This is a genomic window from Moraxella sp. CTOTU49097 (assembly GCF_032064105.1).
GTDB classification, from domain to species: domain Bacteria; phylum Pseudomonadota; class Gammaproteobacteria; order Pseudomonadales; family Moraxellaceae; genus Faucicola; species Faucicola osloensis_B.
In genome coordinates this window covers 115,344-173,014 of record NZ_DAMBOA010000002.1, presented here as the reverse complement: position 1 = coordinate 173,014, position 57,671 = coordinate 115,344, and the positions used below count along the sequence as shown (strand labels likewise).

Below are 57,671 nucleotides of genomic sequence, written 5' to 3'. Positions count from 1 at the left end.
TTGCATGACTCACCTGAGATTTTAACTAGCAGTGTCACTAGTGATATGTCATTAGTCATGTGTCGCTAATAATGTGTTGCTAGGGATGACGGGTAAAATCATCGAGCATGGCTTGGATACGTTGATCTTTTTGCTGCCACAAATCATCAAGCCAACGGTACATATCTATTTTGGTTTGTTCATCCTGCTGGTATTTGCCATCCATGAGCCGCTGTAGCAAATCATCTGGCAATGCAATTTTTTGAATATCCACCCCGATGCGTTTGATATTACCTTGCCACAAATCCTGATAGGTAGGAATACCGTCAGGATACACAATCGTCATATCAAGCACGGCGTCTAAATCGTCACCTAACGCACCCAATGCAAGTGCAATGCCGCCCGCTTTGGGTCTTAGCAAATGTTGATACGGCGATTGTTGCAAGTCACGTTTTTTTTTGGTAAACCGCGTGCCTTCGATAAAGTTAAGTAAGGTAAAAGGCTTGTCGAGTAAGTTTTGACAAGCGCGTTTGGCTTCGATGATATCGCGGTCTTCTAGCGCTGGATTTCTAGCAATCGCTGTTTTCGAGTAGCGTTTCATCATCGGAAAATCTAAAAAATAAAACGCTTGCCCCACAATTGGGATATACAGTAGCTCGTATTTGGCAAAAAATCGCGTTAATGGCAGTCGGTTTTCACTGATATATTGAATGACAGTGGTGTCGACCCAAGATTGGTGATTACTCAGCAAAATATATTTGCCATCGACCGACAAATCATCAGGCAGGTTGACGCGAAAATCAATATCGGGCAGGATATTTTCAATCAAACGATTGTTGGTATTGATCCAGTGATTGGCTATTTTTAACACGGATTTATCTGCCAATGCATGACCCGTTAATGTTTTTACTGCCCCCATCGCCCAAAGCGGTAGACTAAACAGCACTGAATTGCCGGTAATGGTGCCTGCCGCCACCGCTAAGCTGGCGTTTTGCGCCAAAGGTAATGATGTTTTACGCAGTTTATTTAACGTGTTTTTGAGCAATGATGGTTTATTGTTATTTGTCATATTTGGCTCCCACAAAGCTTATTAAAAAAAGCTTATTTAAAAAGCTTATTTGAATGAGACATAAGAAAAAATACTTGGCTTCATTAATTTGGCTTCGTTAATTGTAAAAATAAGTGTTAGTTTAGCAAACGTCAAAAATGTTCACTAATAAATTTTTATACACTGGCAAGCACAAATCTTTCGAGTTTAACGATGCTACGCTATAAATCCCAGTAAAGTTAATTGTCAAAAATTTTTATTAAAAATTAACAAGTTATTGAATAATCTGTAGATGATAGGTTGACTATGCAGCATAGTTTTCAACAAAATCACAAAGCATTTAATATATAAGAATAAATAATATAAATAATGAATACTTGAAAATATTTTGTAACAAATTATGCCATCCTACAACATCCTTAAGACAAATCATTACATATAAAGGAAAAGTTTATTGCATAATGAGCTCAATCACAAAGCAACTGAGTGTTGTCAGGTTTATCTGGCAAATGAGATAAAAACAACAAGTTGGTGCGTGGCAATTATAACTAAGCCATTATAACTAGAGGAATTCAAAGGAGATTACTCATGCGTACTAAATTATTAGCAGCTACTTTAGCATCAGGTGTTATCTTAACAGGTTGTGCAACAACGCCAACTGGTACGACAACAACAGGCATTACCGACAATAAAGCGCTTATTGGTGGTCTATTAGGGGCAGCCGCAGGTGCGGGTGTCTCAAAGGCAACGGGCGGTGAAAAAACCGGTCGTGATGCGGCAATCGGTGGTGTACTAGGTGCTGGTGTTGGTTACTACATGCAGCAACAAGAAGCTAAACTTCGTGCAGAAACCGCAGGTTCTGGCGTGACGGTAACACGTGACCCAGTGACTAATAACATTAACTTGTCTATCCCAGAAGCGATAACTTTCCGCGTTGGTGATTCTACTATTCTACCTAACTTCTATAATACGTTAGACAAAGTAGCTACCACACTACGTGACTATAACCAAACTAACATTCAAGTAAATGGTTACGCCTCAGTGGAAGGTGATGCAAATAGAAACCAAGCGTTATCACAACGCCGTGCATCAGCAGTCGCTAATTACTTAGTCAATCGTGGCATCTCTGGTAACCGTATCAGCGCTATTGGTCGCGGTGCGACAACACAATTTGGCTCAAGCTATGAACCAAACCGCCGTGTAGAGATGATTATCCTTGCACCGCAATCGGTTAACTAACCAGTCAGTTAACTAATCAAGTCAAGCTAGATGATATTTTCATCCGCGCATTGATAAAAAAAGCACCTTTTATAAGGTGCTTTTTGTTTAAGGTGCTTTTTTGGTTCAAAAAATAACAAACGGACTATATCGGTGTTATAAAATACTCACCACAATATTATTGCCATTGTCTAAGGCGTCATTATAAAACGCCAATAACTCATCATACGAAGCCAGCAATTCTTTATCCAAGTTTTCCTTTTTGTCTTGCCAAATATTGGGTGGAAAAATAGCTTGCTCACGTAGTGACTTCATCGATACTTTTTCTAAGCGTTTTTTAAAGTTAATTTGTTCTAGTACATCAACGATTTCAACAATATGTGCCCACGGGGTAAAAGCAATAAAATCGGCATCTTCACTGTCACTAAAAGTTTCCACACCCACCACAAACTCGCTGACAGGCTCATCAGGTACAGGCTCGGTGGCACTGTGTTTGGTTAGCACAAAATGGATAATGTCCCACAGTTTGCCCAAATCTACCAATTGCGCTTGAGGCTGCTCACTCATGCTTTCAAGTAACGCGGTTCGCGCTGTATCAGTGGCATTTTGCAGTTGCTCGAGCAGGGCGTTATCGACCATCAAATATTGTGCGATCATACAATTTCCTAGTTATAAAGTAGCGAGATATTGGCGTAGTGGGATATGACAGCTCTATCATTTTATGTTAAGACGAGGACCACAAGCGAAGATAGTATAACTCATACAGCAAGCGATTTTGACGATGTATTGACTTGAATTAAACCCACTCATTTAGCATACTGATTGGGCTGATTTATTTAACCGATTAGACCTACTGACATATTGATTAAGGACGCTAAAATTGCGGTATTAAAGAAAAATGATAACACACAATGAATGGTACCGATGATCCGACTTTGCTGGGTATTGAAGGCGACATCCGCTGTTTGACCAGATGTGCCAATGATGTAGGAAAAATATAAAAAATCCCAGTAGGCGGGGTCATCATCGTTAGGAAAATCTAGCATTTCTGTGTTTTTTTCTTCTTTAAGCAAGAAATACTCGTGGGTGTAATGAATAGCAAACATGGTATGAATAAACAACCAAGCCGTCAAAATCGTCATGGCGGTGAGCGCGATATGAAACAGCATCAAAGCACCTTTGGCGTCCTTGCTCGTGCCCAACTCTACGACAATCGCTAGCATACTGACAATCGCTGTGACAAAAACCAAAATCAGCATTAACACCGTGCCTTCGTCTTCAGCATGGGCTTTATCCAAAATTGCATGTTGATCGGCTTTATACATCATCCGAAAAATAGCCAATAAATATACCCAAATTCCGATATTCCAAGCCAGCAAAAATTGCGTCACAAACTTCAATTTATCGTAGGCTACCGCAAACGTCCAATCTTTGGGCAATAGGCCAACCAGCGTCGATAACCCAAAATACACCACCACCATGGTGGCAAACCCTAACAGTAGACGAGGGCGGCTTTGAAAAAAACGATAGATGTAACCGATCATGGCTGTTTCCTCATAGCGGTTTACTTATGGCTGTCCACTCAGGGCTGTTTGCGTCGGTTTGTTGGGTGCTTTGATTGTGGCAATTTAGGCGTTAACACACGAGGTTTGTTGCGCGATTGTGGCGTTGTCGGTGCTGCGGATAAAGGTTGGACACCCAGCCGCTTTAAATCGGCAGATGATAGCTGTATTTGTGTGGATGCGCCAACCGCTAAATCTCCCAAACTAAAGCCACTCGATGCCATGCGAATCAGCCGCAAACAGGGCAACCCCACATGTGCCGCCATGCGACGCACTTGACGATTTTTACCTTCAAAAATGGTGATGGCTAGCCACGTGGTGACTTTGCGTTTGGCAATCTTGTCCGGCGCTTGCCAAATATGCTCGGCAATTTGTGCTTCGCTTAGCCGTACAACTTCGGCAGGTAAGGTGATACCGTCTTTGAGTGGCACCCCTGTTTGTAGTTGCTGTAGCTGGTCAACGCTTGCCTCGCCTTCCACCTGTATCCAGTAGGTTTTGCCTTGTTGTTTGCCTGCATTGGCTTTGGGTGGATGGGTCAAGGCTTTATTAACCTGCCCATCGGCGGTAAGCAGTAGCAACCCTTCGGAAGTGGCATCTAATCGCCCCGCCACGCGTAAGCTTTTATCGCTAAAATAATCGCTGAGCGTCGCAAAGTTGTTATTGTCATCGCTGCGAAATTGGCTAAGTACGCCATAAGGTTTGTTAAATAAAATCAGTGTCGGCATGGTAGAGGATGACAAGTGAGTGAAAAAAAGCTTAAATCGCATCAAGCAGTTGGCTGCTAAGTTGTTCAGTGTAAACGCTAATCTTGGCTATTGCAATTTGTCTATTGCAACAAAGTCACCGTTATAAACCACACCGCCCAACGCCATACATATTTTGCAAAATTGTGCCAAATTGTGCCAGATTGCGTAAAAGGATAAGCCCGTATTTTTGGGTAAAAACAAGGTATAATAATCCGTTCATAAAACTACAATAATACTGACATATGTCCTATCACTATCAATTTACCAGCGAGTTTGATTGGCGCTCACAGACACAGTGGCAGACGCCTGATACGCCCTTTATGTCCTTTGATTTTTGGCAAGCGCTCATAGATGCAAAGCTGATTGGCGGGCACAGCGATTGGTGGGTGCAGTATGTGCAGATTGTCGATGACAGTGCTCAACTGATTGCCGTGATGCCTGTGTTTATCAAAAAGCATCACCAAGGCGAATATGTGTTCGATTTTAGCTGGGCAGAAGCCTTTGAGCGCTATGGTAGAAACTATTATCCAAGATTGGTGACAAGCGTCCCCTTTACCCCCGTCACCGGCGAGCGGATTTGGGTGGCACAAGGCAAGTCATTAACCGCGCCACTGTATCAGACCTTACTACAAGCGATTGATGAATTGGCAAGCCGCTATCAAGCATCCACTTGGCACGGGCTGTTTTTCTCCCCAAAAAATGTCCAAGCGTTGCACAATATGCCCAATCTTTGTGAGCGGCTAAGCTGTCAGTTTTTATGGCAAAATCGCAATTTACAGGATAAAAAATGCGCCAATTTTGATGAGTTTTTGGCAACATTAACTGCCAAAAAACGCAAATCAATTAAAGTGGAACGCCAAAAGGTGCTCAAACAAAATTTAAGCTGTCAGATTAAACTCGGTGACGATATCACCGAGGCAGATTGGGCGGTGTTTTATCAATGCTATGCCATGACCTATTTGGTGAGAGGGCGGCAGCCGTATTTGAATTTAGCATTTTTTAAGCAGCTTGGGCAGACGATGGCAGACAAGCTGATGCTCGCTCAAGCGCATAACGCGCACGGTGATATCGTGGCTTGTAGTTTGTTTTTTTTCGATGACGATGCCGCTATCAGCACGTTATATGGTCGCTATTGGGGCTGCCTAGAAGACTATGATTGTTTACATTTTGAACTGTGTTATTACCAAGGCATTGATTTTGCTATCAAGCAAGGCCTTCGCTACTTTGACCCTGGTACCCAAGGGGAGCACAAGTTGATTCGCGGCTTTTATCCGGTGTTGACCCATTCGCTACACCGCGTCTACGACAAGGTGTTTGCCCCTGCCATTGCCCAATTTTGCCAAGACGAGCAGCAAGCTATATTGGCGTACCAAGCCGATGCGATGACCGCATTACCTTTTAATGACACCTATAAAAGCCAATTTTTTGGTGACGTTGCCGCGCAAGGCACCATACCCGATAATGATTTTTTGAAAAAATAATGATAAATGTTGGTCTAAACCTAAACCTGGCTGGCGCGCATTTGAGCGCAGCACACAAACAGCAGATACCGCCGAAACTTATCCCTTGGCTGACGTCAACAGGGTCGCTCACCGCCAAATTTGAAGCCTTATCTCAGCATAAACTCATCGTACAGCCGACGTTTGAAGGACGGCAAACCTTGTCCTTGAGCGAAAAGCGCCAACTGCAGTTACCGCTTGGGGTGAGCCAATCGGCTTGGGTGCGCGAAGCCTTATTATTTGGCAAGCCTAATCAAGATGCTTGGGTGGTGGCGCGGTCTGTATTTCCGTTTGCCAGCCTCATTGGTAATGCGCGAAAACTGGCAAATCTGGGCACAACACCGATTGGCTATCTACTGTTTCGTCGGCATGGCGCAGTGATGACCAATCGCTGGATTGATGTGACAGCGCAAGGCTGGCGGCGCACCACCCTTTACCAGTGGCAAGGCAGGCATTTTTTGATTAGTGAGACTTTTTTACCGGCATTTGAAAATAGCCTTATGGGCGAAGAAGAAAATGGCATGATTCATGTCAGTAGCGATAAAGGCGAGGGATGGGTACAAAAACCATTGGTTGCCGTGCGCTAGTATTTAAATAGTTAGCCAAAAAAAGACAGTTAGGGTAACTGTCTTTTTTTATGAAAATTTTTTGGATGGCGCGTTGTATTAATGAGTTTTTCAAACCAATATTAGTCAGGTCAGTAGCCGACGACAAGTAATAGGACAAATTCAGCCAAATGGCTGGATTATTCACTAAAAAAAACCAAACCATGCTAAACTAAGCAATATTTTTCGGTTTTATCCGCCCATTTTTTGACTCACTTAAAAGGAAATTGCCATGTTTAAAAATGTCACTATTCACCAGTTTGACGCTGAACTTGCCCAAGCAATGGACAATGAAGCCAAACGTCAAGAAGACCATATTGAACTGATTGCTTCAGAGAACTACTGTTCACCAGCGGTGATGGAAGCGCAAGGTAGTCAATTGACCAATAAGTACGCGGAAGGTTACCCAGGCAAACGTTATTACGGTGGCTGTGAATATGTTGATGTGGTTGAGCAATTAGCGATTGACCGTGCCAAAGAATTGTTTGGCGCGGATTATGCTAACGTACAGCCACACGCGGGTAGCCAAGCCAACAGCGCGGTATTTTTAGCCTTATTAAAAGCGGGTGACACGGTACTTGGCATGAGCCTTGCTGATGGCGGTCACTTGACGCATGGTGCGCATGTGAACTTCTCTGGTATCAACTATAAAGCCGTACAATATGGCTTAAACAAAGAAACGGGCATCATCGACTATGATGAGGTCGAACGCCTAGCCAAAGAACACCAACCCAAAATGATTATTGCGGGTTTTTCTGCTTATAGCCAAGTGGTTGACTGGCAAAAATTCCGTGACATCGCAGACAGCGTTGGCGCATACTTGATGGTCGATATGGCACACGTCGCAGGACTGGTTGCCGCAGGGGTTTATCCAAGCCCTGTGCAAATCGCTGACGTTACTACCACCACTACCCACAAAACCCTACGCGGACCACGTTCAGGCTTAATCTTGGCAAAAGCCAACCCAGAGATTGAGAAAAAACTCAACTCTGCCGTGTTCCCTGGCAACCAAGGTGGTCCATTGATGCACGCGATTGCAGGTAAAGCGGTGTGTTTTAAAGAAGCGTTAAGTGATGATTTCAAAACTTACCAACAACAAGTAGTTCAAAACGCTAAAGCCATGGCGGACGTCATCATGTCGCGCGGTTATGACATCGTCTCAGGCGGCACGGAAAACCACTTAATGCTGATTAGCTTAATCAAACAAGAAATCACCGGTAAAGAAGCGGATAAGTGGTTGGGCGATGCCCACATCACCGTCAACAAAAACGCGGTACCAAATGACCCTAAATCACCGTTTGTGACGTCAGGGGTGCGTATTGGTACGCCCGCAGTCACTACCCGTGGGTTTGGTGAAGCGGAAGTAAGAGAATTGGCTGGCTGGATTTGTGATGTGCTCGATAGCCGCGGTGACGAAAAAGTTATCGGCGAAGTGCGTGAAAAAGTCCAAGCAATTTGCGCCAAACACCCAGTGTACGAGCAAACAGCTTAATCATCGGCTATTAAAAATCGCTCAAAAAACCGCCTAAGTAGTGACTCTAGGCGGTTTTTTTATGGCTAACATTCATTGATTGAAACGGCTCAAATGCCACGCTTTGCCCCTCATATATTATGCACTAGATTTTAAGCTAGGCAAATCGCGATTTACCAATACCAAAGCGTGATAAGAATTTTTTGACTTTATTACCAAAACTACGCGTTTCAACTTCAGTGACGGCATCAACGACATGTCGCGCTTGTAATTTTGGTTGATTGACTAACGTTTGGTGATAATCATAAGCGCGCTGAATACTAATTTCTAATAAGGATAAATTACTGGGACGCGGCAGGTAGCGATACACTTGCCCTTTATTGATCAAGTCAATTAAGGTGTGGCTGTCGTTGAGTGAGGTGAGTACCAATACCGCTAAATCAGGGAAGCTTTGTTTTAACGCATAGATCACGGGTGAAATATTCTCGCCACCCAAGGACACATCGGTGATTGCCACGCCAAAACGGTCATTTTCAAGTAGCTCAATCGCTTTTTCTAACGAATTTGCCCAGTGAGTTTCAAACTGGGTGAATTTTTGCTGCATCTGTAAATATACCATCTCACTGTCATCGATCACCAACACTTTGCGTTTGGCGATGGTTGGCTGAGCGACCTGCAGATTTTCTTTGAATACATCTTTGGTTTGCAGCGCGATTTGGGTGGCTTGATTAACGATACTTTTAAGCTCATCCGTCTGCCAAGGTTTGGTGATATAGCGAAAAATCTCCCCTTCGTTGATGGAATCAATTACCGCAGTTAAGTCTGCATAGCCGGTCAATAAGATGCGGATGGTATGGGGTGATACGTCTTTGACCTCTTTTAGTACTTCGACACCCAGTTTTTTTGGCATGCGTTGGTCGCTAATCACCACTTGAACCTCGTTATTTTGCACATAGCTTAGTAGCTCATCGGGCTCGGTGGTGGTAAACACTTCATGGGTGGCGCGAAAATGCATTTTTAGGCTGCGTAGAATGCGGTCTTCATCATCGATAAAGGCGATTTTAGGTTTGGTAACGGTCGTTATCATGGTCATGTCACTTAGGTAGGTTGACTATAATTAAGATTGACTACAATTAAGGTTGACCACAAGCAAGTGTGGCTCGTATATGGCTGAGCAGCGTGCCTGTCAGCCATCGGTTATCGGTTATCTAACATTAGCATTAGCTTTCTTCTGCGATTAAAAGCTTGGGTGATTGCTCGCTGCTAATCGCTGTTTTGGGCAATCTGATGGTAAATGTCGTGCCTTCACCAAGTTGTGATTGCACATGAATATCGCCGTTATGCTGCTCCATGATTTGAGTCGAAATAGCAAGACCCAGTCCCGTACCTTCGCCTGCCGCTTTGGTGGTAAAGAATGGTTCAAAAATCTTGGCTTGGGTCTCAGCGTTCATCCCAGTACCGTTGTCCGCCACGCTGATATACACATTGGCGCCGTCTTCTGTGCTAGTAATGTGTAATGTAGGGTGCTGAGTTTGCCCCATCGCTTGTGCCGCGTTATTAAATAGATTTAGCAGCACTTGGTTAATCTGGGATGGGTTACAACTAACCGGTTCGATAGCATTTAACTCAGTTATCACCTCTAAATGCTTGATATTGTTACGGGCAATGACTAGGGAGTTTTTGATACAGTCGTTGATATCGACGGCTTTGATTTTGGCTTGGTCGATGCGAGAGAAATCACGTAAATTGACGACCAATTCTGAGATTTGGCTAACCCCAAATTTGGCATCATCCACCAATCCATGCAAATCATCACTCACCGCATCAGCGACCAATTCATCACTGCAAGCAATGGTTTGTTCAATCGTTTGATTGATGGTTGCTGTATCAGTCGGCGACGCTTGCATCAGCTGTTTGAGCTGCTGGGTATGGTCAATCAATTCGTCATAGCGTACGATATTTTCATCAATCAACTCTAAATTACTACCTACATAACCCAATGGCGTGTTCACTTCATGGGCAACACCTGCGACCATTTGACCGATGGTTGCCATTTTCTCTGATTGTACCAACTGCACTTGAGATGCTTTTAAATCTTTTAACGCTTGGTGTAAGTTTTCGGTACGCTCTGCCACTTGCTGCTCTAGGCGTTCATTGACTTGTGCTAATGCGCCTTCGTTCTCGACCACCCGATCAACCAGCTGGTTCATCGAGTCAGTAATCACGCCAATTTCTTGAATGTTTGCCGGTGGCAGTTTGTGCTCACGCAGTGACAGATATTTTTTTTGTGCAATCAACTGACCGATTTCACGGACGTTACGAGCGACTTGGTGCAGCGGTACCACCAAAATACGGTGGAAAACATAACCACTTAATAGCAGTACCGGTAAGAAACCCAATAGCATATACCATTGCAGCTGTTTACCTAGCTGATTGGCAAATAACATCAGCTCTTGATTGGGTTTGACGATGACCATTTTCCAATTGGTCATCGGCATGGCAAAAATAAACGCTGTGGAAGGGGTTTTGAGCAATAAATCGTTGTCTAAGCTGACTTGTTCGACAAAATGGGTGGCGTTGAGATTTTCATTTTGCGCGCTTTGGGTCATTAGCATGGCTGAAATGATGCGTGCTTCTGAGGCAGAGATTTTTTGTAGGTTGGTACTACTTACTAGCGTATTGGCAGTAAAATCAAATTTACCACCATCTAATTTTTGCGCTTGTTTGATGATGTTGTCATTAATGTTGTCTAAGCTTTTGGCAATGGGGGCAAAATCAGGGTTTTGCTTGGCAAAACTATTAACATCCATCATTTCGCCTTGCGGGTTAGTAGCGGTCACTTGTTTGACTTGTGCTTCATTGGGGAAAGTCAAAAAGTTGTTGTTCATATCGACCAAAAACACATAACCGCCTGTTTTGCGCTGCCATTCTTTGACCATCGACTGCATACGACCTAGCAGTACATCAAAACTCACCACCCCTTCAAAGCCATTGTTTTGGGCATTAAAAATCGCCTTGGCACAGGTCATGACGGGCTGTTTGGTCGCCGGATGAATATAAGCACGGCTCCACACACAGTGGTCATGATTGGCATACACAGCAGGCACATACCACCAGTCACGGTAATAGGGCATGGCAAGCTGTGGTTGGGTTTTTTGGTCGGCTACCCGATTTGCGGTAAGTTTGGTTGGTGCTTGATAGCCAGGATTGATGGCTTGATATTGGCTGGCAGACTGCATGACACCTTGCATATCGCGTTGCCAAACAAACGCGGCTTCATCGACGTTAGGTTTGTACATCAAAGGGTCATACCACACACCGCCGCCGACAATGCCTTTATCCATATTTGCCATTAAATTACCAACACTGGTGTTGATGATATCGGCATTCTTGGGCAAACTACCGGTCATACGACTGGCTGTCACTGCCATGCCATCAATTTGACTCACACGCGACAAAATACCATTCACCGCCTCATTGCCAGTTTCAATGATAGTCTGAGAGGTCAGTTTGACGACTTCAGGCTTGGCTTGCTGGTCAATGATCCAATACACCATCGCCAAAAACACCAAAAAAACCAGCAATAATACGCATAACAAGCGTGTGGTAAGGTTGGAAAAATTCATCATTGTCACTTATCTGTTGGCAAATTGATTGGCTAATTAAATGACCTATTGCATCGCTTAGCCCAAGTAAAAAAGCTTATAAACTCTTAAAGCCGCCGTTAACGCAAAATAAAAACGATGGTTTATCTCAATTTCCCAAATTGCGTCATCCTGCTTAGAAAATCGATTGAACCATCGTCGGTGGCGGTAGTTTAGTGAGGTTATATGACAAAATGATGAATGATATCGATGGAAGGTAATGGGACAATCTATAGCAAATTTTGACTGGCATATTTTTAATTTATTAAACTTAAGTTGTATAAAAATTCGGATGAACTGTAGAAAAAAATATCAAGAATTGATCGTTTGAAAGGTTGGATATGAGGGATATGAAAAAAGCCCTCAATGCTATTGAGGGCTTTACAGTAGGTATGATATAAATTAACTGTATATTAATGAAACTCTCTATCGAGCTCTATCAAACGGTTAATCGCTTTATTCATACCGTGCATGATTTGACCGAGCAAGACTTGTTGTTTGGTCACCACAATCACAATCATCGGCTGGAACTGACTAGGCACCGCGCTAATCATAATTTTACCGTTTTCGGCATCTAGGATGACTGAGCGACAGCCAGTAAGCTGCGCTTCGGCAGTCAATGCCTGTACCAATGCCAAAATTGAGCTGCCGACCGCGGATAATTTGCCGCCATCATAGGTTTTTTGAAAAATTGAATTGACTTCAAAGCCATCGGTTGATGACAACAACACCCCTTCAATGCCACTCGTGGTATGAATGAGTTCGTGCAATACTTCATTAGATAGGGTAATAAATTGCTCACTGGGCTTAATGCGGCTTTCCATTTGAAACAATTGGTCATTCATATTGGTATCCAAATATTTACTAGCGTAACGGTTTTAAAATTGCTGTCGAGTTTGTCAGTCGCTGCGCTCAATATCTAAGTTCAATGGCTTCATTCACCGAATCGCTCGTTAACGTAAGCCATATACCGTAATTCAATCATGCGCTCACTGCGCTGTCAATTCAAGTGATGCAATAATGGTATCAACCAGTAACAGCACATCTTCTCTTTTTCGCATATCTACTGGAAAAATAGGCAGATTCTTGTTATTGGCAGCCAACCAGTCATGATAAATGCCAAAGTCGCGCTCAGGCATTTTATCAACTTGGCTGATACCCACGACGATACGACCCGTGTAAATTTTAGTAAACGTCTCTAAATAATTTGCCAAATCTGCCACAGGGTCTTGGGCAGCATGGTCAATCAAAATAATAACCCCCATTGCCCCTTGCGACAAAATCGGCCAAATAAAGTTAAAGCGTTCCTGCCCAGGTGTGCCATATAGACCGATATTGATGCCACCTTCTAGCACCAATTCACCGTAGTCCATACCCACCGTAGTCAATGCCTTGGTGTTGACATGAAGGTCGGTATTTTTTACTTCAGTCGACACCACAGGGATATCCGATAAGCTTGCGATGGCTTGGGTTTTTCCCGCACCCATAGGTCCGCTAAAAACGATTTTGAGACGTTGCATGTAGAAAGCCTTACACTTATTGCATTAATGTAAATACAATATTAGGAAAAAAATTGCGTTAGTATCATACGCGAAACCACGCTGTTAACTAAAAAAAATTAATAAATCCCTGATAATACACTCAAATTATCAATCATTTTAATGAAAGATTTACAACCCCAAGCGTCGACGTAGACGTCCTAAAAACCCCATCATGCTGTTGTTGCCAGTTTCTTGTGTGGGCGGGATTGAGCCTTGTGACGATGTAGCACTCGCTGAGATAGGTTCAGGCTCTGTGGTACTATTATTCCAAGTACTATTGTGGGTAGTTGACATACTGGGTAAGGTATTGGCTGACAATTCTGCCATAGCACGGCGGCTAAGGATTTCATCGAGTTTTGATTGAGGTTTGGCAGGCGCGGGTGGCTGATGTTGTGTTTGAGCTGACTCAGCTTGGTTGACAGGCACTGTGGATGGTACCGTAGCAGATGCAGCAGGTTGTTCAACAAAAGCAGGTTGCGCACTGGGCGTAATTGGCTGCGGCTCAGTCTGGGTGCTTTCAGCTACTGTCACTTGAGCGGGTGACATTTTTGGCAGTGATATTTCTGCTCGCGACATGGATGGATTCACTGGCTGGCTAATCGTTTTACTATTGAGCTGAGCGATAGTTTGCTGATAGACCGAAGCAGGCAATGCACCTGCGACAAATAAGCCAATCAGTGTTTTTTTGACTTGGGGTAGCGAACATTGACTGCGTGCTACCAATTCATCAATCGTTAACGAACGGGCTTCTAGTACACATTGGATTTTAAGATTGTCGTGTTGGTCGGCATCATGGGTAGGTTTTACCCAACTATCTATATGGTAGTTGATGTGCGAATCTAGCAATCCTTCAAATTTTTGACCATGTGTGCTAGCCAAGTCCCATAGCCATTGCACCAAGTTTTTAGCAGTTTTGACATCTAGCTCACTCGCAGCCACATCATCAGCAAGTGAGATAATCCAAGGCTGATTGCACGAGATGTATTCAGACACCTCCCAAACCCGTTGCTGTTTTGGATTGATATAGGCAAATAAGGTGCCAGCAGGGCTTTTGATACTCAGCACTTCATTATGGCGTTGGGCAATCTGACTAAAAATCTTGGCAAATCCGATTAAATACTCATCATTGACAGTGCCGTTAGTGGTGGTTGATGACCCCATCAACTGGCTAGATTCGGCAAGTTGATTAGGCATATTGTAGGTATCACTAGTTGTAACAGCTGAAGCTTGCGCAGACTGTGCAACACCAGATAATGGATTGGCAACTTGAGCAGGCGGATTTGAAACTACGCGCTGGTTGGCTATAGTGTCAGTCGCTGATTGATAAGCGTCAACGGCATCAGCAGTGAATTTAGCGGCAGTAGATGCCTTATTGCTGACAGACACACCAGACAAAAACGGCAATTGTGAAAACAACCACTCACTCAGCGGCTCTAAATCTTTGAGCGGCAACACCAATAAATCTTGCGATAAATAGCCGTTTTCCGTCTCACTACGAGTGGTATAAATAGTGGCTGTATTGGGTTTGCTACGAATTAACTTTTGAACGCTTTCAGCATGACGAAAATCATGATTGACCATAAATAAATCAATTTGCTGATTGTTCGCTGATACCCATTCAAGGTCTGCTTCGAGTCTAAGCAAGATGCGTAGATAGCCTTTTAGCATCACTTGGTCGCCAGGCTTGATGCCAACCAAAGCAATCCGCATCACTTTTTTTAGACGATCTGAGGCAGACGTGACATTCATTCAGTAAACTCTCCAACAGCTAGCGAATTGATCTTTTACACAACTAAAACGCCATCAAGCATCCTTGCAATCAATTAACGTAACCCTTGGTAAAACGGATACGTTAAGTGACTATTATTATTGCAATTTTTGATGAGAGTAGCAAATAAATGTCGTCTAAAACTAGCGGGCTGTCTAGTGGACTAGCTAGCGGGCTATAAAGTTGAGATTTTAGCAACATTCTTATTATTAAGGTAGGTTACATATCTATTATTTATGCCTTTCATACCAATTCTGACAGCGCACAAAAATAACATAAAACAAAAAAACGCTTTTATCCTTGGATTGGTCTTATTGATGGGCAAAAAACCGGTTTAACGACAATTTTTAGCAGGCGCGGTGACTTTCACAGTCACTTGTACATTTGCCAGTGCAAATAGCGATTGCACTTGCTTTTGGGCATTATCATTGGCAGTTTGTAGAATGCCCGAGCGGCAAGCGGATGTCAGCACTTGGTTTTTGCCAGCCACTTGCGCTTGGTTAAATATTTGCGGGTCGGCCTGCACCATGCCAAATACCCCTGTTTGAATATCATACACTTCAATGTTATCTAAATAACTATCTAAAATCTGCGCAGCGGGCAAGGTGATACTGACATGGCTACCATCTGGGGTCACTTGTACATCAGTGGGTTTTAATTGATTTAAGTCAATGCCCGCGGTCACCCGTCCATGAGCGACAAAAAGCCCCTTTTGCTCATCTTGCCACAGGGCGTACCAATTGCCTTCTTTTTGGCTAGTGATAACGGTATCGACATTATAGGCCACGGTTTGTAGGCGATTGAGGCTTTGAATCTTAGTGACCACCCCTTCGCGAGTTAATACCTCAACTTTTTTAGGCATATTTGCTTGTTGCCATTGCAAAAATAACCAACCCGCCGCCGCAATCACCACCAGTAAAAATAAACTCACCCAAAAAGAAACGGGCTTTTTGTTACCCGATGCGGGCGGTTCTGGCAAGTTTGTAGTCGGTTTTGCCTGAGACGATGGCGTGGAGGACGAAGTGGGAAGTTGGGCCATTTAGCCATTCCTAATAGTTTAATAGTGGATACTATTTTGTATGGTTATGACTTGCCATAATTTCAATGTAGCTAGTTTAAATAGCCAATGGGTATGACCAAATTGTCCTAATTTATAAAAATGCTAAAACCAAAAATACTAAAACTAAAAAAGCTGAGTCCAAAAATACGGCATCGACTTGGCAAAAATTAAAAAAACTATTGCACCACCCAGTGGCATAAAATAAGATAATCGGTTTACCAAATAGTCTATCCATTCTCGTTTTTCTTATTTCAAGCCGTACAAACAAGGTGTGCCATGCGAGCCAGTCAATTTACTTTTGCAACGTTAAAAGAAACCCCAAGTGATGCCGATATCATATCCAGCCAATTAATGCTCCGTGCAGGGATGATTCGTAAATCTGCGTCGGGTCTCTACACGTGGCTACCGATGGGTCTAAAAACCTTACAAAAAGTCAAAAAAATCATCCGTGAAGAGATGGATGCCATCAACTGTCAAGAGCTGCTAATGCCTGTGGTGCAATCGGCCGAGCTTTGGCAAGAATCAGGTCGCTGGGAAGCCTATGGCCCTGAACTGCTGCGGTTTAAAGACCGTCACCAACGTGACTTTGTGTTAGGTCCAACGCATGAAGAAGTGATAACCGATATCGCGCGTAACTTGCTAAAAAGCTATAAACAACTCCCTGTGAGTTACTACCAAGTACAAACCAAATTTCGTGACGAAATTCGCCCACGCTTTGGGGTGATGCGTTCACGTGAATTTATCATGAAAGATGCCTATTCGTTTCATATCGACCAACCCTCATTACAGCGCACCTATGATGATATGTACCGCGCTTATCATAATATCTTTACCCGTCTTGGGTTAGATTTTCGTGCGGTGCAAGCTGATACCGGCTCGATTGGTGGATTTGCGTCGCATGAGTTTCAAGTCCTAGCTGGCAGTGGTGAAGATGATATCGTATTTTCAGATAGCTCAGATTATGCGGCCAATATTGAGCTTGCTGAAGCGGTAGCGGTCGGTGAACGTGCTGCGCCAACGCAGGACAAAGCCGATGTCAGCACGCCCAATATGCCAACCTGTGAGCAAGTGGCTGAGCATTTAGGCTTGCCATTGTCACAGACGGTCAAAACTTTAATCGTCGAAGGCGAACCTACCGCAGAAGGTAAAGCCACCTTAGTCGCGTTAGTGTTACGGGGCGATCATACCCTAAATGAAATCAAAGCCGAAAAATTGGCGCAAGTCAAAGCCCCACTCACCATGGCGAGCGAAGAGGCGATGCAAGCAGCGGGGCTGCACAAAGGGTATATCGGGGTGTTTGATTTGAACATGCCAGTGATTGTAGATCGTGCGGCTGCAGTGTTATCAGATTTTGTTAGCGGTGCCAACAAGCTAGATTTTCATACCACAGGTGTCAACTGGGAGCGTGATGCGACCATCACCGAAATTGCTGATATTCGCAACGTGGTAGCAGGCGACCCAAGCCCAGATGGACAAGGTACCTTACAAATCCGCCGCGGTATCGAAGTCGGTCATATCTTCCAATTGGGTGACAAATACGCCAAAGCGTTAAACTGTGCGGTGATGGGCGAGCAAGGCAAACCTGTCATTACTATGATGGGCTGTTATGGTATCGGCGTGACCCGTATCGTCGCCGCCGCAATTGAACAAAATCACGATGACAATGGTATCATTTGGAAAACCAGTAGCACAGGTGAGAGCCTTGCGCCATTCACTGTGGCGATTGTGCCGATGATTAAAGGCAAAATGAAAGATGCTCTAGACCCAGCGAAAGGGGACAAAGCAATGCAGCTTGCCGAAGCGCTTTACACTGAGCTAAAAGCCCAAGGTGTTGATGTGCTACTTGATGACCGAGACGAGCGCGCGGGGGTAAAATTCGCCGATTTAGAGCTCGTCGGCATTCCCCATCGTATCGTTATCTCAGAGAAAAATATCAGTGAAACAGGCGAGGTAAAATACGAATATGTCAATCGCCAAGACGGTGAAAAACAATTGCTCACTGCCGCGCAATTAAACCAACTGTTTAAAGACAATCAATTGATTGGCTAACACAACAACTTACCGCTACAAACGGTGAGGTTTGATAGATGATTTGATTCGAACATTTACACGTTTTGTATGGTGTGGAAAAACTGACAGTGCTAAGATGGGCTGTCAGTTTTTTCTGTTTATCGCTTCATTAAATAGAGTAAGGAAAGTCATGCAATACAAACAACTTACCGCCAGTGTATTTGCCCTGTTGATGGGTGGGGCGATCCTGGGACAAAGTTACCAAACCGCCATTGCAGCGTCGACGAGCGTCGGACAGATCAATAACGAGCAGCGGCAGGTGACTCGGCAAGTCGCAGCGTTGTTGGATCGTAGCCATTATCTAGATAAAAAAATGGACGCTGCAACGGGCAAGCAAATTTTAGGCGACTATTTTGATGCACTTGACCCCAATCATAGCGTGTTTTTGCAGTCCGATATTGATGAATTTACCCAAAAATATGGTAATAGTTTTGCCGATTATCTCAAACGCGGTGATTTAAAAGCGGGTTTTGACATTTATCAGCGTTTTATTGAGCGCTCAAAAGCGTATTACAGCTTTGCCGATAGCTTGTTAAAATCCCCTGTGAGCTTACAGAGCAATGAAACGGTCATTATGAACCGTGAAAAATTGCCGCGTTTTAAAACCGTTGCCGAGCAACGCGATTTTTGGCGCAAACAGCTGACCTACCAGTTGATTGGCATGACCATCAATCAAGATGAAGACAAAAACAAAGACAAGTTTTTGCAAGAAAATGCCGATAAATACAACGCCAGTGATTTAGTCAAAAACGAAACGCGCTCACCAAGCCAAGTGCTAGACCAGCGTTTAAAGCGCCAATATGCGCAGCTACAGCGTATCGATAGCGACCAAATCGTTGAAACCCTGTTAAATGCAGCGATGGCAGCCTATGACCCGCACAGTAATTATTTTGCCCCCCTGCAGGCCAATGAGATGCAAATCCAATCGACGCTTGAATTGGTCGGTATCGGCGTCTCGATTCAGCCCGATCGCAAGAATCCTGACTACACCCGTATTATCAGCTTAGTTGATGGCGGGCCTGCCGCGCGTTCGGGTCAAATCAAACCCAATGACTTAATCATCGGCGTATCGACTGAAGATAAAGGCATGGTCGATACCGTCGGTTATTCGACACGGGAAGTAGTGAACCTCATTCGCGGTAAAAAAGGTTCATCCGTTACCGTGCGCGTCAAAGCGCCTAACACCCCAGACAGTAGCGCGCGTAATGTCACCCTCATACGTGATGTTATTCAGCAAGAAGAATCTGGCGTCAATCATCGGGTAATTAGTGTTAAAGATAAAAACGGACAAGCCAAAAAAATCGGTGTGCTAGAAATCCCAAGTTTTTATCTCAACTATAAAGCCCGCCGTGCGGGAGAAGATTATCGTAGTGTCAGCATTGATACGGAAAACGCGTTAAAAGCCTTAAACCAGCAAAATATCGATGGCTTGGTAGTAGACCTGCGTGATGACCCAGGTGGCTCACTCGATGAAGTCGCCAAGATGATTGGCTTGTTCGTCAAGTCAGGTCCGCTGGTACAGATTCGTGATAACCGCGGCAATATCCAAGTGTATGAAGACGAAGACAAAGGTAAGCAGCTGTATACAGGTCCGATGACCGTACTGATTAACCAAGGCTCGGCATCAGCCAGCGAGATTTTTGCCGCAGCGATTCAAGATTATGGTCGCGGTCTGATTGTCGGCAGCACGACCACAGGTAAAGGCTCAGCACAAATTCAGCTTGATAACCTTGCCTTAGGGTCAGCAACCTTAACCCAGCGCAAGTTCTACCGTATCACAGGCGGCAGTACCCAAAATAAAGGCGTTATACCCGATGTAAGCTTGGTCAATATCTATGAAGGCATGGAGTTTGGTGAACGTAGCATGAAAAACCCACTGGCATGGGATACCATTCGTGCCGCCCCGTACCAACCTGCGGGCAACTATTCCCGTGATACCTTGCAATCGCTCAATGCCTTGTCACAGCAGCGTCAAGCAGCCAATGCCCAGTTTGCTTATCTAAGCCAACTCAACAGAATCCGTAATGAGGAAGACGATAAGAAGCCTGTCAAATTAGACATCAATGACCGCCGTACTTTCCGCAAAAACATTGAGGCAAAAATGTTGGCGGCAGAAAATGCGAGACGCCAAGCCAATGGGGAAAGCCCCTATAGCACGTGGACAGCGTACCAAGCTGCGCAAGATGCAGAATTAGAAGTCCGTAGCCGTCTAAAACAAGCCGAACGTCCAAAGCTTCCTGAAAGTGAAGCATTTGTGATTGAAGCGGCTAATGTGATGCTTGATGCACAGACAGCCAACAACCAGCGCCCGTAATCCAAAAATGCGTGTAAGCAAAAGCTTACATGCATTGACGTTTGTACGACTGTTACCGAATGGTAAATTTTGTAATAATACATTCAACGGCACAGGGATGGTTCTCAAGGATTGAGATAGGGACAGAATTGCCAATAAAGGAATGGTTTATCGTAGTATTAAGGAATGATGCTTGATAAACACGTGGAGTGAGACTTAGGATGAGTCAAGAAATTCACTACCAGTTAGTAAGGACCTTAAGGATGAGGTCAGTGATGCTAGGATAGCAGGTAAAAAAGCCATATCAGATGATATGGCTTTTTTACTTTGGAGGAGGGGTTAATCTATTCTAGAAACGATAGTTATGACGGGTTGACCAGTCGTCGATTTCTTTTTCTACCACATCTTCGGCGCGGCCATAACGCTCTTGGATTTTACCTGATAGCTTTTGGCGATTACCTTCCAATTGGGTGATTTCATCATCAGTTAAGTCACCCCAAGTTTCTTTTACAGCGCCTTTAACTTGTTCCCATTGACCTTTAATTGTATTCTCGTTCATGAGTAGTATCCTTTTTTGTAATTAGTTTAATGCTATATAAATAACTAAAAATATATACCCAATCATGCGTCTTTATTATTGCTTGGATTGTTTATTGGGTATGAAACTATTATGCCAAAATTTAGCGCAAAGTGTGTGGTATAAAATGTAGTAAAGCATCAAAAAACGTAACTAAATCAATGATTTTGTAAATAAAATCAAGCATTTCTTACACCCCGTAAAAGTATTTCATAGGGTAAAATTTTGCACAAAAAAAGAAGGCTATAAATATAGCCTTCCATTTAATCTTTCTAAGCTTTAGTCATGACTTAGTGGTGATGACCGCCTGCACCGTGTACGTGACCGTGTTGTAACTCTTCATCTGATGCATCACGAATGCTTGCCACTTCTACATCAAAATGAAGTTTTTTACCCGCTAAAGGATGGTTAGCATCAACAATCACTTTGTCCTCTTGTACATCTTTCACAGTGACTAACATCACATGACCGTCTTCAGTTTGCGATTGGAACTGCATACCTGGTTGGATATCTTCGACACCTTGGAAGTTTTCGCGTGGAACTTCTTGTACTGCTGCATCATCAAATTCGCCGTAAGCGTCTGCAGGTTCAATGCTTGCAGTAAATTTGTCACCCACTGATTTGCCCGCCAATTGTGACTCAAGACCTGGAATAATATTTTGGTAGCCATGTAAATACGCTAAAGGTTGACCTTCTGGTGATTGGTCAATGACGTTACCTTCGTCGTCTTTTAAGGTGTAATGAAAATGTACAACGTTGTTATTATTGATAGTAGACATCGCTAAAATTCCTTATGAATCAATGAATGGATTGGCAAATCGCTTTTTTGGCACAATAAATTAAAAATTGTTAGAAATTAAAATTGCTAGGATTTTTCACTATAATTACCGGCAAAATCTTTCAATTTTTGGTTAAACCTCAAAATACGCCAAAAAATGTTAATGTAAATTGTAACATCAATTATTAAAAGTTTGGCAGTTATAGACTTTAAAACACATTTTTAATCATTCAACCATACAACACTGTAACAATAAAGCCGTGTTCTGTTATTAATGGCGATAAGATTTAAAAATTCAATTTATCGGGCAAATTATTTGTTAAAGAGTCCTGTAGCCAGTAGAGGAGTTTATATAACCCAGCCCCTATCTGCCAAAATGCGTTTGATTTGGGCATAAATCACTGGCGCACTGATCAGTCCCGCCAACCCAAACGTCGCTTCAAGCACCAAAATAAATAACAACAATTCCCAAGCAGAGGCTCGGATTTTGTGACCAATGATTTGCGCATTTAAAAAGTATTCAAGTTTATGAATGCTCACCAACCACACAAGCGATAAAATGCTGATGCCAAGCCCGTGAGTGAGGCTAAGCAAGACGATAACAATGTTTGAGACCAAATTACCAACGACAGGGAATAGCCCTGCGCAAAAGGTGATAAGCACAACGGTCCAAGCCATCGGTAGCGGATGACCGAGTAGCGGTAATATCCCTAGCAAAAACACCGAAGTTAAGATGGTATTGATACTAGAGATTTTGACTTGCGCAAAAAATACATCATTAAACCCCATGATAAGTTCATCAAATTTTTGGCGCAAATGCTGGGTAAATGGGGTTTTATGTGCTGCGCTATTCACAGGTACTTGCAGTGCCACAATACAACCAATCACGACACCCGCTAGCACATAACCAAGCCCGCGTAACGTATGAATACCCACTAACTGTAGTTGTGGCGCATGACTTTTGATAGTACTCATGAGCATAGCTTGAAATGAACTGACAGAAATGGGTAGATGCTGAGAAATACTTGCGGGTAGTAGGGTATGAAGCTGGTCAAATATGTCCAATATCTGTCGTATAAGCTTATTGAAGACATCAACACTGGCTTTATCAGCAATCCAATCGCCAAATACATACACAGTAAGCGAAATTATGGTCGCCAAAATGGCAATAGCAAACCATTCTGCAACTTTACCCATACGCTGCTGACGCGAGGCGCTATGCATATAGGCAATGACATGCCGATGAATCCAGCCAGCAATGCCGCGAACCAGCGTATAAGTAATTAAGGTGGCAAAAAGCACTAAAGTCAGGTGGAGCAATAGCACAGGCAGCCAGACAACAATCACGCTGCTAATCGCTAACAAAAAACTTTTCATATCTGACCACTGTAGCCGATCATTGGTCAAAAAAGGATCGCCCAAATGAGCACTGGTCGAAGCGTTATTTTTATTGTTGAGTGCGGGTTCCGGATTGTTGCCAAGTGGTTCAGCGGTCATAAATAACATCTTAACAAGATAAAAAAAGATAAGCTAAAACTAACACAATTTTAGTGATTAAAGTATTAGATTTATGACAAAATTTTGTCAAAATCGCGCGCGCGATGCGCAATAATCACCCGTGAAAATCGCAATCAAACGTAAAATCGGCTACAATATGCCATCTTTTTTATTCTTTCTTTTATCGGTTATCAAGCCTCGCTACTTTTAAGTCAAACACTATGTCACTACATTCTGAAATCGCCAAACGCCGCACTTTTGCTATCATCTCGCACCCCGATGCCGGTAAAACCACCATGACTGAAAAATTACTGCTGTGGGGGCAAGCAATTCAGCGGGCAGGTGAAGTCAAATCACGCAAAACCGACAAACACGCGACATCTGACTGGATGAGCATGGAGCAAGAGCGTGGTATCTCGATTACCACCTCTGTGATGCAGTTTCCCTATGCTGAAAACATGGTTAATCTGCTAGACACCCCAGGTCATGCCGACTTTTCAGAAGATACCTATCGTACCTTAACCGCGGTGGACAGCGCACTGATGGTGATTGATGGGGCAAAAGGGGTCGAAGAACGAACCATCAAGCTGATGGAAGTATGTCGGATGCGTGACACGCCGATTATCTCATTTGTCAACAAGCTTGACCGCGAAATCCGTGACCCATTATCACTGCTTGATGAAATTGAAAACGTTCTAAAAATCCAATGTGTACCGATGACGTGGCCGATTGGTACAGGTCAGCATTTTGTTGGGGTGTACAACATCAGCGAGGATAAAACCTACTTTTATCAAAAAGGTCATGGTACTGAGATTGTCGAGATTGAGAGTCGTGACGGCTATGACTATCCAGATGTCCGCGAGAAAATCGGTGAAATTGCCTTCCGTGAATTTGAAGAAAGCCTAGAGCTTGCAAAAATGGCACATGAAGATTGGGATGTCGATGAGTTTTTGACCGGTAAACAAACGCCTGTGTTGTTTGGTACGGCGTTGGGTAACTTTGGCATTAACATGGTGCTTGATGTACTGACCCAATACGCCCCAGCGCCTAAAGACCATGACACCGTTGAACGCACCGTCAAAGCCGATGAAGAAAAATTCTCCGGCTTTGTCTTTAAAATTCAAGCCAACATGGACCCAAAACACCGTGACCGTATTGCCTTTATGCGAGTGTGTTCAGGCAAGTACGAAAAAGGCATGAAAATGAAACATGTGCGCTTGGGCAAAGAAGTACGCATTTCAGATGCCTTGACCTTTTTGGCAGGTGACCGCGAAGCGCTGGAAGAAGCGTATTCGGGCGATATCATCGGCTTACATAATCACGGCACCATCCAAATTGGCGATAGCTTTACCGAAGGCGAAACTTTAAACTTCACAGGCATTCCCCACTTTGCGCCAGAATTGTTTCGCCGTGTGGTACTCAAAGACCCGCTTAAGTCAAAACAACTGCAAAAAGGTCTACAGCAGCTATCAGAAGAAGGCGCCACCCAAGTATTTATGCCGCAAATCAACAATGATTTGATTTTGGGCGCGGTAGGGGTGCTACAGTTTGAAGTGGTCGCGCATCGCCTGCTTGAAGAATATAAAGTGCAATGTACCTTTGAGCCTGTGTCGATTGCGACAGTGCGCTGGGTGCATTGTGATGACAAAGTGGCGTTTGAGAAGTTTAAGAAAAAAGCCCACGACCAGTTATCGGTCGATGGCGGTGGGTATTTGACCTATCTTGCCCCAAGCCGGGTTAATCTTAAATTGATGGAAGAGCGTTATCCAGAAATCACCTTTAGCGCCACCCGTGAGCATTGATTTTTATGTGCGAGTTGAATTCAGCTAAGTATAAACAAGCTCTGAATTTTTTTGCAAATGACGTTAAGGGATTAACATCCCATAATGTTTGGCAAAGTATTATGGATGATGAATATTTATCTGAGTTTGGCGATACGCACGATTTCGAATTTAAGAAAAAATTTTTTTTTGACTTTATACGCTATGCTCTTGAAAATGGTTATTTTAAACTTGGCACAAATGACTGTTTCTTAACAGGTTCGATTGATGAGCAACTTAAGTTATGGGAAACCGCTTTTCCGAGTCATGAAAAAGCTTTATTAACAGACGATGGCTTGTTTTATATTTGGTTTTTTCTTGAAGAATGTCCTGCGGGATTTGTTTGGCTATTTCCGCAAGATGATGGGTCAATATATGAGCATTGGACATGAATTTATCTATTTACCAAACCGTAACTAAACTATGGCAAAGTATAAATATTCTTAACTCAACTACTTTAGTAAAACTCTTTATAATTCGTTAAACTATAGGCATTAGCTTAGTTTAGCAACTACTATATTTTTTTGAATGATCAATAATAACAAGTGAGGATACTATGCAATTCCCAAATGGCGTAACCAAATCAAACTTAATTAAACTTGGCGTACTTGGTGCCGCTTACTATATGTTAAAAGGTCGTAACAAAACCCAGCCAACCATTGAAAACAAAGCAAATAATCCGGCACCGGTTGACAATGAGCCTGCTGATAATGCTGCGGAAAATTCAAATGGCACGAAATCTGCCAAGACTACCGCATTTACCATGGGTAAAGAGCTAGCTGCTAAAGTATTGGGTAAAAAATTCTAATAGTTATCAAATATTTATAAAATTACGTTATTATATAATAGCTATATCCATAACGGCATTTGAAAACAGCCCATTAGTCCACCATTAAACGGGTATCGACTGATGGGTTTTTTTATGGCAATATTTTTGAAAACCAAGGTAAGGCGAGGTATGAGCATATCGAGCGTGATTAAACTAGGGGTTGCTGCGACAGCTTTATTGTTGATACCTAAACGTAGTAGTCCACGGGCTGATAAAGTTACCAAGTCGCCTAAAAGTCTATCCGCTAAAAAGACAGTTGAGCAGCCTATCAATAAAAACGCTGAGCAGGATAACCATAACTAAAGCAATGGCTAAAATTTTTATGTAAAGCTATGGGTAGATAAAAAATAAAGGATAAATACATGACGTTCATGAAACCTCAAAGTCTCAGTGGCATTTGCCTGACAGCCCTGATGACGCTCATGGCAGCACAAGCTCATGCCCAAGATTTGTATATGGCAAAGCATTATCCTAAAGTCAATGAAAAACTCTTTGATAGCTGTGGACACATTTGCCCAGAGATTGACTATTATTTTGTACAGACAGGACAGGCTTGGCTCGATGCCATTATCAATAAAGACGTCACCGCAGCCATCGCAATGGTTGATGATAACCAAGATAAAGCACAAGCGAAAAAATGGCAAGATTTTACCCATAATGCGATGCCCAGTGATAGCCAATACACGCAGCTTCTTAATACGGGGATTAGCCGATTAATTGCAGAAAATAAAACCATGGTGGCAGCACGCGGTAAAGATTTTGATAGTGGTATAGCGCCTGTGCAGATAATGGCAAAGCCGATTTATTTGGGTCATAAAAATGATTTAGAGCTGTTTGCGACGGAATTTTATCAATTTACGGGCGGCGCCCATGGTATCAGTACGACCACCTATTATGTCTTTGATATGCGCCAAAAAAAACAATTGTCGCTTGTCGATGTGCTGTTACCACAGCAAAAAACAAAACTTGAAGCCTTGGTCAAAGCCCAATTCATTCAATATCTCAAAACCCATGATATTAATCCTAACGTGCATTTTAGCACTTGGCCGTTTAGTTTGACCGACAATTATAGCTTTACGGGTCAGGGCATGACGTTTTTGTACCAGCCGTATGAGATTGGTTTTTATGCGCTGGGTGCACCGCAATTGACCGTGCCATACAGCCAGCTGAAAGGCATTATCAAGCCACAGTATTTGAAATGATATGACTATGATGAATGACACGGCTTGCTCGTTTGATTCGCCATTAATTGATACGCATACCCATTTTGATGTGGATAGCTTCGATCATGACCGCGAAATGCAATCACAATTGGCATGGGATAACGGCGTTCATCATCTGGTTTTGATAGGGTTTTTAGCAAAGTATTTTGCACAAATGGTGGCGTGCCAACAGCAAATGCAAGGCTATGGGCAGCAAGGCAAAGCCACACCTTTGGCGCATTTAGCGTTTGGGTTGCATCCTTTTTATATTACTGAGCATAAAGACAGCGATTTGCAGCGGCTAGAGCAGTTTATTCAGCAATATTCACCCATTGCGATTGGGGAAATCGGGCTAGATACCTTTACTGCACCGATGAAAACTGCGGAGAATTACGCTAGGCAGCAAGATTTTTTTGCTCAGCAACTTGAATTGGCAAAACACTACCAACTGCCGGCGCTGCTACATATTCGCCGCGCGCATGGCGATGTGATTAAGATGTTAAAAGCACAAAAATTCACCCAGGGGGGCATTGCCCATAGTTTTAGTGGCGGTATCCAAGAAGCCAAAGCGCTGGTCAATTTGGGCTTTAAAATCGGTATCACCGGGCAAGTGACCAATCCGAATGCCAAAAAACTGCGCCATACCCTGACAGAGCTTGTCAAAACCGTCGGACTTGACGCTATTGTGATTGAGACGGACTGCCCAGACTTTACACCGCTACCCTGTCATGTGACGCACGGTAGGCGCAATGTACCTGCCAATCTGCCGTATGTGTTGACAGCGTTATCAGACTTATTAAAAAAAGATCAATCCCGGCTCGCCCAACAGTTGTGGCAAAATAGCTGCGCTGCACTACAAGTCAGCTGGGAGTATCCTATCCCAAACAAATTGAATATAAACCCTGACCAAGATTAAGATAAACCATGACAATGACAGCCGAAATGACGCCTGATATGACATTAACTGATGCCCAATACGAACGCCGTTTTGCGGGTACCCAAAAACTGTATGGCGCCGCGCAATTTAGTAAGTTTGAGAATCTGCATGCGTATGTGGTGGGCGTGGGCGGGGTGGGCTCATGGGCAGCTGAGGGACTGGCTCGTACAGGTGTGGGCGAGATGACATTAATTGACATGGATGTGCTAGTAGCTTCCAATGTCAATCGACAATTACCTGCTACCGATAGCAATTTTGGTAAAAGCAAAATTGAAGCCATGGCAGCACGTATCAAAGAAATCAATCCCCATATCAAATTACATTTGATTGACGATTTTTTGAGCAAAGATAACGTACAATTGTTAATACCTAATCGTGCCTTGCAATCACAGCTTAAACAGTCAGGTAAACAGCTTGTGGTATTAGATTGTGTTGATGATATGAATGCCAAGCTTGCGCTTGCCCTGCATTGCCGATTCAATAAATTAAAGTTAATTATGGCGGGCGGGGCAGGTGGCAAGACGGACCCGACCCAAATTCAGGTGGCAGATCTTAAAGACACTTATCAAGATCCGTTACTGGCTAAAGTCAGACAGCGACTTCGTCAAGATTATGGCATCAATCGTACGATGAAAGAAAAATTCGGTATTCGCTGTGTGTTTTCATCACAGCCGCCGATTGTTGATAAGTCCTGTCAAACAGGTGGTTTGCATTGTGGCGGCTATGGATCGGCCGTTGCAGTGACCTCAGTGGTGGGGATGATGTTGGTTGCTGAAGCGTTAAAATAACCTCAGCGTTTAAATTTTATCACGTAGTAGGACGGTGTTAACGAGATGATATCATATCCTATAGCAAGCAATGAAAAACAGCGTCTAGCGGTATTGGATGAGTACCATATCATCAAGACGAACAAAGAATGCGAATTTGAGCGTATTAGTGCTTTGGCTAAGGCGTTTTTTGGCACTAAGATTGTCGCTATTACTTTTTTGGATGCTGATATCCAGTTTTTTAAGTCAAGAATTGGTCTAAAAGAACCTTCAACCAGCCGTGATGTTGCTTTTTGCAATTACACCATTACACAAAACGACACCTTTGTCACCCTTGATACTCACCAAGATACCCGATTTAAAAACAATCCTTTGGTTACCGGTTACCCTTATATTCGGTTTTATGCTGGTGCACCCATCGTGGTTCACGACAGTCAAGGTAGGGAATTTGCTTTGGGTGCGCTGTGTGTGATTGACGACCAGCCGCATCAAGATTTTGATGCCAATCAACAACACGTGTTAGCAGATTTGGCGGCGATGGTCAGTGATACCTTAAAATTACGTCAGCAGCGTTACCAAGCTGAGCGCGCCGATGAGGTAAAGACCGCATTTTTGGCCAATATGAGCCATGAAATTCGTACGCCGATGAATGGTATCATGGGCATGCTTGAATTGCTTGAGCAGACACCGCTTGATACGCAGCAGCAACACTATATCAAATCGATTAAAACATCCAATGAGCATCTGCTGACCATCGTCAACGACATTTTGGATTTATCCAAAGTAGAATCAGGTAAAATACGTTTTGAGAGTATCCCCGTTGATTTAGCACAGCTATGCCAAGACGTGTATCAATGCTTTTTAGCCCCTGCAAAAGACAACAGCGTGGAACTAACCTTCGATTACCCTGACAACTTGCCCAAATATGTCAACACCGATCCTGTGAGGGTGCGACAGATTTTAATGAATCTAGTTAATAACGCCATCAAATTTACCCCAAAACAGGGTAAAGTGACCATTCAAGCCATGAATGGCAGTGATAAGCACCAAATCAAATTCAATGTGATTGATACGGGCGTTGGCATCAAGCCTGAATCATTGGCAGTGATTTTTGATGCGTATAATCAAGCTGATAAGTTTACCCATCGGTTATATGGGGGTACAGGGCTAGGGCTATCTGTGTGCAAAGCGTTGGCAGAAGGGATGGGCGGCACGATTAAGGTAACCAGTGAAAAAAATAAAGGCTCAACCTTTACCTTATCTCTACCAATGATAGCAACTGATGAAATCAGCTATCAGCAGTGGCACCAAAGTCATGATGAAACCACAATACAACCGTTAGAACGTCTGCCTGCCCATGTTTTGCTAGCAGAAGACAATGAGCTAAATGCCATGGTCGCAGTCAAAAGCCTAAAAAAATATGGCTATGAAGTCACCCGAGCCAAAGATGGGTTAGAGGCCGTCAATTTTTATAAGGCTGACCCTAGTAAATATCACATTATTTTGATGGATCATCAGATGCCCATCATGGATGGGGTGGAAGCCACCAAAATACTCAAACAGTCGTTCAATCAGTTGCCGCCTATCATTGCAGTGACGGCACACGCCATGCATGGGGACAAAGAAGTATATCTTAACGCGGGTATGCAAGATTACTGTACCAAGCCCTATAAGCCTGAAGCGCTTGATGTGATGATTCAGCGCTGGCTGCATCATGTCGCCAACACGCTTTAAGAGATATTAATCACAAAATTTGCTTGCATTTGCGCAAACAATTGCTTACGGTAAAACCCTACCACAGTTTGTGGTAGGGTTTTATTTTTGTTGAAGTATTTTTGCTTTGTCACGGCTAAAAATGGCTTTGGTGACAATGTTTTATAAAATTAAGAGCTAAAAAAACGCCTATGGGAAATTTTATTTTTTTACAAATTTTTGCAGCCGTTTGTGCCTTGTCCATCATTACCACGCTATTTAACAAGCGGATTTTGGACTTTCCACAAGCCATTGGGGTGCCCATTGTGTCGGCGCTACTGGTTTTTATTTTGCAGTGGAGTGCAAGCCTGCTCAATGGCAACGAGTTTATTACCATCAATATCACCAGTATCCAAAATGCGGTGCGTGATATCGATCTTTACGATTTTTTAATCAATGGGGTGATTTGTTTTATTTTGACGGCATCGGCGCTGACGTTTAAGGTGTCCGATCTCAAAAACTATTGGAAACCGATTGGGATTTTGGCAAGTATCGCATTGGCACTGTGTGCGCTGTTTTTTGCAAGCCTTATGTTTGGCTTTCAGTGGCTCACAGGGGCAAATATCCCGTTTGCGGTATTGCTGTTATTGGGCGCGGCACTGGGCGCAACTGACCCAATTGGCATCAAAGGCGTGCTTAGCTCTATCAAAGCGCCGCGCCATTTGATGATTAAGCTAGAAGGCGAATCGCTGTTCAATGATGCGGTGTGTATTGCGCTATTTATGACTATTTTGCATGGTCTGCAAGGTAATGGCTTTAGCATTGTGACCACAGTAGAAGTATTGTTGTATGAAATCGTGGTCGCAGGGATTATTGGTTGGTTTTTTGGGCAAATGGCGCTGCTTATCTTAAGCGGTAAACACGAGATGGAGTCACTGATTTTGACTACGGCATTTTTGGCGTGTGGGTCGTATTTGGTGGCATTGTATGCGCATGCTTCCGCGCCCATTGCTTGTGTGGTCGGTGGTTTGATTGTCGGTAACCGTTGGCACCAGATTTTAGACGAAGGTGAAATCACCTATGTGAATCACTTTTGGCACGCCATTGAGGGGATTATCAATTCATTCTTATTCACCCTTATCGGTCTGGAGCTATTTATATTAGAGCTGAATACCTCGTTGATTTTGGGCGGTGTGGTGGCATTTATTTGTCTGCATTTATCCCGTTTTTTGGCAAATTTTGCGTCTTTTAGCCTGTTGTCTGATGTCCGAAAAACCAGTTATAACGGTACTTTGACGATTTTATCGTGGGGCGGGGTACGCGGGGCGATTTCTTTGGCGTTGATTTTATCGGTTTCTAACGTCCCAGAATTGCAGCCTTATAGCAGCTTTTTGGTGGGTTATACCTTTATCGTGGTATTGATGTCGGGCGTGGTATGTGGTCTTGGGCTACCTGCGGTGATGAATGCGTTTTATCATAACCCCAACGAACCCACGACAGGTTTTGCAGGGTGGTATCAAAGGCTAGTTAAACGCTTTAATCGCAAAGGCTACCAGTATGTGCTCAGCGAGGATGAGCAGGGTAATGAAGTGATTACCCGTTATCAGCCGCCGCCTGTGGTGATTCAAGAGACGCCTAGTAGTGTCGGTATGGCGTTGCCATTGCCAAAAGTGATTGATAAAGATGGACATGATGAATTGGCAAATCCCAATGGTTTTTAACTGTTGGTATAAAAAAAGACCTAGTAAATCGCTAGGTCTTTTTTTATACCATTTTTATATCATCAAATCGCTGAGCGCAAAATCCGCTCAGATACTGCCAAATCATTGCTACGATGTTCACCGAGTTTGACCATATTATGTTCTTCTAATTGGCTTAAAATTGGCGCAATTGCAGACGCATCAAGGTCGGCATCTGACAATCTCACTGGTAAGCCAAGCTCGCGGAAAAAGTTTTCGGTGTTAACAATCGCTTGCTCGATTTTATCCTCATCGCTACCTTCAGTGATATGCCAAACGTTTTTGGCGTACTGTAGCAGCTTGTCTTTTTTGCTATCTTTGAGCTCACGCATCACCCCAGGCAACACAATGGTCAAGGTGCGGGCGTGGTCAATACCGTGTAGGGAGGTTAATTCATGCCCAATCATATGGGTGGTCCAGTCTTGTGGTACGCCCGTGCCAATGAGACCATTGAGTGCCATTGTCGCTGTCCACATGATGTTTTTCCGCGTTTCCATGTCGTTAGGGTTGGCTTTGACGGCACGGCCTTCTTCAATCAAGATTTTGAGCAGGCTTTCAGAGAAACTATCTTGGACTTTGGCGTTGACTGGGTAAGTCAGATACTGCTCCATCACATGCACAAACGCATCGCCCACGCCATTCATCACTTGACGCTCAGGTAGCGTTAAGGTCTTGGCAGGGTCAAGAATGGAAAACTGTGGGAATACTAGCGGGTTACCAAAAGGCAATTTGGCATGACGCTCGCTATGGTTTATAACGCCGCCTGAATTCATCTCTGAACCTGTTGCAGGAATGGTGAGTACAGTACCGAGCGGTAGTGCATTTTGAATATCACGGGTATATCCTTTTAATGCTTCCCACGCTTTTTCATGGTCTTTATCGTCATCTAAGGTGGCAGTCAATGCAACAAATTTGGTGCCATCAAGCACTGAGCCACCACCGACAGCGAGCAAAAAGTCAATGTTGTTGGCATGTACCATATCGACGGCTTTCATCAAGGTATTAAATTCTGGATTTGGTTCAATGCCGCCAAATTCAAAGATTTCACGCTGTTTACCTTGTAGCGCGGTTTTGACCTCATCGAGTGTGCCGGTTTTTTTGGCAGAGCTACCGCCATAGGTGATAAGTACACGGGCATTATCAGGGACAAGATTGGCGAGTTCTTTGATTTGACCTTCACCAAATACGATACGCACAGGGTTGTAATATTGGAAATTATTCATGCCGATCCTTAAGAATTTGTTATTGTTAAAACATTGCCACTTGTAAAAATGCACCATGGCACTTATTAAGTAAACGTTACGCTCAAACACAGCGCTATCATAGAATAAAATAGTGAAAGCAATTGCAATAATTTGTCTAAAAAACTCGCAACAGCTTTTTAAAACCTTTTTAAAAAACAGATGCTTTTTAAAAACAGATGCTTGCTAAAACCTAGTCTTTGCTCAAGCTTTTAACAGTAGATGAACCTGTGAAAATTACGCTGTGACGACGTTTGCTAGCAACGTATATAAGTCTAAAATCCTTATAAACAAGGATGCTGCAACAATTTTTTTATCAAGTTTGTTATGACTTGAAGCTAGCAGCGTCCAATAACTCAACGAAAGATGAATCAACAATCCCGAGGAAAGTATGTCTTACTCCGCTCTTTTATCACCGATTAACGTGGGCGCGATGCGCTTGCCCAACCGCGTCTTTATGGCGCCATTGACCCGTCTGCGTAGTGCTGATTTACCTAATGGAACAAAAGGGATTGGTGGCTTGCCAACGCCACTCATGGCAACCTATTATACCCAGCGCGCTAGCAGTGGTTTGATTATCACGGAAGCCACGGATATCTCAGCCGATGCCAAAGGCTACGCAGGTGCGCCAGGTATTTTTAGTGACGCGCAAATTGCAGGCTGGAAAATGATTGCTGATAGCGTACACCAAGCAGGCGGTCATATCGCTATGCAGCTATGGCACACAGGGCTGGTATCGCATTATAGCTTGCGCCCACAAGGTCAGCCACCTGTATCAGCATCAACCGTGGATTTGGGTGATGCGGTACGCACCTCGTTAAAAGATGAGGAAGGCAAAGTATACCGTGTGACTGCCACGCCAGCGCGTGAGATGACCATCGCAGAAATCAAACAAACCGTCGATGATTTTGCCAGTGCCGCGCGTAATGCGATTGAAGCGGGTATGGATTTTATTGAAATCCACGGTGCACATGGGTATTTGATTCATCAATTCTTGTATGAGAGCGTCAACCAACGCAGCGATGAATACGGTGGTAGCTTAGAGAACCGTATGCGCTTTTTGAAAGAAATTTTGACCGCAGTCACTAACGCCATTGGCAGTGACAAAGTGGGTATCCGTATCTCGCCACTGGGTCAATTCAATGGCGTGGATGCTGGTAGCGAAGATGATGCGTTAGCAATCATCAAATTGATTGATAGCTTTAACCTAGCCTATTTACATATTTCTGAGCCAGACTGGGCAGGTGGAAAACCCTTTACAGCAGAATTCCGTCGCCAAATTCGTGATGCTTATCACGGTGTGCTTATCGGTGCTGGTGGCTATACCGCAGAAAAAGCAGACACGCTAATTCGTGATGGCTTAATTGATGCGGTCGCTTTTGGTCGTAGTTATATCGCAAATCCGGATTTGGTTGAGCGTTTTCAGCAAAATGCGCCGCTTAATCAACCGAACCCAGCCACTTTTTATGGTGGCGATCAAGAAGGCTATACCGATTATCCTGCATTAGCCCAATAATCGTATTAGCGAAAATAATCGTATTAGCAAATATGAACACCCCGATCGTGTGATGACATGATCGGGGTTTTTTATTGTGCTGATAAAACAAACAAATTTTTTTACTAAACTTATCATGAAAGTGAATAGAAAATCTGTTAATAATAATCAAGCGGCAATAGGAAATTGTCATATTAAAAAATAGTCAAACAAAGACAAGGAGAATGAAATGAAAAGACGTTTTATAGCCCCCTTATTTGGCGCAGCTATAGCCATGCTATCGGTAGCGGCAACCACCCAAACTGCCACTGCCGCGACAGCTACCAAAATTATTTTTCCAAAGGGTAGCTACTGCGCCAGTTATTCAGGCGATTTTAGCAAAAGTAAAACCTACAGTCTGTATCTGCTAAAAAATCAAGATTTTGAAGTCAAAGCCGCCAATATGGAAGACGGTATCCGCATCAGAGATGGACGGGGCGTGCTGCGAGGTGAATGGATTGACGACAATACCTATCGTATTCACACGCGCATGAAGGGTCTGCATTATGTGACCGTACGCAGTCCATATGGCGACCAGCAAGTTGAGTTTTGCGCGTATTGATTGTGTGATTAGCCAAAACTTGAAAATACCACCATCAACACCGGTGAGATGATATTGACCAAAAATCCAAAGCTCATGGCAAGCGGAACTACTTCATTCCCCCCTGAGCTTTGGATGATAGGCAAGGTAAAATCCATGGTGGTCACCCCGCCCAAACCCACCGCCGTGGTTGGGTATTTGCCAATCAGCATAGGGATAAACAGTAGCGCCATAAACTCACGCAATAAATCATTGAGCAATGCCACACTTCCCCAAACTGCGCCATAGGCATCAGTCATGACAATCCCCGACAACGAATACCAGCCATAGCCAGAGGATAGCGCTAACCCTTGAGTGAATGTTACATCAGGCATTATCAGCGCGTACAGTAAACCACCAATAGCCACACTGAGACAAAAAATCACACAGGCTTGTACGCCGCGTTTATTGACCAATACCTGCCGTAACGTCATCCCCGAATGCGACAACTGAAAACCCACCAATAAAATCAGCAAAATTAACAAACCCTTGATGATGCCATCAATCGGCAAATCCGTTATTGGCAGAAATTTGCCCAGTACAAAACCCAATACCACACAGCACAACTGAACGAGGCTTCCTGTGATGCTAAAACCTGCTTGGCTATGCTTATGGGGGATAGCACGTTGCCAAGGATGTAGCTTGTCAAACATCAGCAAACTGATAAAACCTGCACCTAAGGTACAAATCGCCAATACCGCCACATTGGTGCCAATAAACCCAATCTGCGCGCCCAAGTCAGGAATATGCGACAACGAAAGACCAATAAAGGTTAAAATCACAAACACCAAGTTGGTCAGTAGCTTGTCTACCAGTGGCATGAATCGTTGCGGTAATGGCAGCAAAAACCCAACCACCAAAGGGGTAAGAATCAGAACAAGGGTGATAAAGTTTTCCAACATACCGCGACGCTTCCAAACAGGGTTTAAACACAGGCTAATCGCAATATTTTGCCGTCAGCGATGGGTTTAAAAAATTAAAATTGGCTATTGTACCCATAAATGCACCAAGTTGGCGAATATTTGCCATAATCCGTGGTTTAAGCGTGCAATCAATTGCTTGGTAACACATTTGTAGTATGATTGAACAAATAGTTGTGTAAGATAAGCACATCCAATCATCTTACGCGTTAGATGACTCTATTAGCCGTTAATTTTTTTAATTTGTAGGATTGTTATGAGACATTTTTATTTCGATATTGTCTTTACCACGATTGCGCTAGCCATAGCCGCGTGGTGGGGTTTTTCACATGGTGGTGTTGGCACTATGATGTCGGCGCTGTTTGTCACGCTGATTTTGGCAGTGATGGAAATCTCGCTGTCGTTTGATAATGCGGTGGTCAATGCCTCGGTACTCAAAACGTGGGATAAGTTTTGGAAAATGATTTTCTTGACTGTGGGTATGCTCATCGCGGTCTTTGGTATGCGTCTAGTATTCCCGATTGTCATCGTCGCAGTGACTGCCGATATGGGCATGATGGATGTCATCAACATGGCGCTTAACAACCCGAAAGAATACTCGGCAAAGCTCATTGAGCACCATGCAGAGATTGCGGCGTTTGGTGGGATGTTCTTGTTGCTCGTCTTTTTAAACTTCATCTTTGATGAAAAAGAAGTGATGTGGTTTGAATGGCTAGAGCGTAAATTGGCACGATTTGGCAAAGTCGATGCCATGAGCGTGTTTGTAGCATTGGCGTTGTTGATGATAGCACTGTTTTGGGTAGATCCAGCGCGTAAAGCCGCTGTATTGACCGCAGGTGTGTTTGGTATTTTGATTTATCTAGCCACCAATGTGTTATCAAGCCTTTTAGAAGGCGCGGACGATGATGATGAATCAACCCCCGATGTGATTGAAGGCAAAGAAGTCGCTGGCGCGATTGCCAAAGGCGGTATTGCAGGTTTCTTGTATCTAGAAGTACTCGATGCGTCGTTTAGTTTTGATGGGGTGATTGGTGCGTTTGCCATTACCAATGACGTGATTATCATCATGCTCGGTTTGGCAATTGGTGCGATGTTTGTGCGATCCATGACCATTTTCTTGGTAGAAAAAGGCACGCTTGATGAGTTTGTTTATCTAGAACATGGCGCGCATTATGCGATTGGCGCGTTGGCGGTTATCATGCTATTGGCAACTGTGCATATCGAAGTGCCAGAAATCGTGACGGGTTTGATTGGGATTGCCTTTATCGTATGGGCAGTGATTAATTCTATCAGCTACCGTAAGCGCGAAGAAGCCTTGGCGAAACATTAAAAGGCGCTAAACAGACTGAGGCTCATGCCTAACAGTAGCGGTATTTAGGATGCTGGCTTGAGCTTAATATCCCTTAAGCTTTTGACACATAAATATAACAGCTTAATGTAGCCGAATGGTGGACAAATTCTATCACCAAAGGTATAGTTAAAACGTGAGTTTCGGCTCACGTTTTGTTTTTTTAGCCGATTTTTTACGGTGTCTGAGGCTTGTAGTCTGAGAATGAAAGGCGCGGCGCATGACAACGGACATCGATTTTCTTATTTGATTTCAAAAATTTATTACAAAGGATAAAACAATGGCAATTAGCTTAACCAAAGGTGGTAATGTTAATTTATCAAAGGAAGCACCGAATTTAACCAACATGGCCGTTGGTCTTGGCTGGAACCCACGTGCCACTGACGGGCAAGCCTTTGACTTAGACGCGGTCGCGTTTTTGGTCAATGAATCGGGTAAAGTACGGGCAGATGCAGATTTTATTTTCTTTAACAACCTAAAATCATCCGACGGCTCGGTAGAGCATACGGGTGATAACCGTACCGGTGAAGGCGATGGCGATGATGAAGTCATCAAAGTAGATTTGACTAAAGTCCCAGCCGATGTAAGCAAAGTGGTATTTTGTGCAGTGATTTATGATGGTCAAGCGCGTAACCAAAACTTCGGTCAAGTAGCAAACGCTTATATTCGTATCGTGAATACCCAAAGCGGCGCTGAAGTGGCTCGTTATGATTTGTCAGAAGACAGCAGCACCGAGACAGCGATGATTTTTGGTGAGCTTTATAAGAACAATGGCGAGTGGAAATTCCGCGCGGTTGGACAAGGTTTTGCTGGCGGTTTAGGGCCATTGGCTGCGTCATATGGCGTTGCAGTTTAGTTTTTTGGCTAAAATTTTTTAACATTCTTTTAACAATGGGGTGGCATCGGCTTGCCCCTTTTTTTCAGCATAACCATTTTTTCAGCCTGAACGCTTTTTAAGCTTCAGCACTTTTTTAAGCCTAAGGGCTTTTTCAAACTTAGCTACTTTTATTATCATTTTTGCCACTTAGTTTATAAGGATACATTAACCTATGGCAGCGACGTTTAGTATGATTGGGACGATTGAGCCATTTTTGCATTGTAATCTCAAAAAAGGCGATTCGATTTATTGCGAATCCAATGCCATGGTCATGATGGAGTCAAATCTTGAGCTTAAAGGTCAGATGCGTGGCGGCATCATGCAAGCTTTGATGCGCCGATTTGCCAATGACGAGTCGATTTTTCAGCAGCAAATTGAAGCGGTAAATGGTGAGGGTGACTGCTTACTGGCGCCTACCCTTGATGGCGATATGCAAATTTTGGACGTCGGTGCCAATCAGTATACGCTTAGTGACGGTGCCTTTGTGGCAGCAACCAATGGCGTTGATTTGCGTGCAAATATCCAGCGCAATTTAGGCGGCGCTGTATTTGGGGATACGGGTGGCTTTATGGTCATGCAAACACAAGGTCAAGGTCAGCTCGTGGTATCTGGGTTTGGTTCTTTGTTTGAGATTGATGTTACGCCTGATAAAGATGTGATTATTGATAATGGTCACGTGGTATGCTGGGATAGCCGACTGCAATATAGCCTGTCAATGGCGACCAGCCAGAAAAAAGGCTTTTTGGGCAATATCATCAATTCAGTCACGAGCGGCGAAGGCATGGTACTGAAGTTCTCAGGTCAGGGCAAAGTAGTGATTTGCTCGCGTAACCGTGATACTTACCAAGGCTGGATTCAAAGCTTATTGGGGTCAAACTCAGGCGGACGCGGTGGCAATGAAGGTATTTTGGGCGGTTTGTTATAGTCAGTTTGTGCTAAACCGTTGTTAAACTCTTAAAACATAGCTAGATAGAATAGTAAAGAATATAGTAAAAAATAAGGAAACCAACATGGCAGTGAATTTATCGAAAGGTCAAAAAATTTCGTTAGAAAAAGAAGCAGGTGGCGCACTCAGCCAAATCAAAATGGGTCTGGGTTGGGATGTCGGTGCTGCTGCGGCGCAAAAATCAGGTGGATTTTTGGGTGGCTTGTTCGGCGGTGGCGGCAGCGCAGGCGGCAGCATTGACTTGGATGCGTCGTGTATCATGCTTGATGCCAACAAACAAATGGTGGATGCAATTTGGTTTGGACAATTGCAGTCAAAAGACAGTAGCATACAACACACAGGCGATAACCGCACGGGTGCTGGTGATGGCGATGACGAAGTGATTAATGTCAATTTATCTCGTATTCCTGACCATGTGCAAGCCTTGGTTTTTACTGTCAATAGCTTTACGGGTCAAACTTTTGCTACGGTCAATAATGCGTTTTGTCGTTTGGTGAATGCCAGCAATAACAGTGAAGTTGCCCGTTATGATTTGTCAGCCCAAGGCAGTCATACCGCGCTGATTTTGGCAAAAATTTATCGTCATAACGGTGAGTGGAAAATGCATGCTATTGGTGAAACCGCGTCAGGTCGTACCTTTCATGATTTGATGCCTGCGATTTTACCGCACGTGTAACCGCGCTTTTTAATGTGAAGCTATAAAGACAGCCCTGTGACACGCAGGGTTTTTTATTTTGACAGCTATTTTTGACAAGTTTGTGTGGATTTTGCGTTGGTGGGTTTTGCATACGGTGTGGGTTTGCTAAAATAGCGGCGATTTAGTTTTTGCAGCGTTTAATTTTAAATCACTTTTTTACAATCAGTTTTTTCAAAGTCGCTTTTTTTTAAGTCACTTTCTTAAAAGTCACTTTAGCGAAGCGACTCAAATCAAATAATTTTGTGACAACAACCCACCGCTACAAAGGAATCCAACACCATGCCATTTAATCGTTTACAGCCGATTTTGATAGCAAGCTTGCTGCCGCTGCTGGTTTTTACTTGGTTTAGCCGTGACTACATTGGGCAGATTGATTTTTGGTTGCTGTGGCTGGTGGCGATGACCTTGGTCGGGTTGCCATTGGTGTTTGCAGAGATTGGTTTGGCGCATCGTAGTGGTAAGTCTCCGCTGGTGGGTCTTCCCATGTTGACCCGTGAAGCTGACGTGTCAACGGTTTGGCGCGGGTTTGGTTGGCTGACTATTGTGCTGCTGCTGGCGGTTGTGGGGCATCTGCTGGCGAGTAGTGGCGAGATTATCCATCCGCTAGTAAGCAATATTGCTTTGCCTGCCTTGTTAGCCATCATGGCGCTGCTGGTGATTGGTTTGAGTTTTATCAAGCATTTGGCAGGTTGGTTGGCGGTCGGTTTTGCCGTTGCCGCGTTGGTGGTCAATGTCGTGCAGGGTGGGCTTGTGGCGTGGCAGGTGACAGCGACGTCCTTGACGGAGTGGGCAGGGGCGGTAGTGTTGGCGCTAGTCTGTGTTGGCGCAGGTACAGGATTATACTGGCATGCGCGCACCCACCAAATGCTGACTACCAATAGTACTGCCGCTGCCGATGACGCCCGCGAATCCGCGAGTCGCTATGTATTACCGGTGTGGAGTTTTCAGTTACTAGCGGGTGCGCTGATTGCCATGACTTTATCGCCAAACAGCGCAATGGCAGCAGTGTTGAATGCATTGGCGATGCTGGCAGGGGCGGCGTATTTACTGCATATTTTGACCCATCAAGTGTCACTACGTTGGCAACAACAACAATTTAACTTTTTGGCATTGGTGGTGTTGGCAGTGCTTAGTCTTGCGCTAGCCATGGTGCCAACCGCTTGGCTCAATCAGCTGATTATTGCAATAAGTTTAGTCACGGCGGTATGGCTAGCCGTATTTGCAGGCTGGCAAATGAAAATCAGCCATTTACGCAAATCATTGAATTTTAGCTCAGAAGGCTTATATAACCTTTGGCGCATTGCGGTGCGTATTATTGTGCCATTGGCGGTGGTTTTGGCGATGGTGGGGTGGGTGCTAGGATTGGCAAAATGATTACTGTAGATATAGCCTTTGCACCCGACAGCCAAACACAGTTGCGGTTAACCCTGCAACTTGCTGATGATAGCCGGGTGATTGATGCAGTCAATGCCACAGGCTGGCAACAGCAGTATCCGCAGATTTTTAGCTATAGTGTCGGTGTGTTTTCCCATAAACTAGACTGGCAAAGTGCTATCAACACAGGCGATAGAATCGAAATCTATCGCCCTTTGACCATCGACCCGCAAAACAAACGCAAATTACTGTCCAAAAAATCCAACCGATGAGGGTGTGAGCCGGTATTATTGTGTAGCGCACAAAAAAAAGCCAATCACAGCATCACGGCAATGATTGGCTTTTTTAGTCAAAAAAACTTACTGAGTCACCGCTGGGCGCTCGATACTGGTGACAATACCATTTTGGTCAAAATAAATTTTGGCGTATTGTTGGGCGTTGTGAATCGCTGGCTTGTTGGCGCGTTTGGCGTTAGTACCTGGGGTAAAATCGTACAGATAATCCCAGCGCATAGGATTTAGGGTATCTCTAAAGGTTGGACTACCTAGTATATATAGCACTTGATTGGCATTCATACCTACTTGCACTTGGCTTAATTTGTCTGCATGAATCGGCTTGCCTTGTGGGATATCGATTTTGTACACGCTAAACCATGAGCAACCTGGTAATACGCTGACGCTGCTAATTACGGCAACCAAAGGCAGGACTGCCAGTTTTTTTGATAGTGTTGTGATAGATGTCATTTGTCAAACCGCTTTGAGATGGTGAACGATAAAATTTACGACTTATCATACGTGATTTGGGTTTTTTTGCCTACCTATTGACCCCAAAATTTAAATTATTTTACATACAGTTAATGTTTGGGTGTAAAACGCCGCGGTGGTTTGGCTTTCTAGTGGTTGGCATACTTTGTCTCTAGTCTGCATTCGCTTATTATTTGTCAATGAGCGCTTCTGCCAGTGATGTCACGTTTTTTTACTGTGGGATTTTATCGAATTTGTTATTATAGTCATAATGTTCAGTTTATAAGCGACACCTGATAGGTGCGAGGATTTGTATGTCGTCTTTTACCAACCAAGATTTGCGTCGTGCCGGTTTGAAAGTCACGTTACCGCGTTTGAAAATTTTAGAATTGCTAGAAAAAGCCGAATCCCATCATATGAGCGCAGAAGATGTGTATAAAGCCTTGATGGAGCATGGTGAAGACGTGGGGCTTGCGACTGTTTACCGGGTGTTAACCCAGTTTGAACAAGCGGGGATTGTCGAGCGTCACAATTTTGAAAACAACTTGTCAGTGTTTGAAATTGCCAAAGATGAGCACCATGACCACTTGGTATGCGACCAATGCGGCAAAATCATTGAATTTCACAATGAAGAAATCGAAGCGCTACAAGAAAAAGTCGCCAAAGAATTTGGCTTTACCCTAGCAGGGCACTCGCTGGTACTGTATGGAATTTGTGACAACAAAGATTGCCAAAATTCGATAAAGCGCTAATGCCTTGGTGGGTTAATGCCTGAGTCATTTAAAAAACTCACGTGCAAAGATCAGTCACAAAACTCAATTACAAACTTCAGTTAGAAAAAGCGGCTAGATAAATTTTATTTAGCCGTTTTTTTCGTCCGTTGTTTATTGTCTATCCTTTATTGAATACTATGATGCGGTTTTAGTTCTGATAGTTTAAAGCCAGCGATTAATAGCGCTGCGCTATACACCACAGCGCCCACCACACACAGCGCCAATAGCGCAACAATACGAATACCTTGGTGCGCAGTAATGGGGAAAAAATGAATACCAGCAGCAAGTGCCAACCCCATCGCCCCATTTGCAATGGCAAAGATAACTGCTAATCGTCGCCAAGCCGCACCAAACCGATAAATATCTTGGGTATGTAAATAAAAATATAACAGCGCCGCATTGATAAAAGACGCCAAAGTATTGGCAAGTCCTAGCCCGGCATGTGGGGCGATTTGCCACTTTTTAAATAACCCAGCCAGTATTAGGCTTAGCACGACATTGGCAATTACGCTAATCACACCGACTTTGACAGGGGTGCGACTGTCATGACGGGCAAAAAAAGCCGGGGCAAATATTTTAATCAGCATAAATGCCAAAATCCCACCCGATAAACACTGTAGCGCAAGCCCACTCATCATGGCATCTTGCCGCACAAACTCGCCATGCTCAAACAGGGATATCATAAGCACATTACTAATCATGCCAAGCGCGATGGATGCAGGTACACCGACCAACACCGTCAGCCGTGTCGCCCAATCTAGGGCGTGTCCAAATTGTTGATGGTCGTCGCTTGCGATACTTTTGGATAGACTGGGCAAAATCACCGTACCAATCGCCACCCCAATCAGCCCTAGCGGCAACTCACTCATCCGCTCTGCGGTATACAGCCAAGATACCGAGCCATCCACCATGGTTGAAGCCAGTACCGTGTTGACCAGCATATTGATTTGGGTAACCGAGACCCCAAACAGCGCAGGGAGCATGAGTTTTAAAATCCGTTGCACGCCAGGATGACGAAAGCTGACCTTTGGCATCACCAGCAGCTGATGGCTATGCAATTGCGGTAATTGAATCAATAGCTGCAGCAAACCTGCCGCTGCAACTGCATAACCGACCGCCAAAATTGGCTTGGCAAGCAGTGGCGCTACCCAAATCGCACCCACAATCATACACACATTTAAAATCACCGGTGCAAAGGCAGGCAACGCAAACCGCCCCACGCTTTGCAAAATACTACTAGCAAACGCAGTCATTGCGATAAATAACAAATAAGGAAAGGTGATACGAAGTAGCTCAACTGCCGTTAAAAATTTGCTAGGCTCATGCAGATAACCGACCGCAAACACAGCAATCACAGCGGGCGCGAAAATGACTATCACGGCGGTTAGACCTGATAAAATCAACAATAACGTACCTGCCACCCGACTGATAAGAATTTGAATGCCGAGCAAGGCTTTTTTGCTATCGGTCAAGTCGTTATTTTGGGCTTGGTGTTGATAATCGGATAGTACAGGGACAAAAGCTTGGGCAAAAGCGCCTTCAGCGAATAGCCGCCGCAAAAAATTGGGCAATTTGAATGCTACCAAAAACGCATCCATCATGCCCCCCGTACCAAACACGCTCATCAATACCATGTCGCGAATCATGCCCAAGATACGTGAAAATAAGGTAAAGAAACTAATAATAGCGGTGGATTTGATAAGTTTTGACATGAAAGAATCGCTGCAAGTTTTGCCGAGAAATGGGTGTGTTGATGGGGTTTTGTAGTTTGATTGGGGCGCTGTTATTTTGCAAAAATGTTATCTTGCAAAATCGTTATCCTACAAAATTGCCATACGATAAATTTTTGAAAGTCACCTAATGGCTGATTTCACTTTTATTGACAATGCTTCTATTGACCATGCTTCTTAATTTAAGCCAATCAAAATACAGGCCAGGGTCGGACTTGCGGCCGCGCGCGATATCGCTGTGACCGGCTAGATGATTGATGGTTTTGGGATAAGCTTGATAAATCGCGGCAATCACGCCACTTAACGCTTGGTATTGCCTGTCATCAAACTCGCTATAATCATCACCTTCTAGCTCAATCCCAATCGAATAGTCATTGCAGTTTGGCACGCCCAAATAACTAGATTTGCCAGCATGCCAAGCACGCTCATCAAAGCTCACAAACTGCGTGACGCTGCCATCACGCTCAATAAACAAATGCGCGGAGACCTGCTGCTGATAGATGGTTGCAAAATACGGATGGGCTTTGGGGTCTAACTGATTTTGAAAAAATGCACGAACAAAATGCTCGCCTTGGTCATTTTTTACACCAAATTCACTGGGCGGCAAGCTGATATTATGAATCACAATCAGATGAATATCATTGGGGTCGGGGCGTTGTCCAAAATTGGGTGACGCCACAAACTCGCATGGGCTTAACAAACCCTGCTCAATGCTAAATCCCGACATAACCATACCCCGCCCAATCATCAAAATGGTGTTTCAAATAGTTAGTAACACGCTACTCAATCATGTGGCTAATTTAGCATAAAATGGGGCTTATCTTCACCTTAACCGAAAGACACAGTTAAAAAAAAGCAATTTTGCAAAAAAATGGTATGCTATCGCTAAGCTGATAACAAGGGTAGGGCATCTGATGGATACGATTATAGCGGCGTTGATAGTGGTAGTCGTGGGGGCGCTTTATAAAATTTTTGCCCAACAAAAAGCAATTACCCGGCTTGAATCCAAGCTCGACAACCTGCAAAAACAACTCGCTGACGTCATGGCAACCGTGTATATCTTAAGCAGCGAGGCAAAGCCATCATCTACCCAGCAATCGGCAAGCGATATTCGCCAAAAACAGCCTGTCACTGAACCTGTTACTGATCCTATCACTCAGCCCATTAGTCAAGCCCCTGTCCCAGCACCCCTTCCAATAGTTGCCTCTTTGCCAATGGCGAATACGCTTGACGCTTCGGTTAGTTCAAATCCGCCAACGGCAATGCAGCCGTCAGTGAATGACGCAGCCCCACCGCATAAACCCACTTTGTCACAGCCATCATCTCATTCTTTAAAAGATGATGAAAGCGCTACCAATATTGTGACCTCGCTTTGGGCAAGTGCCACCCAATGGTTCTTTGGGGAAAACTTGGTGGTGCGTGTCGGGGCACTGGTGTTGCTAGTGGGCGTGGTGCTATTACTCAAACTTGCCAGCCAATATATTGAGGTATCGATGCCCGTGCGCATGGCGCTGGTAGCGTTGGGTGGCTTGGTGATAACGGTAGTCGGCTATCGCACTACTGCCAAAAAACGCAGTTACGGGTTGACTTTGCAAGGTGTCGGCTTTGCGGTGATTTATTTGACGGTGTTTGCGAGTTTTAAATTGTATGGGCTATTACCATCAACTTTAACCTTTGCCGTGCTTGCATTACTGGCAGGGTTAACCGTGATGTTTTCGGTGTGGCAAAATGCGCTGCCGCTTGCGGTCTTGGCGTTCGGTGGGGCATTTTTTGCGCCGATACTGGTCAGCCGACCTGACGGTAGTGTGGTGATGTTATTTAGTTATTATTTATTACTCAATATAGCGGTTGCGGTGATTGCCCATTATCGCACTTGGAAATTGCTCAATGCGCTAAGCCTAGCAGTGACCTTTGGGCTTGCGTATGTGTGGGGATTTCGTACATTTAGTGGAAATAGCGCAGGTGCAGGCTGGCTGTCATTACGCTGGCAACTGCTGGGATTATTGGTTGGGCACATGGCGCTGTATTTGTTTATTGCAGTTAGATACTCGCAGCAGGTCGTGAGTTATAACCAAACGCTGCTGCAAATGAACAGGGGGGTAGCCAAACGCCCGATTCTATCGATAGATTCAGGATTGTTGTTTGGCACCGCGTTACTAGGGTTTGGGCTGATGGCAAGCTTGCTCAATGACTTGCCTTATCATCTGGCCTTTGCTAGCAGTGCGTTATCGGCTATTTATTTGAGTCTAGGATTGTGGCTGCTCAAACATCATCGTCGTAGCATCGCAGACGACCCACAAGCCAACAACCAGTTTGATAACAGCTTTGAGCTGCTCATTGAAGCCAGCCTTGCGCTCGGCTGTGGGTTTTTGGCTTTGGTGATACCACTGGCGCTATCAGCCAAATGGATTAGTATCGGTTGGGCAGTGCAGGGTGCTGCATTGGTGTGGCTCGGTGCGCGTACCCAAAGACGCTGGACGGTATATTTTGGGTTGGCATTGCAAGCCTTTAGTATCGTGTTATTGGTGGGCTTTGATACAATCATGCGGCATTGGTATGGGTTACTGGATCAATTATCTATTCCGCACCAAATGTCTATAATGGCGGCTTCATCCACCTTGCCATTGACCGTATTGGCTGCGTGTGTGCTGCTGTCTGCTTTTATTTTGCGCCACGGTAGGGGCAATATCGCGGCAGCCACACCCCAAGCTAAAGCTCAGCCTCAACCTCAACCTGCGGCAGTCAAAACGACGCATAAACGGGTTCAAAAAATTACTGATAATGCCAGTCACAGCCTTGTTGCGACCGCGCTTGTGGTTGTCGGGTTTGTGCTGTATCTGTCAGCGATTTTATCCGCTGATCCCTTTTGGATCAACGGTGGCAAAACCACCACTATCAAAATCGCCGTAGGTATGGCGGTATTTTTAATTGTGGGACAGCTGATTCATCAGCGTTTTGTTTGGCGCAGTATGCGTAAGGTGAGTCGCTTGATTTTACCGTTTGCGATGCTGAGCTGGGTGCTAGTCTGTCTCACCCATGTTAAGGTCGAGACGGTTGTAGACCTAAACGATTATCACATCAAAGCATTTAGCGGGTTGGGGCGTTATTTGCTCGCCATGCTCGGCTGTTTAGCCATCGCAAAATTACTAGGCGCGTGGCTGCTTAGTCGCTGGCATCGCGACCGACTCGATACAAGCGTTGACGCGCTCGTTTGGTTCTTGACACTGATTGCCATGCTAACTTGGATGCTGCAACAAGTGCCATTTAACTATTGGCAACATGCCCAAGAGCTTCGAGCCATTATCACTATTTTACCGACCGTGCTGGCTGTGCTTGGTCTGATGAGTTGGTTGTTGCTGCCAAAACTTCAGGCGCTTGGTGGTCGTTTGCTTGGTTGGTTAGCGGTTGATACGCTGCTTAAAAACAGCGCTTATATTTTGGTGCCGATGACCTTCATTTGGAGTTTATCTGCCAATTTCTCGTTAGACGGTCAGCTATTGGGCGTTTATCTGCCGCTGCTCAATCCGCTGGATTTGACCTTAATTAGCATTTTACTGTACCAGTCTTATGTGGCACTCAAAGTTGATACCAACTATCGTACTATCGTTTTGGTGGTTTGCGGTCTAGGGGCATTTGTGACGGTCAGCAGTATGTTGGTGCGTGGGTTTGCCAGCGTTTGGGGCACGCCGACGTGGGAACATGGTGCTTGGTCAGTCAGTATGGTACAGACGGGGCTGACTATCTTATGGACCGTGATTGCAATGGTATTGATGTTCTTGGCAAACAAAAAAGCCATTCGCTTGGTATGGTTTGCCGGTATCGCATTATTGACCATTGTGGTTGCCAAGTTGGTATTGATAGATATGTCGAATACCAGTGCAGTACTGCGTGTGGTGTCTTTTATCGGGGCAGGCTTGTTGATGCTAGTCATTGGTTATCTTGCACCCTTACCCCCCAAAGTAGGTAAACCCAAATCAGGCAAACCAAAGTCAGATAAACTTCAGCCAGACAAACCCAATGCAGCCAAAAAAAGCTAAGTAACCCCCTGCTAAAGCTCGTGAATAACATGGGTTATTTTTCGTATTTACAGCAGGCGTACTTGAGTAAAGGCACAAAGGGATAAAGGCACAAAAGGATAAAGGCTCGTGCTCAAATTGTTTTTAAATTGTAACATTTGGCTAGAATTTGCCCAAAATATCAGTTCTCTTGTTAATGGTTTGTAGCACGGTATAGAAGTTTTGAGTGGGTATTGTTAATATCCTTATAGGGCAAAGTTTTATGGCAACCAAATTATAAATCTAATTACTATCAATAAGTTAGAATGCTATTTATTATTTTCTAACATAAAAATTTAAGGTTGATACTGTCTAATGATGCTAACCATGCGATGCTAGGATTTCCAAATTTTTTAGATTAGTTATGACTGACGGCTTTATGTCGATAACGCAAACACACGCTACGCTGCTTTTTGATTTGGTCTAGTTGGTCTAGTTATTCTGGGTTTTTGTCAATGTCCATCGCAATCGGTTAGCTTGTAAAGTCATATCAATTATATAGTAGCTATTATATAGGGGCTATGAATTCTATAGTAACTATAAATTAATAATGAAGTAAAAATGAAAAAAAATAAACACTGTCACGTGAGATTAGCCAAACACCGCGCCTGTATTTTATCGGCAACTTTAGTTTCGCCGCTATTGTTAGTAGCTATCATTTACACGCAAGCAGATGCCCAAAACCCCACGCAAACGGCATCCGTCACTGTTGCCTCGCAAAAAACCACCACGACCACGGTAGTGCCTGCCATCGTTGACAATTCAGAGCAAGCGCATGACATTGATAGTATCAGCTATGGCTTTGATGCATTGCAAAATAGCTTTGCAATCGACATTGATTTACCGGGAGAGAGTCAAGCGGACAACCCTAACAGCGCCCAACTGGTAAAATTTTCATCGTTAACGCCCAGTTTGTTGGCTTTAATCATGCAGCAAAATGGGGCAACTATTAGCGATAAACAAAATTACCGCTTGATTGATGCCAAAGGTCATATTATGCCGATGGCGATTCGTCCTGTCAGCAAACAATCATCCGTCAATCAAGTATTGCAAGTAGTGAGCGTGGAGACGGATAACCCCAATGCGGTGGAAAAATTACGCCATGCGTTGACCGTACAGCTTGATAACCCAGACAACCAACAATCGATTAACATTGACCTTAGCAATTTACCTTCAAACCCAGTCGCCGCCGTTACCAATAGTCCAGTCAGAACTTGGTGGTTAACCAATCCCAACTTTGCCAAAACCGAACCTGCTTTATCAACCGAGCAAGCGGTCAATCTTTGGCTAAAATTTTTACCTGTAAATGCAGCCCAGCCCAGCAAGCGCCCACTGCAACTGCAAATTTATGGCAGTGATGACTTGCAAAGCTGGCAGATGGTCAGCCAAACCGTGGTCAGCCCCTTTAGCCCTAGCCAGGCTACCCAACCTAGCCAATCTAGCCAAATGGTAGCAGCGCAAGCTGACGGCAGCAATCAGCCGATAGCGACAGGCCATGCGATTGCCATCGAGCCGCAGCAAGCCAATTATCGGTATTGGCAAGTGGTGGCAAATCAGCCTATCAATCTTGAGGCAGCCAGCTTAAATCGCAGGGTGAGTGAGCCAATTTTCTTCTTGACCCGCGCCAGTTTTTCAAAAACCAAAGAGGACGCCAACCAATGGCGGCTTAGCCTTGCTCAGCCCATGTTGACCACAGGGGTGAGTTTTTTTGTCCCCGAAAATCAGCTGTGGCAAGTGAGCATCAACGTACCTGAACAAGAAGCCAATCAATTGGCTAAAATCAATAAAACCGCCAATGTAAGTAATGATAAAACCTTAGCCACTACCCAAATTGATAAAAACCACACAGTGGTCAGTTGGCAACCGACATTGACCAAGTCGCTGCATTTGGACGGTCAAATGCAGCAAGATGATTTGCCGGTCAATCTGTTAACGCCCATGTATGAGATGTATTTTTTGGCGCAAGGCACAGCGCCTTATCGACTGGTAATCAACGAGCCGCGCGTATTACAACAACCCAATATCACTCTATCTAACCAACAACTTACCCGCCTTGGCAATACCGTTGAAGGACAAATGCAAAATATCGAGGCATTGAACAATCCCAATGCATCGTTTGAGCGCTACAAAACATGGGCACTATGGGGCGTACTCGCCGCGATTGTAGCCGCTTTGGCGTTGATTGCTCTGCGTTTATATCAACAAACTACTACCCAAGCCCCCAAAGAATAAGCGATAATACAATCAAACATACCTCATCGAAAATGCCCCATCGACAATAAGGGATTATTTGCATGTCTGCTGCTAGCCAAACCATTAGTGATACCTCGGCCACCACGCCCCAAATCAGCTCACTACTACGTATTGAAATCGCCAAACAAGTCGCACTTGCGCTGCAAGAAGACATCGCCACTGGGGATATTAACGCGCAGTTAATACCCGAAACACAGTGCGATACGGCAACCATTATTTGTCGTGAACCGATGGTAGTTGCGGGTAAGGCATGGGTGGATGAAGTATTTCGCCAGCTTGACCCTAACATGCAGCTTGATTGGGCAGTCAAAGACGGTGACGCTGTGGCAGCCAATCAAGTTTTGGTGACGCTCATCGGTAACACCCGGGCGCTACTGACGGGTGAACGTACCGCGCTCAATTTTTTACAGACTTTATCATCCACTGCCACTGTGGTTGCCAACCATGTGGCGGTCATCGCAGAACTACCGACCAAATTGTTAGATACGCGTAAAACCCTCCCAATGCTGCGCCATGCGCAAAAATACGCCATGCTGTGCGGCGGCGGCAATAATCATCGTATCGGGCTATACGATGCCTTTTTGATAAAAGAAAACCACATCATGGCGTGTGGCGGTATCGCCCAAGCAGTCAGTCAGGCGCGTCAGATTGCCAATAAGCCAGTGGAAGTTGAAGTAGAAAATTTTGATGAGTTGCATCAAGCCATCGCTGCCAATGCTGATATCGTGATGCTCGATAATTTTACCATTGAAGATACCCAAAAAGCGGTCGAGCTGGTTGCTAGTCTTGGTAAGCCTTGCCAGCTTGAAGCTTCAGGTGATATTAGCCTTACCCATCTACGCCAAGTGGCAGAAACAGGGGTGGATTTTATCTCGATGGGTGCATTGACGAAGCATATCAAAGCCATTGATTTGTCGATGCGTTTTCAACAATAACTCGGTTAAAAATACATCCATTAAACATATAGCGATTAAAAATAGTCAGTTTTTTTAATGCCATTCGCGATAGGTCATAGCATGATGCAAACCATTTTAATGATTGGACTGGGCAAAATTGGTTTACCTGTTGCTAAGCAATTAGCGGCGCAGGGGCATTGCGTGATTGGTGTCAGCCGCTCCACGCCGACAGATTTAGCTTTCTGTAACCCCATGACAGCCAAGCTGCCACCCGATAATGACAATCTATATCAGGAAAATCTACATTTTGTTACCAGTGATGCGCGCGCGTTAATCATTGCGCAGCTAAGTCAATGGTCAAGCCAAATTAGCCAAATCTGCATTATTGTCAGTCCAGATACCTTGTCGCTACAAGGTTACCGTGACAGTTATTATGCGATTGCCGAGCATGTGGTGCGATTGGGTGACCATCTGCCAAACCTCAAACGTGTGGTATTTATTTCTTCGACAGGCGTTTACGGACAAAACGCGGGCGAAGTCATTGATATTAATACCCCTGTGTTCGCACCAGCAAGCGCCACTTCTCAAGTGATTTTGCAAACTGAGCAGTTGTTGCAGCAGCACTTTGAAGATAAGAGCGTCATCATTCGTCCAAGTGGGATTTATGGGCAGTCACGGCTGCGTCTACTGACCATGGCAACACAGTTAGCAGCACAGTCGACAAATATAGCTAGCAATTATCCGAGTAACACATGGACCAATCGTATTATGGATATAGATTTGGTGAGTATCATTGTCAAGGTCATCAATGCAGGTGAAACCGTGCCAGTTTACTTGGCGACAGATAACGCGCCAGTCCCGCTCTATACTGTGCTAAACTATTTGGCGACTGCACAGGGCTTGAACTTATCGCTGCCCTGTATGGAGCCAACAACGGGCAAACGCATTATCAATAACTTGCCAGCTAGTTGGCTCAACTACCCAGATTGGCAGTCAGGCTATCAGCATATTTTGTCGAGTTTAAGCGATTAGTGATGGGTGGTGGGGTTCAACAAAAATTTTTCATCATTTACCTATCAGTGATTTTATAGCCGTGTATGCCATGACTTATTCCAACACCGAGCGCCAAGCCGCAAAAAACCAAGTGGCTAAAGACAAACACCAGCTACGCCATCCCAATGTGATGACTGAGGCAGAAAGATTGGCTCTGCCCGATCCTTGTCGCCCGATTGATAAGCGCGTCATACCCGCGCGTCATACCATTGACATTTATATGCAAAAACCGCTTTCATTGCCCGTGGCAGATACCAACAACCTCACCGCTAGTGTAAAAGACGTTGCCAAGCTCTACACAATGAGGGATAACACAACAAAAATCGCTAAAAAAAATCCGCAAAGTCATCAACCTGAGATGTTAGAGCAGTTACTATCTGAGCAAACCATTGAGATGCGGCACTTTATCCAGCAGCAACAACAGCAGGCCAATAACAGCCAAAGCAAACACCCGTCACTGCATTTACCGCTATCTTTGTTGCCAAGGCTCGTCAATGACAGCAGTGTTTCACTGATGAAAGCGGTGATGGGTCAATACCGGCATTTAGCAAGTATGAATACGCTTACAACATCCTTACCAAAGCAGACATTGCAAAATTCCTATGAACAGCAAGCTAACGATGCCCCCAGCGCACAGTCTGACGCCACCTATAACCAAGCGCTACTCAATATCGAAACCAAACTGTATCTGATGGGACAAATGTACCATATTATGCTTTGTGTGTTTTTGCTATGCCAATGCAAATCGCGCAAATCACTTAACCCCCAAATCACCTTGCAAGACTTGGCTGATGCTATCAATCAATACATCGAGGCGCATCGCACCCAATTGCATTTTTTGACCCGGCATAACGATTTATATATCGAGCCGACGCATGTTGCACTCGCTGCGCTTGCCATGGATTGGCAAGTGGGTAAGCAAACAGCCATCAGCAAACGTACTGTCACCATTAGCTCGCAAAACCCCATAACAGGCGGCTAATAGTATTTTTTAACTTGTTCTTTTTTGGAGTCGCGTATGTCGCAATTATCTCAAGCCCAATCAGCTCAAACCCAATCAGCTCAAACCCAAACCGCTCACGCACCGCAGTTTATTCCTCAGCATTTTATTGAAGTGGCACTCAAAAACAACGTATTAAAATTTGGCGAATTTACCCTAAAATCAGGTCGTATAAGCCCGTATTTTTTTAATGCAGGTTTGTTATCAACAGGTGAGCTATTGTCGGTGTTGGCAAATGGGTATGCTGATGCGCTTGCCAAGCAGCTACAATCTACCGAAAGTAGCGATTTGGTGATTTTTGGAGCAGCATATAAGGGTATTCCGTTTGTGGCGGCGACTGCGCAAGCACTGTGGAACAATCACCAAATCAATGCCGATTGGGGCTACAACCGCAAAGAAGCCAAAGACCACGGGGAAGGCGGTATGCTGGTTGGCGCCGATCTCAAAGGCAAATCGGTTTGGGTGATTGATGATGTGATGACCGCGGGTACAGCGATGCGCGAAGTCGTGGCACTCCTAGAAAAATCAGAGGCTAAAGTCGCGGGGATTATCGTTGCGCTGGATCGTAAAGAAAAAGGTCAAAGCGAACAATCTGCCATTCAAGAATTGGCGCAGAGCCTCAATGTACCGGTACTTGCCTTGGTCACGATGGATGACATTACCGAGTATGTCGCCAAAAATGGCACGCAGGAGGAACTTGCCAAAATGCAAGCCTACCGCGAGCAATACGGCGTTCAATAAGCGGTTGCCATCATCCTGAGTGATAATTGTTTAACAAGATAGTTTTTTACATCATGTTATATAAACATCATCACCCAACCCCGCTAACGATAGATTGTTTTTAAATTAACCATTGAAGAGGACGGCTATGTTGACAAAAGCCTTGCCCACCACACTAACAACGGCGCATCTTTTGCGTGTCGGCACTGCACTTACCTTATCGGCAATATTATTTGCGCTTGCAGGTTGTAGTAGTATCAATGAACTGATGGCGGAGGGTAGCAAACCGCCTGCAATTGTCAATGTGGCAACTGACCAACAGCCGTTTTATGATGCTTTAAATAGCCTTATCTTGCCGCCAAAATCACCGCAAGCTGCGCCACAAGGCATTGCCGATGGTCCTTATAATGGCGTGATGCCAGAAGGCGAGCAATTTACCACCTTTGTCAAAAACGGTTATTTTGATGAATTTTTGGTGGTGTACTACCCAAACTTTGTGACCCAGCTTCGCACCGACTTGGTTAACGGTTTATATGATGGTTGGGTGACGTATCGATTGTCCGATAGCCGCATCAAACAAAAAGTATTGTTCCGCCAAGGTGCAGTACAAGAAGCGATTGTTTACAGCCAAGCGGGTAATCCTGAATACCATTTTTGGTTTACCAATGAACAACCGACCAGCGGTATGCGCTATGATAACAATGGTAATGCGGTCGAATCGATGTTCTAATAGCAAAACAAACAATTGATAAAAATTGAACAAGCATACTAACAAGGATACTAAATGAAACCACTGAATTTTCTGATCGTCATGGACGATATCCACACCATCAACTACAAAAAAGACACCACGCTTGCGATGCTATGGGCGATGGCAGATCGTGGTCACACGGCGCATTATTGCCAAATTCACGATTTGTGGCTCGATAATGGCGTATTGCAAATTGATAGCCAGTCGCTCAAAACGTTTAAAGACCCTGCGCATTTTTATGAGCTGGGTGAAAAAACCACGCAGCCTGCTACGGCGTTTGACGTCATCTTGATGCGTAAAGACCCACCGTTTGACATGCAGTTTTTGTATAGCCTGTACTTGCTAGAATACGCTCAGCGAGCAGGTGTGTTGGTGGTCAACAACCCAGAAAGCGTACGTGACTGTAACGAAAAATTGTTTGCGACGCAATTTCCTGAGCTGATGACACCGACGATTGTGACCAATAAACAAGCCCATATCCGTGATTTTATCAAAACCCACCAAGATGTCATCGTCAAACCGCTTGATGGCATGGGGGGAATGGGTATTTTTCGTCTGACTGCCGATAGCCCTAATATTGGCTCAACCCTTGAGATGCTAACCCAGCTTGAAAGCTTGCCTGTGATGGCGCAAAAATACTTGCCTGAAATCAAGGACGGCGATAAACGCATTTTAATTGTCGGTGGTAAACCTTTAGATTATTGCTTGGCGCGTATTCCAAGCCAAGGCGAAACGCGCGGCAATCTAGCTGCCGGTGGTCGTGGGGTCGCCATGCCACTGTCAGCGCAAGAACGCCAAGTTGCTGAGCAAGTGGCGCCTGTGCTACTGCAAAAAGGCTTGTACTTTGTCGGACTCGATGTGATTGGTGGCAAAGTGACAGAGATTAACGTGACTAGCCCCACCTGCGTGCGTGAGATTGACGACCAATGTGGCACGCATATCGCAGAGGATTTTATTGCGTTTATTGAATCGCATATTGAAACGCATATTGAAACGCAAATTCGCTAGCTGTCATTGCCAAGCGCTAATATAAAAAACCCAGTCAATGACTGGGTTTTTTATATTAGCGCTTGGCAGGGTATTAAGCTTTAAACGCCAAATAACCCACCGCAGCACTGTAGCCATCTTTGAAGTTTTGGTTAATGAGCGGGCGAACTGCTGTCTCAACGGCGGGGACAAATGTCATGTCACCTGGGTGTTGGAAGTTTGACATGATATAAGTATAGCCATTGACTTCATCGACCGCGTGTAGACCCGTTGACTCAGCGCCCGCTGGTGTTGACAAGATACGCGCTAATTTTTTGGTATCAACATTGTATGCCCAAAGATAGTTGTTAACATGGTAGCCAGAGTCTTCACCGATAAATAAGGTACGCATTTTTTCAGAGAATTTTAGGTTATCGGGGCAAGAGATTTTGTCAATGTTAGACGTATTACCGAGCGCATCTTTGGTAATGTCTTCCCCTGCTAAGCCTTCAGGTACATACATACGGGTAGAGACCCACTCAGAGTTAATTGCTTTACCATTGTTATCAACCTGACCGCCTTTAAGCTCATGGGCATACACCGCGCCTGATTTTAGCTGAGCCACTTTGACATCGTACTCGTCTGTGGTCATGGATTTTTCAATGCGCGACATGGCAGAGTAGGCGATTTTATCTTTGATATTAACCGTGGTGCCTTCCATTTTGGTAAAGGCCATTGACGCACCTTGCAGCGCCGCATAGCGGTGGGTCTCTAAAAATGCCGCCGCTTGGGTGAGTTTGTCTGCCGGTAATTTGCTATTTGGCGCAAGTTTTACCCAGTTATAAGTTCCGTCATAGCCGATTTTTTTGTAA

51 protein-coding genes (1 of these 51 only partly in view) are annotated in these 57,671 nt (G+C 44.4%); 32 read left to right on the top strand and 19 right to left on the bottom strand.

The features are described from left to right. Positions 1-79: 79 nt before the first annotated feature. Entirely contained in the window at positions 80-1,048 is a 969-nt protein-coding gene (locus tag RT064_RS02370) for an acyltransferase (protein ID WP_313061011.1), read from the bottom strand. Positions 1,049-1,615: 567 nt separating this feature from the next. Here RT064_RS02370 and RT064_RS02365 point away from each other — a divergent pair. Further along, complete coding sequence (locus tag RT064_RS02365; RefSeq protein WP_007115417.1) at positions 1,616-2,266, top strand: OmpA family protein; 651 nt, start codon at positions 1,616-1,618, stop codon at positions 2,264-2,266. Between the two features lie 135 nt (positions 2,267-2,401). On the opposite strand, the gene RT064_RS02360 is transcribed toward RT064_RS02365, so the two are convergent. The 3 genes from RT064_RS02360 to RT064_RS02350 all read right to left on the bottom strand — a co-directional run bounded on the left by RT064_RS02360 (position 2,402) and on the right by RT064_RS02350 (position 4,574). Further along, positions 2,402-2,902, bottom strand: coding sequence for a YfbM family protein (locus RT064_RS02360; protein ID WP_219300435.1), 501 nt, complete (start codon positions 2,900-2,902; stop codon positions 2,402-2,404). Between the two features lie 179 nt (positions 2,903-3,081). Next, entirely contained in the window at positions 3,082-3,789 is a 708-nt protein-coding gene (locus RT064_RS02355; RefSeq protein ID WP_313061008.1) for a DUF1345 domain-containing protein, read from the bottom strand. 38 nt (positions 3,790-3,827) lie between these two features. Continuing rightward, the gene (locus RT064_RS02350) at positions 3,828-4,574 is read right to left on the bottom strand and encodes a pseudouridine synthase (protein WP_313061006.1); all 747 of its coding nucleotides are present in this window, start codon (positions 4,572-4,574) and stop codon (positions 3,828-3,830) included. Positions 4,575-4,795: 221 nt separating this feature from the next. On the opposite strand from RT064_RS02350, the gene RT064_RS02345 reads away from it, so the two are divergent. The 3 genes from RT064_RS02345 (at position 4,796) to glyA (ending at position 8,149) form a co-directional block, all read left to right on the top strand. Beyond that, the gene (locus RT064_RS02345) at positions 4,796-6,034 is read left to right on the top strand and encodes a GNAT family N-acetyltransferase (protein WP_313061003.1); all 1,239 of its coding nucleotides are present in this window, start codon (positions 4,796-4,798) and stop codon (positions 6,032-6,034) included. Next, the gene (locus tag RT064_RS02340; protein WP_313061001.1) at positions 6,034-6,639 is read left to right on the top strand and encodes a chorismate--pyruvate lyase family protein; all 606 of its coding nucleotides are present in this window, start codon (positions 6,034-6,036) and stop codon (positions 6,637-6,639) included. The genes RT064_RS02345 and RT064_RS02340 overlap by 1 nt, the downstream gene beginning before the upstream one ends. Positions 6,640-6,889: 250 nt before the next feature. Further along, positions 6,890-8,149 carry a serine hydroxymethyltransferase gene (gene glyA / locus RT064_RS02335; RefSeq protein ID WP_313060998.1) on the top strand — a complete coding sequence of 420 codons (1,260 nt, stop codon included), beginning with the start codon at positions 6,890-6,892 and terminating at the stop codon, positions 8,147-8,149. 136 nt (positions 8,150-8,285) lie between these two features. Here glyA and RT064_RS02330 read toward each other — a convergent pair whose 3' ends face one another. The 6 genes from RT064_RS02330 to RT064_RS02305 all read right to left on the bottom strand — a co-directional run bounded on the left by RT064_RS02330 (position 8,286) and on the right by RT064_RS02305 (position 16,120). Continuing rightward, positions 8,286-9,215, bottom strand: coding sequence for a response regulator (locus tag RT064_RS02330; RefSeq protein ID WP_313060996.1), 930 nt, complete (start codon positions 9,213-9,215; stop codon positions 8,286-8,288). 133 nt (positions 9,216-9,348) lie between these two features. Further along, positions 9,349-11,757 carry a sensor histidine kinase gene (locus RT064_RS02325; RefSeq protein WP_313060993.1) on the bottom strand — a complete coding sequence of 803 codons (2,409 nt, stop codon included), beginning with the start codon at positions 11,755-11,757 and terminating at the stop codon, positions 9,349-9,351. A 428-nt stretch (positions 11,758-12,185) separates the two neighbouring features. Then, on the bottom strand, positions 12,186-12,617 hold the full coding sequence (locus RT064_RS02320) for a roadblock/LC7 domain-containing protein (RefSeq protein WP_313060990.1): 432 nt from the start codon (positions 12,615-12,617) through the stop codon (positions 12,186-12,188). Between the two features lie 144 nt (positions 12,618-12,761). Beyond that, positions 12,762-13,292, bottom strand: coding sequence for a GTP-binding protein (locus RT064_RS02315; protein ID WP_313060988.1), 531 nt, complete (start codon positions 13,290-13,292; stop codon positions 12,762-12,764). Between the two features lie 150 nt (positions 13,293-13,442). After that, entirely contained in the window at positions 13,443-15,062 is a 1,620-nt protein-coding gene (locus RT064_RS02310; RefSeq protein ID WP_313060986.1) for a hypothetical protein, read from the bottom strand. 353 nt (positions 15,063-15,415) lie between these two features. Further along, positions 15,416-16,120, bottom strand: a complete 705-nt coding sequence (locus RT064_RS02305) for a DUF4230 domain-containing protein (protein WP_313060983.1) — start codon at positions 16,118-16,120, stop codon at positions 15,416-15,418. Between the two features lie 297 nt (positions 16,121-16,417). On the opposite strand from RT064_RS02305, the gene RT064_RS02300 reads away from it, so the two are divergent. Beyond that, complete coding sequence (locus RT064_RS02300) at positions 16,418-18,190, top strand: proline--tRNA ligase (protein ID WP_313060977.1); 1,773 nt, start codon at positions 16,418-16,420, stop codon at positions 18,188-18,190. Positions 18,191-18,341: 151 nt separating this feature from the next. Next, positions 18,342-20,525, top strand: coding sequence for a carboxy terminal-processing peptidase (locus tag RT064_RS02295; RefSeq protein WP_313060974.1), 2,184 nt, complete (start codon positions 18,342-18,344; stop codon positions 20,523-20,525). 328 nt (positions 20,526-20,853) lie between these two features. Here the strand turns inward: RT064_RS02295 and RT064_RS02290 are convergent, their stop codons facing one another. From RT064_RS02290 to RT064_RS02280, 3 genes are all read right to left on the bottom strand, one after another. Continuing rightward, positions 20,854-21,063, bottom strand: coding sequence for a CsbD family protein (locus RT064_RS02290; protein ID WP_036593367.1), 210 nt, complete (start codon positions 21,061-21,063; stop codon positions 20,854-20,856). Positions 21,064-21,371: 308 nt separating this feature from the next. After that, the gene (locus RT064_RS02285; RefSeq protein ID WP_065254139.1) at positions 21,372-21,860 is read right to left on the bottom strand and encodes an FKBP-type peptidyl-prolyl cis-trans isomerase; all 489 of its coding nucleotides are present in this window, start codon (positions 21,858-21,860) and stop codon (positions 21,372-21,374) included. Between the two features lie 347 nt (positions 21,861-22,207). Further along, complete coding sequence (locus RT064_RS02280) at positions 22,208-23,356, bottom strand: AI-2E family transporter (RefSeq protein WP_313060970.1); 1,149 nt, start codon at positions 23,354-23,356, stop codon at positions 22,208-22,210. A 221-nt stretch (positions 23,357-23,577) separates the two neighbouring features. On the opposite strand from RT064_RS02280, the gene RT064_RS02275 reads away from it, so the two are divergent. The 9 genes from RT064_RS02275 (at position 23,578) to RT064_RS02235 (ending at position 32,324) form a co-directional block, all read left to right on the top strand. After that, the gene (locus RT064_RS02275) at positions 23,578-25,158 is read left to right on the top strand and encodes a peptide chain release factor 3 (RefSeq protein WP_313060965.1); all 1,581 of its coding nucleotides are present in this window, start codon (positions 23,578-23,580) and stop codon (positions 25,156-25,158) included. A gap of 101 nt (positions 25,159-25,259) precedes the next feature. After that, positions 25,260-25,568 carry a DUF596 domain-containing protein gene (locus RT064_RS02270; RefSeq protein ID WP_313060962.1) on the top strand — a complete coding sequence of 103 codons (309 nt, stop codon included), beginning with the start codon at positions 25,260-25,262 and terminating at the stop codon, positions 25,566-25,568. A 164-nt stretch (positions 25,569-25,732) separates the two neighbouring features. Then, on the top strand, positions 25,733-25,984 hold the full coding sequence (locus RT064_RS02265; RefSeq protein ID WP_313060959.1) for a hypothetical protein: 252 nt from the start codon (positions 25,733-25,735) through the stop codon (positions 25,982-25,984). A 150-nt stretch (positions 25,985-26,134) separates the two neighbouring features. Further along, positions 26,135-26,308, top strand: a complete 174-nt coding sequence (locus RT064_RS02260) for a hypothetical protein (protein ID WP_313060956.1) — start codon at positions 26,135-26,137, stop codon at positions 26,306-26,308. A 59-nt stretch (positions 26,309-26,367) separates the two neighbouring features. After that, positions 26,368-27,207: an RsiV family protein gene (locus RT064_RS02255; RefSeq protein WP_313060954.1), complete on the top strand. Its 840-nt coding sequence runs from the start codon at positions 26,368-26,370 to the stop codon at positions 27,205-27,207. A gap of 1 nt (position 27,208) precedes the next feature. Then, positions 27,209-28,123: a TatD family hydrolase gene (locus tag RT064_RS02250; RefSeq protein ID WP_313060951.1), complete on the top strand. Its 915-nt coding sequence runs from the start codon at positions 27,209-27,211 to the stop codon at positions 28,121-28,123. Between the two features lie 8 nt (positions 28,124-28,131). Continuing rightward, complete coding sequence (locus RT064_RS02245; RefSeq protein ID WP_472796499.1) at positions 28,132-28,932, top strand: tRNA threonylcarbamoyladenosine dehydratase; 801 nt, start codon at positions 28,132-28,134, stop codon at positions 28,930-28,932. Between the two features lie 45 nt (positions 28,933-28,977). Next, the gene (locus RT064_RS02240; protein WP_313060948.1) at positions 28,978-30,645 is read left to right on the top strand and encodes a GAF domain-containing hybrid sensor histidine kinase/response regulator; all 1,668 of its coding nucleotides are present in this window, start codon (positions 28,978-28,980) and stop codon (positions 30,643-30,645) included. 170 nt (positions 30,646-30,815) lie between these two features. Beyond that, positions 30,816-32,324: a cation:proton antiporter gene (locus RT064_RS02235; RefSeq protein WP_313060945.1), complete on the top strand. Its 1,509-nt coding sequence runs from the start codon at positions 30,816-30,818 to the stop codon at positions 32,322-32,324. Between the two features lie 62 nt (positions 32,325-32,386). On the opposite strand, the gene RT064_RS02230 is transcribed toward RT064_RS02235, so the two are convergent. Then, on the bottom strand, positions 32,387-33,565 hold the full coding sequence (locus tag RT064_RS02230; RefSeq protein ID WP_313060943.1) for an iron-containing alcohol dehydrogenase: 1,179 nt from the start codon (positions 33,563-33,565) through the stop codon (positions 32,387-32,389). A 409-nt stretch (positions 33,566-33,974) separates the two neighbouring features. On the opposite strand from RT064_RS02230, the gene nemA reads away from it, so the two are divergent. Together nemA and RT064_RS02220 are read left to right on the top strand one after the other, a co-directional pair. Next, a complete protein-coding gene (nemA, locus tag RT064_RS02225) occupies positions 33,975-35,099 on the top strand; it encodes an N-ethylmaleimide reductase (protein ID WP_313060940.1) in 1,125 nt (374 codons plus the stop codon). Positions 35,100-35,307: 208 nt separating this feature from the next. Further along, positions 35,308-35,679, top strand: a complete 372-nt coding sequence (locus tag RT064_RS02220; protein ID WP_313060936.1) for a hypothetical protein — start codon at positions 35,308-35,310, stop codon at positions 35,677-35,679. An 8-nt stretch (positions 35,680-35,687) separates the two neighbouring features. On the opposite strand, the gene RT064_RS02215 is transcribed toward RT064_RS02220, so the two are convergent. Continuing rightward, complete coding sequence (locus RT064_RS02215) at positions 35,688-36,599, bottom strand: LysO family transporter (protein WP_313060934.1); 912 nt, start codon at positions 36,597-36,599, stop codon at positions 35,688-35,690. Positions 36,600-36,873: 274 nt separating this feature from the next. On the opposite strand from RT064_RS02215, the gene RT064_RS02210 reads away from it, so the two are divergent. The 6 genes from RT064_RS02210 (at position 36,874) to RT064_RS02185 (ending at position 42,131) form a co-directional block, all read left to right on the top strand. Further along, entirely contained in the window at positions 36,874-37,947 is a 1,074-nt protein-coding gene (locus tag RT064_RS02210; RefSeq protein WP_188874603.1) for a DUF475 domain-containing protein, read from the top strand. A gap of 298 nt (positions 37,948-38,245) precedes the next feature. Then, positions 38,246-38,821, top strand: a complete 576-nt coding sequence (locus RT064_RS02205) for a TerD family protein (protein ID WP_313060928.1) — start codon at positions 38,246-38,248, stop codon at positions 38,819-38,821. A 193-nt stretch (positions 38,822-39,014) separates the two neighbouring features. Further along, positions 39,015-39,767 carry a TIGR00266 family protein gene (locus RT064_RS02200; RefSeq protein ID WP_060995590.1) on the top strand — a complete coding sequence of 251 codons (753 nt, stop codon included), beginning with the start codon at positions 39,015-39,017 and terminating at the stop codon, positions 39,765-39,767. 85 nt (positions 39,768-39,852) lie between these two features. Next, positions 39,853-40,464, top strand: a complete 612-nt coding sequence (locus RT064_RS02195) for a TerD family protein (RefSeq protein WP_313060923.1) — start codon at positions 39,853-39,855, stop codon at positions 40,462-40,464. Between the two features lie 300 nt (positions 40,465-40,764). Then, entirely contained in the window at positions 40,765-41,859 is a 1,095-nt protein-coding gene (locus RT064_RS02190) for a hypothetical protein (protein WP_313060921.1), read from the top strand. Further along, complete coding sequence (locus tag RT064_RS02185) at positions 41,856-42,131, top strand: RnfH family protein (protein ID WP_065262955.1); 276 nt, start codon at positions 41,856-41,858, stop codon at positions 42,129-42,131. Before RT064_RS02190 ends, RT064_RS02185 begins: the two co-directional genes overlap by 4 nt. An 87-nt stretch (positions 42,132-42,218) precedes the next feature. Here RT064_RS02185 and RT064_RS02180 read toward each other — a convergent pair whose 3' ends face one another. Further along, complete coding sequence (locus tag RT064_RS02180) at positions 42,219-42,602, bottom strand: outer membrane protein assembly factor BamE (protein WP_062332450.1); 384 nt, start codon at positions 42,600-42,602, stop codon at positions 42,219-42,221. 314 nt (positions 42,603-42,916) lie between these two features. Here RT064_RS02180 and fur point away from each other — a divergent pair, with 314 nt between their 5' ends. Beyond that, a complete protein-coding gene (fur, locus tag RT064_RS02175; RefSeq protein WP_204154996.1) occupies positions 42,917-43,354 on the top strand; it encodes a ferric iron uptake transcriptional regulator in 438 nt (145 codons plus the stop codon). 146 nt (positions 43,355-43,500) lie between these two features. Here fur and murJ read toward each other — a convergent pair whose 3' ends face one another. Together murJ and ampD are read right to left on the bottom strand one after the other, a co-directional pair. Next, complete coding sequence (gene murJ, locus RT064_RS02170; RefSeq protein WP_313060914.1) at positions 43,501-45,087, bottom strand: murein biosynthesis integral membrane protein MurJ; 1,587 nt, start codon at positions 45,085-45,087, stop codon at positions 43,501-43,503. Between the two features lie 145 nt (positions 45,088-45,232). After that, entirely contained in the window at positions 45,233-45,838 is a 606-nt protein-coding gene (ampD, locus tag RT064_RS02165; protein ID WP_409519516.1) for a 1,6-anhydro-N-acetylmuramyl-L-alanine amidase AmpD, read from the bottom strand. A gap of 181 nt (positions 45,839-46,019) precedes the next feature. Between ampD and RT064_RS02160 the strand changes: the two genes are divergently transcribed. The 8 genes from RT064_RS02160 (at position 46,020) to gshB (ending at position 56,841) form a co-directional block, all read left to right on the top strand. Beyond that, the gene (locus RT064_RS02160; protein ID WP_313060908.1) at positions 46,020-49,142 is read left to right on the top strand and encodes a DUF2339 domain-containing protein; all 3,123 of its coding nucleotides are present in this window, start codon (positions 46,020-46,022) and stop codon (positions 49,140-49,142) included. 579 nt (positions 49,143-49,721) lie between these two features. After that, on the top strand, positions 49,722-51,392 hold the full coding sequence (locus tag RT064_RS02155) for a DUF3999 family protein (RefSeq protein WP_313060905.1): 1,671 nt from the start codon (positions 49,722-49,724) through the stop codon (positions 51,390-51,392). 62 nt (positions 51,393-51,454) lie between these two features. Next, positions 51,455-52,348 carry a carboxylating nicotinate-nucleotide diphosphorylase gene (nadC, locus tag RT064_RS02150; protein WP_219333805.1) on the top strand — a complete coding sequence of 298 codons (894 nt, stop codon included), beginning with the start codon at positions 51,455-51,457 and terminating at the stop codon, positions 52,346-52,348. A gap of 81 nt (positions 52,349-52,429) precedes the next feature. After that, entirely contained in the window at positions 52,430-53,341 is a 912-nt protein-coding gene (locus RT064_RS02145; RefSeq protein ID WP_313060900.1) for an NAD-dependent epimerase/dehydratase family protein, read from the top strand. A gap of 70 nt (positions 53,342-53,411) precedes the next feature. Beyond that, positions 53,412-54,344, top strand: a complete 933-nt coding sequence (locus RT064_RS02140) for a hypothetical protein (protein ID WP_313060897.1) — start codon at positions 53,412-53,414, stop codon at positions 54,342-54,344. A gap of 36 nt (positions 54,345-54,380) precedes the next feature. Then, a complete protein-coding gene (gene pyrE, locus RT064_RS02135) occupies positions 54,381-55,103 on the top strand; it encodes an orotate phosphoribosyltransferase (protein ID WP_313060893.1) in 723 nt (240 codons plus the stop codon). 127 nt (positions 55,104-55,230) lie between these two features. After that, positions 55,231-55,812, top strand: a complete 582-nt coding sequence (locus RT064_RS02130; RefSeq protein WP_313060885.1) for a hypothetical protein — start codon at positions 55,231-55,233, stop codon at positions 55,810-55,812. A gap of 54 nt (positions 55,813-55,866) precedes the next feature. Further along, entirely contained in the window at positions 55,867-56,841 is a 975-nt protein-coding gene (gene gshB, locus RT064_RS02125; protein WP_313060882.1) for a glutathione synthase, read from the top strand. 73 nt (positions 56,842-56,914) lie between these two features. Here the strand turns inward: gshB and RT064_RS02120 are convergent, their stop codons facing one another. Then, positions 56,915-57,671, bottom strand: the end of a protein-coding gene (locus tag RT064_RS02120; RefSeq protein ID WP_313060878.1) for a PhoX family protein. 1,217 nt of this gene lie beyond the right edge of the window; only the last 757 of its 1,974 coding nucleotides appear in the window; its start codon lies off the right edge, out of view; its stop codon occupies positions 56,915-56,917.

Excerpts from the sequence above, each read along its gene's own strand:
- RT064_RS02190 (WP_313060921.1), top strand. The coding sequence starts at position 40,765 with ATGCCATTTAATCGTTTACAGCCGATTTTGATAGCAAGCTTGCTGCCG.
- RT064_RS02230 (WP_313060943.1), bottom strand. The coding sequence starts at position 33,565 with ATGAATAATTTCCAATATTACAACCCTGTGCGTATCGTATTTGGTGAA.
- RT064_RS02130 (WP_313060885.1), top strand. The coding sequence starts at position 55,231 with ATGTTGACAAAAGCCTTGCCCACCACACTAACAACGGCGCATCTTTTG.
- RT064_RS02260 (WP_313060956.1), top strand. The coding sequence starts at position 26,135 with ATGAGCATATCGAGCGTGATTAAACTAGGGGTTGCTGCGACAGCTTTA.
- RT064_RS02205 (WP_313060928.1), top strand. The coding sequence starts at position 38,246 with ATGGCAATTAGCTTAACCAAAGGTGGTAATGTTAATTTATCAAAGGAA.
- RT064_RS02245 (WP_472796499.1), top strand. The coding sequence starts at position 28,132 with ATGACAATGACAGCCGAAATGACGCCTGATATGACATTAACTGATGCC.
- RT064_RS02240 (WP_313060948.1), top strand. The coding sequence starts at position 28,978 with ATGATATCATATCCTATAGCAAGCAATGAAAAACAGCGTCTAGCGGTA.
- ampD (WP_409519516.1), bottom strand. The coding sequence starts at position 45,838 with ATGGTTATGTCGGGATTTAGCATTGAGCAGGGTTTGTTAAGCCCATGC.
- RT064_RS02185 (WP_065262955.1), top strand. The coding sequence starts at position 41,856 with ATGATTACTGTAGATATAGCCTTTGCACCCGACAGCCAAACACAGTTG.
- RT064_RS02265 (WP_313060959.1), top strand. The coding sequence starts at position 25,733 with ATGCAATTCCCAAATGGCGTAACCAAATCAAACTTAATTAAACTTGGC.
- RT064_RS02330 (WP_313060996.1), bottom strand. The coding sequence starts at position 9,215 with ATGATAACGACCGTTACCAAACCTAAAATCGCCTTTATCGATGATGAA.
- RT064_RS02340 (WP_313061001.1), top strand. The coding sequence starts at position 6,034 with ATGATAAATGTTGGTCTAAACCTAAACCTGGCTGGCGCGCATTTGAGC.
- RT064_RS02270 (WP_313060962.1), top strand. The coding sequence starts at position 25,260 with ATGGATGATGAATATTTATCTGAGTTTGGCGATACGCACGATTTCGAA.
- RT064_RS02370 (WP_313061011.1), bottom strand. The coding sequence starts at position 1,048 with ATGACAAATAACAATAAACCATCATTGCTCAAAAACACGTTAAATAAA.
- RT064_RS02140 (WP_313060897.1), top strand. The coding sequence starts at position 53,412 with ATGACTTATTCCAACACCGAGCGCCAAGCCGCAAAAAACCAAGTGGCT.
- RT064_RS02275 (WP_313060965.1), top strand. The coding sequence starts at position 23,578 with ATGTCACTACATTCTGAAATCGCCAAACGCCGCACTTTTGCTATCATC.
- murJ (WP_313060914.1), bottom strand. The coding sequence starts at position 45,087 with ATGTCAAAACTTATCAAATCCACCGCTATTATTAGTTTCTTTACCTTA.
- nemA (WP_313060940.1), top strand. The coding sequence starts at position 33,975 with ATGTCTTACTCCGCTCTTTTATCACCGATTAACGTGGGCGCGATGCGC.
- RT064_RS02305 (WP_313060983.1), bottom strand. The coding sequence starts at position 16,120 with ATGGCCCAACTTCCCACTTCGTCCTCCACGCCATCGTCTCAGGCAAAA.
- RT064_RS02280 (WP_313060970.1), bottom strand. The coding sequence starts at position 23,356 with ATGACCGCTGAACCACTTGGCAACAATCCGGAACCCGCACTCAACAAT.
- RT064_RS02250 (WP_313060951.1), top strand. The coding sequence starts at position 27,209 with ATGACTATGATGAATGACACGGCTTGCTCGTTTGATTCGCCATTAATT.
- fur (WP_204154996.1), top strand. The coding sequence starts at position 42,917 with ATGTCGTCTTTTACCAACCAAGATTTGCGTCGTGCCGGTTTGAAAGTC.
- RT064_RS02180 (WP_062332450.1), bottom strand. The coding sequence starts at position 42,602 with ATGACATCTATCACAACACTATCAAAAAAACTGGCAGTCCTGCCTTTG.
- RT064_RS02350 (WP_313061006.1), bottom strand. The coding sequence starts at position 4,574 with ATGCGATTTAAGCTTTTTTTCACTCACTTGTCATCCTCTACCATGCCG.
- RT064_RS02155 (WP_313060905.1), top strand. The coding sequence starts at position 49,722 with ATGAAAAAAAATAAACACTGTCACGTGAGATTAGCCAAACACCGCGCC.
- RT064_RS02295 (WP_313060974.1), top strand. The coding sequence starts at position 18,342 with ATGCAATACAAACAACTTACCGCCAGTGTATTTGCCCTGTTGATGGGT.
- RT064_RS02255 (WP_313060954.1), top strand. The coding sequence starts at position 26,368 with ATGACGTTCATGAAACCTCAAAGTCTCAGTGGCATTTGCCTGACAGCC.
- RT064_RS02160 (WP_313060908.1), top strand. The coding sequence starts at position 46,020 with ATGGATACGATTATAGCGGCGTTGATAGTGGTAGTCGTGGGGGCGCTT.
- RT064_RS02215 (WP_313060934.1), bottom strand. The coding sequence starts at position 36,599 with ATGTTGGAAAACTTTATCACCCTTGTTCTGATTCTTACCCCTTTGGTG.
- nadC (WP_219333805.1), top strand. The coding sequence starts at position 51,455 with ATGTCTGCTGCTAGCCAAACCATTAGTGATACCTCGGCCACCACGCCC.
- RT064_RS02200 (WP_060995590.1), top strand. The coding sequence starts at position 39,015 with ATGGCAGCGACGTTTAGTATGATTGGGACGATTGAGCCATTTTTGCAT.
- RT064_RS02195 (WP_313060923.1), top strand. The coding sequence starts at position 39,853 with ATGGCAGTGAATTTATCGAAAGGTCAAAAAATTTCGTTAGAAAAAGAA.
- RT064_RS02355 (WP_313061008.1), bottom strand. The coding sequence starts at position 3,789 with ATGATCGGTTACATCTATCGTTTTTTTCAAAGCCGCCCTCGTCTACTG.
- RT064_RS02325 (WP_313060993.1), bottom strand. The coding sequence starts at position 11,757 with ATGATGAATTTTTCCAACCTTACCACACGCTTGTTATGCGTATTATTG.
- RT064_RS02285 (WP_065254139.1), bottom strand. The coding sequence starts at position 21,860 with ATGTCTACTATCAATAATAACAACGTTGTACATTTTCATTACACCTTA.
- pyrE (WP_313060893.1), top strand. The coding sequence starts at position 54,381 with ATGTCGCAATTATCTCAAGCCCAATCAGCTCAAACCCAATCAGCTCAA.
- RT064_RS02320 (WP_313060990.1), bottom strand. The coding sequence starts at position 12,617 with ATGAATGACCAATTGTTTCAAATGGAAAGCCGCATTAAGCCCAGTGAG.
- glyA (WP_313060998.1), top strand. The coding sequence starts at position 6,890 with ATGTTTAAAAATGTCACTATTCACCAGTTTGACGCTGAACTTGCCCAA.
- RT064_RS02365 (WP_007115417.1), top strand. The coding sequence starts at position 1,616 with ATGCGTACTAAATTATTAGCAGCTACTTTAGCATCAGGTGTTATCTTA.
- RT064_RS02290 (WP_036593367.1), bottom strand. The coding sequence starts at position 21,063 with ATGAACGAGAATACAATTAAAGGTCAATGGGAACAAGTTAAAGGCGCT.
- RT064_RS02235 (WP_313060945.1), top strand. The coding sequence starts at position 30,816 with ATGGGAAATTTTATTTTTTTACAAATTTTTGCAGCCGTTTGTGCCTTG.
- RT064_RS02310 (WP_313060986.1), bottom strand. The coding sequence starts at position 15,062 with ATGAATGTCACGTCTGCCTCAGATCGTCTAAAAAAAGTGATGCGGATT.
- RT064_RS02210 (WP_188874603.1), top strand. The coding sequence starts at position 36,874 with ATGAGACATTTTTATTTCGATATTGTCTTTACCACGATTGCGCTAGCC.
- RT064_RS02345 (WP_313061003.1), top strand. The coding sequence starts at position 4,796 with ATGTCCTATCACTATCAATTTACCAGCGAGTTTGATTGGCGCTCACAG.
- RT064_RS02360 (WP_219300435.1), bottom strand. The coding sequence starts at position 2,902 with ATGATCGCACAATATTTGATGGTCGATAACGCCCTGCTCGAGCAACTG.
- RT064_RS02315 (WP_313060988.1), bottom strand. The coding sequence starts at position 13,292 with ATGCAACGTCTCAAAATCGTTTTTAGCGGACCTATGGGTGCGGGAAAA.
- RT064_RS02220 (WP_313060936.1), top strand. The coding sequence starts at position 35,308 with ATGAAAAGACGTTTTATAGCCCCCTTATTTGGCGCAGCTATAGCCATG.
- gshB (WP_313060882.1), top strand. The coding sequence starts at position 55,867 with ATGAAACCACTGAATTTTCTGATCGTCATGGACGATATCCACACCATC.
- RT064_RS02300 (WP_313060977.1), top strand. The coding sequence starts at position 16,418 with ATGCGAGCCAGTCAATTTACTTTTGCAACGTTAAAAGAAACCCCAAGT.
- RT064_RS02145 (WP_313060900.1), top strand. The coding sequence starts at position 52,430 with ATGATGCAAACCATTTTAATGATTGGACTGGGCAAAATTGGTTTACCT.